This is a genomic window from Sulfurimonas lithotrophica, assembly GCF_009258225.1.
GTDB classification, from domain to species: domain Bacteria; phylum Campylobacterota; class Campylobacteria; order Campylobacterales; family Sulfurimonadaceae; genus Sulfurimonas; species Sulfurimonas lithotrophica.
On the sequence record NZ_CP043617.1, the window covers coordinates 2,300,504 to 2,358,174 of the forward strand.

The following is a 57,671-nucleotide window of genomic DNA, read 5'->3' on the forward strand; positions in this document are numbered from 1 at the left end:
TTGCAAAATGTTCAGCCAGTACTCTTTCACGTTTTCCTGCCATGATTTTGGAAATAATCTGATTTTTAACACTCTCGACCGAAGACTGCTGTTTTGACTCTATATGTTTGATATAAAAACTCATAAATCCGTCTTGTCCGTTAGGAACAATAGGCGTAAAAGTATTAAGCGGTGTTCTTTCCAAAAGTGAGGCAAGTTCCGGAGATATTTTATCGTAAGGAAGATGCTGTTCGTTTGTTTGAATGTCGGGTGAATAAAACATAGGGTTATTAACTTTTTCCTCTAGCCTCTCTCTAGTTTTGGAAGCATATATAACTACATCAAACGCACTTGGATGAATAAATTCGTCTTTATGAAGTTCATAATACTCTTCCACCTCTGCATCTGAGGGTTTGGTAACTGATGAGTATGCTATAGACGAGTATAGTTTTTGTGATAACAGTTTTTGTTTTATCTTCTCTTTTAACTGAGTAGAAGTAAGTCCGTTAGAGTTTCTGACCGCTTCATAAAACTCACTTATACTCATATTGTTTTGGCTTGCCGTTTTTTTAATATCTTCGTAAATTTCACTGCTGCTTACTTTTATATCCCTCTCTTGAATCTCAAGCTCTTCGAGTTTTTTTCTTATCAAAATATCTGCAGCTTTTGAAGCGTTAAGATTGGTAAGTTTCATCTCTTCTTTTATTTCATATAAAGTTATCGGTGAGCCTTTAACGGTAATGGCTATACCGTCGATGAGTTCGGCGAAAAGTACGCCGGAGAAAAATAACGTTAAAAATATCTTGTACATAAAAATCCTAATTTTATATCTTTAGAGCGATATTCTACCAAGCTTTAACAAATAAGTAGGTAAAACACTACTCTATTATATTTTTAACGTCTCTTTTGGGTCTTCCTATATGATATCCTTGAAGATAATCTATACCCATATCTATAGCCGTATTTTTAATCTCTTCGTTTTCTATATACTCCGCTACTGTTTTAACGCCTAAGTCTTTTGCAAGTGTTATTATAGAGTGAACAAAAGCTTTATCTTTGGCATCTTTGTTTATGTTTATTAAGAATTCACCGTCAATCTTTAAATAATCAATTGGAAATTTTTTAATATAGTGAAAAGACGAGAATCCCGAACCAAAATCATCAATCGCAAACTTAAAGCCTTCAGATTTAAGGTTTAAAACAAATTTTTCCAAAATAGTAAAGTTTTTAACGGTTTCTCTTTCGGTAATCTCAAATACTATTTTATCTTTTGAGATATTGTATTTTAAAATCAAATCTATTATATTTCTCATATAATCCCCGACTATTATGGACTTAGGAGACAAGTTTATAAACAATAATCCTTCATATTTTTCATCTTGTATTTTTCTAAAAGCATTCTCTATAACCATAATATCCATTCTGTTAATCAGGCTCATATTTTCTGCCACTTCTATAAAGTCTTTTGCAGATATGATTTTTCCGTCTATCTCTATACGCATTAAAAGTTCATTTATCTCTATATCACCCGTTGCAGATGATTGAATCGGTTGAAAATACGGAACGATTTTATTGTTTGATACCGCTTTAAGAAGAAGTGTACTTTTTTCATTTTTTTCTTTGATGATATCGGATATGTCACTTTGAGTCGGTAGTTCGATACAGTTTTTACCGTTTTCTTTACTCTTATACATCATACCGTCAGCTATAATAAACAGCTCCTTGGTAGTTGTTGCGTGATGCGGATATATAGATACACCTATAGAAACCGTAACACTAGTAAAGTCGCCCTCAGGAGTCTCAAGTCTAAAATCTTCAATTCTTTTAGTTATTTTATCTCCTATATTTTTCGCACCTGCAATATCGCAGTTAGGTAAGATTAGCGTAAATTCATCCCCACCGTATCTAGATAAAATGTCTTCAGCTCTTTTCATCTCACTCAATACTTTAGAAAATTCCTGTAGAAATTTATCTCCAAAAGTATGCCCGTAACGGTCGTTTATAGGTTTAAAATTATCGCAGTCTATAACCATCAATGCAAACGGATAATCGTTTCTGTCTGCCCTATGAATTTCGTTATCCATCATATCCATAAAAATTCTTTGGTTAAAAAGACCCGTTAGCGGATCATGTGCAGCGTAAAACTCTAAGTCGTTTGTATATTTGTCTATAGCTTTAATGGAACCCACTAAGTTTGCCATAGTTGTGAGGATAGAATCTAAAACTATATTTTTTACCGAATCATATACCTCTATTGAGTTTACGCTTATTCCGACTATACCGCCTATTTTAGGACTTTCTAAAAACAAAGTTTTTGTTCTGTGATCAAAGTTTTGATACTCGTCATTATTTACTATATGATCTCTGTATGCGATGTTATGCTTAAATTCATAATCCGATATTGCATCAAAAGATTCATCGTTTTCTATAGAGTGTGCAATATAACTCTCTATATTTCTTTTTATGCCATCATCCGGAACACCATACCAAAAAATATCAATCTCATAATGCTCATCTCCAACTCTAAAAATAGTTATCAAAGATGTAGTCTCCATAACCAAATTAATATCTACAAGCAGCTCTTTTATATAGACTCTCCAATCTTTAATCATATCCGATGTTATAATTAACTTATCTAAAAGTTTGACTTCAAACTCCAAAAGTTCTTTATCCACGGCAATATTTTTAAGTTTTTCCGAGAGATTGTTTACCTCTTTGATAATATAGTTTATCTCTTTAAAACTTTTGGAACTGCAATGTTTTTCATCTATAAGACTCAAGTCTTCAACTCTGTTTATTTTCTCAACTTTTTCTCTGAATTTATCCAACGAAAACAATATTTTATTTGAACTGTATTTGGAAGTCATATATGAGGCAAAAATAAATATAGGAATTATTGTCAATAGAAAATATATATACTCTAAAAATGTATCGTTTATTATATTAATCAAATCCTGTTCAATATCTATTACGCCGAGTACATCGTTTTCTTTTGCATTTGTATGACATGTCAGACAATCTTTCTTGGCAAGCAGAGGCATAGTGTTTCTAATTTGTTTAAAAGAAGTGAAGGTATATTTTTGTCCGGTTTGGAAAACATTTCTGACTCTGTTATCGGATTTTTCCTGAAAAGCTTTTCCAAAAAGTTCGTCTATCAAATATGATCTGTGTATAGTTATATCAAAGTTACTGTTTTTAAAATTTTTATCAAGAGAGTTTATAAAATCGTCTATATCTTTTTTACCCCAACCTTTTTTCATAACCTGATACATCGATGAAAATACTTGATTTGAGACTATGTCGGCGTGTTTAATTGCTTCTTTTTGTACCAAAGTAGTATGGAGGTATGTAGTGAATATGAAGACTACTATAAAAAGAATACTAATTAATAAAGCGTTTGTAGTAAAAATAAAATTTTTCAAACTTTTAAACATATCAACTTCCTACTTTGTTATATTTTTCACTCCCCTTTGGCGAGATTATACAATAATATTTTATCTATAATGTTGATTTAAAATAGATTTTAATAAATTATAGCAAAAGCTCAGATTTATTTTATACCTTTAATCTGCGTCTAACAAATATTAGCTTAAAATTGCGTAGATTTTCACAAAGGCATTTTCATGGTTGTAACACGTTTTGCTCCTTCTCCGACAGGTTATCTACATATAGGCGGTCTTCGTACTGCACTTTTTTCTTACCTATGGGCTAAAAAAAATAACGGAAAATTTGTACTTCGCATCGAAGATACCGATAAAGCAAGAAATTCTGAAGAAGCTACACAGGCTATACTTCAAGCTTTTGAATGGCTTGGACTAAAACACGACGGCGAGATAGAATACCAAAGTAAACGTGACGATATCTATGCAAAATATATAAAACAGCTTTTAGATGAAGATAAAGCATATAAGTGTTATATGTCTCGAGAGGAGCTAGATGCATTACGTGAAGAGCAGATGGCAAACAAACAGCGTACAAAATATGACGGGCGCTATAGAGATTTTGACGGAGTACCGCCGGAAGGGGTTGAGCCTGTTATCCGTATTAAAGCTCCGCTAAAGGGTGAAATTATAGTTCGTGACGGCGTAAAAGGAGATATATCTTTTCAAGCCGAAGATATACTTGACGATTTTGTTATTGCCAGAGCTGATGGAAGCCCTACATATAACTTCGTAGTAGCCGTTGATGATGCCTTAATGGGAATAAACGAAGTTATCCGCGGAGACGACCATTTAAGCAATACCCCAAAACAGATAGTAGTTTACGATGCATTAGGTTTTGAGATACCTAAGTTTTATCATGTACCTATGATTCATAATTCCGAAGGTAAAAAACTCTCAAAACGTGACGGTGCTACCGATGTGATGGAGTATAAAAATATGGGTTATACTCCTGAAGCACTTCTAAATTTTTTAGTTCGTTTAGGATGGAGTCACGGCGATCAAGAGATATTTTCAATGGAGGAGATGATACATCTTTTTAATCCGGAAGATATAAACAAGTCGGCTTCTATATATAACACCGAAAAATTGGAGTGGTTGAGTTCCCACTATATTAAAAATACGTCTAACACCGATTTAGCCGATATGTTAACGGATTATGAGCTGATACTTACCTCACACGACAAAAAAGAGATTCTGCTGGATGCACTAAAAGAGCGTGCAAAAACCCTAAAAGATTTGGCTGATATGGCTAAAGAGATTTTGAGTACGCCTGAGAATTATGATGAAAAAGCAGCCAAAAAAGCTTTTAAAGGTGATGCTATAACTATTTTAAATACTTTTGGAGCAAAACTATCCAAGGCTGAAAATCCTCATATGCCTACCGATTATCACCATCTAATGGAAGAAGTAGTAAACGAGATGGAAATCGGTTTTGGAAAAATCGGTCAGCCTCTTCGTGTAGCACTGCTTGGTAAAATGGGCGGACCGGGACTTGATGTCGTAATGTCTGTTATAGGTAAAACAGAGACAATGCTGCGTATAGCTAATGCTATAACGGCAAATACGAATAATGACTAGAGACTTATTAAACTAACTAAAAACAATTAGTTATATCTTAAAAACTATATATAAGATATATAAAGTAAAATCTTAATTATGGAACTTATATTAGAATTTTTTAACGCTTTATATAATCTTAGCAATGCCATGTCTTGGTATATACTTTTCGGTCTTGTTTTTGCGGGTATCTTACACGAATTAGTACCGGATACCTTAGTAACCAAACATCTTGGAAAAGAAAGCATATCTTCAGTTATAAAATCTACGCTTTTTGGAATACCCCTACCGGTTTGTTCTTGCGGTGTCATACCATTAGCTACAAGTATCAAAAAAAGCGGTGCATCTAAAGGGGCTACTCTTAGCTTTTTAATCTCAACACCTATAACCGGAGTTGATTCCATCTTGGCAACATACGGTATGTTTGGCTGGGTGTTTACTACTTACAGGGTTGTAACATCAATGGTTATAGCCACTCTTGCGGGAATACTAACAAACATATACGATAAAGACCAAGAGAAGCCGTCAATGAGTTTTTCTGCGGTAAATACAAATACCAAACCTGCTAATTCCCAAGTATTTTCAAGTGCTATGAATTTTTCTCCAAAACAAGAAGATAGTTGTTGCAGTTCTACTGAGAGTTCATGTTGTAGTTCTCAAAAGACTGATGAAAAAACCAAATTTTCATTTGTTAAAGCTATGAGATATGCTTTTGTAACTCTGCTTGGAGATATAGCTACTCCGCTTTTTTGGGGTCTGGTAATCGGTGCTATCATAACTATATCTATACCTGAAAATCTAAGTAATCTATTAACCGAGTACGCTATATTTTCCTATCTTATAGCAATAGCTATTGCCCTGCCGATGTATGTATGTGCCACAGCCAGCTTGCCTATAGCTGCGGCTCTTATGTTAAACGGCGTAAGTGCAGGTGCCGCTTTTGTATTTTTAACTGCAGGTCCGGCTACAAATACCGTTACAATCGGCGTAGTCAAAAAGATGCTGGGATCTAAAAGTTTATACATATATCTTGGAACTATAATAATTGGAAGTATCTTTTTTGGATTGGGACTTGATTATATATTTGACATAGCATCTATAGATGCGGCTTCGCTTATCCATATCCATGAAGATGTAAGTTTTATAGATATCTTCAGTACTGTTACACTTTGGATATTCATTCTGTTCTTTATGGTAAAATCTGCTTTAAAAAGAAAATAGGTTTTATATGAAGAAAGTTCTTATAGTACACGGTTGGGGCGGGAGTGACTACCCCCACTGGCAGAGTTGGCTGGCAGGCGAGATAGCAAAAGATTACGGCTGCGTATATTTTCTCAAATTTAGCGATGTCGATAATCCGACAAAAGCAACGTGGAGCAAAGAGCTTTTAAATGCAATGGATGATTTTAATCCCGATATTGTAATATGCCACTCGGTTGCAAATACTTTATGGTTTCATCTGGCAAATGAGCAAAAATTAAAAAAAGTCCAAAAACTTTTTTTGGTAGCACCTCCTAGTATGGATACCCATATAAAAGAACTAAATGAATTTTTTCCTTGCAAATCTCCAACAGAACTTTATGCCCAAGACGCAATTTTGGTTGGTTCAAGTAACGACCCGTATATGGATGAGAGTGAACTTTTACGCCTGCAAGCAGAACTAGGCATTGAGATGAAACTGCTCCAAAATGCCGGACACATAAATGCAGATAGCAATTTTGGAAAGTGGGAGTGGCTACTCTCAGAAGTAAAAATTTCATACAAAATCTAGCACCGCATAAGGGAAGTACTACGATGCTACACTTTGAATTTTAAGGGAAGTATATTGAAAGAGCAGTATTAACTCTTTCTTAAAATAGATTATAAAAATAAAAAGTGTGGATATAGTGTGATTATTCAATATTTACACATAAACTGCACAAAATATAAATAAAATTCGTACAATACGAACCAAAGGTCGATTATATGCGAATTTTTATACTTGTTTTTTTATTTTTTTATACGCTTAATGCTTTAACACTTGATGAAATAATAACAAGTGCATTAGAAAAAAATCCGTCACTTGAAGTTATAAACGAAAGAATAAATGCAAATTCTTATTTAATAGACTCAAGTGATTCACTCTCAAATCCAGAACTATCCGTAACTACAAACACTTTGGATTCTTCCGAGCCTATGTCGCAAACAATCATAAGCATAAAACAAAAAATACCCTATCTGGCAAAACTTACAAATAAAAAAGAACTCTCAAAAGCACAAGAAGGGGTACTTTTTTCATCTTTGGAAAAAGCAAAATCAACATTGGTTTATGAAATCAAAAAAACAGCTTACAAAATTTGGGAGCTAAATGCAATTTATAAAACACTTCAAAGCAATGAAAAACTGATTTTAAAATCTATAGAACTTTTTGAGGCATATACAAGCGTAAATAACAATCAGCATATAGATATGATGGAAGCGGAACTCTCACTCATAGAGTTAAAAGTACAAAAGAGTGAACTAAAATCTCAAATAGATTCTATGTTTACCGTACTATCTTACCTTTGTGCGAGTGATATTGATACCTTGGATGTATCACTAAACATATCCCAAGTGCCTACTAGAGAATCTTTGCAAAATCTGCTGGTAAATAATCCCGATTTAAATCTAAAAACCAAAGAGATTCAAAAACAAAATGCAAACGTAAAACTCTCGGATGCAAATATCTATCCGGATTTTGTGCTAAATGGGGGCTACTCTATAAGAAGTGAGTTTGATAACTACTTTAATATTGGAGTGGGCATCACCCTTCCAATCTACGGTGTAGAATCATCAAAACATGAGCAACAACAAAAACTGCTTTTATCTCAAAAAGCTCAAAAAAAAGATTTACAGATAGATATACAAAACAGATTTAACAGCTACTATATTCAGATGCAAAATGCTTATGATAATTACAAAATCATAAATGATGAAGCACTTGCGCATATAAAACATATGTTAGATATTAGTTATGCATCCACATCAACGGGTACTAATCTCTTAAAACAGATAAAGATTCTACAAAAAAAACTTAAACTTGAGCAAAAACGCATAGATGCAATTAGTCTATACAATATCAATTATGCAAAAATTTTACAACTATCGGGGGCTACAAAATGAAAATATTTCTTATTTTTTTACTTTCGTTTTCACTATATGCAAAAGACGTGAGTGTTACTCAACTCTTTAACGTTCAAACCATAAAAGTCAAAAGTGTAAAAAAATCATATACGAAAACCAACTATGGCTATACAAAAAAAGATGAAGCTCTTACCTTTGATGTAAGTCCTAGATTTTCTGGATATGTTGAAGAACTTTATGCAAACAAAACATATATGTATGTAAAAAAAGGCTCCCTTTTAGCAAAGGTTTATTCCCCTCAGGTTTATAAAGCAAAAGATGAGTACTTAAGCTCTTACAGATATACAAAAAATAAAAAAAACCACTCTATGCTAAAGAGTACCGAATTAAAACTTGAATTATTAGGAGTAGATGCAAAGGAGATACAAGAGCTTAAACTCTCAAAAAGCACGTCTAAATTTACAAATATATATGCCCCTAAAAGCGGTTATATATTTTCAAAAAGCATAAATGAGGGTTCATCTTTTAAAGAGGGTCAAAAGCTTTTTGAAATAGTGAATCTAAATGAGTTGTGGGTAGAAGTAAGACTAAGTGAAGAAGACAGACTATGGCTAAATGATGCACAAAAATTTGAACTAAATTTTAAGTCACTAACAAACACTTATACGACTACTAACTCTTTGTTATACCCTAATCTAAATCCGCAAGAGGCTACTTTGACACTACGCTTACGCATAAAAAATACCGATAACGAAATATTTCCCGGTATGTATGCTGATGTGAAATCACACCTAAAAGAACAAAACTACCTAACACTTCCAAAAACGGCAGTTATCCGTAAAAATTCAAAATACTATGTCTTCTTGGCAGGGGATTTTAAAGGTGAATATGAACCTATAGTCATAGATGCAAAAGCTATAGATGCAAACACTTACGAGATAATAAGCGGTTTAGATGAGGGTGATGAAGTTGTAAACAATGCTATGTTTATGATGGATAGCGATGCTCAAATAAGCAATCTGTATTAAGGCTAAAAAATGATTGAAAAAATTATAGACTTTAGCATTAAAAACTTTTTTTTAGTTCTCATAGGTACAATATTTTTAACTATTGCATCTATATGGGCTCTTAAAAATACACCGCTGGATGCATTGCCTGATCTGTCACCGCCGCAAGTTATAGTAAAAATAAATTGGGCGGGACAATCCCCTGAGATAATAGAAGACCAAGGGACATATCCGCTTGTTTCGCAGTTTTTGGCAATAGCGAATATAGATACGGTTCGCGGATACTCTACTTATGAGAACGGTTTAATATATATTATTTTTAAAGACGGCACCGACCTTTACTGGGCAAGAAGCCGTGTGCTTGAACAACTCTCATCCATATCTTCAAAACTGCCTGCATCTATGGAAGTAAATCTAGGTCCTGATGCAAGCGGAGTAGGCTGGGTTTATCAATATGCCCTAAAATCAGACAGCCTAAATTTGGCACAGCTTAGAACTTTACAAGATTACTACTACAAGTATGCCCTGATGGGGGTTGACGGTGTAAGTGAGGTTGCAAGTATAGGCGGGTTTGTGCCGACTTATCAAGTTAGCATAAACAATGACAAACTAATCAGATATAACCTTAGCATCTCTGATGTTGCAAAAGTATTAAAGAAAAACAACAATGATACGGGCGGAGGCATCTCAATTCAAAACGGCTTTGAATGGATGATTCAAGCTAAAGGTTACCTTGAGGGAATCGATGAAATCAACAACTTGGTAGTTACACAAAAAGCCGGTGTCCCTATAATTTTAAAAGATATCGCAAGAGTTGAACTCGCTCCCGCTCCAAGACGCGGTATAGCTGATTTAAACGGTGACGGCGAAGTAGTAGGCGGAATAGTGATGCTTCGTTACGGTGAAGATGTTTACTCTGCCATCAAACGAATCAAAACCAAGATGAATGAACTTAAAGTTGACGGGGTTGAAATCGTAGAGGTTTATGAGAGGGCATCTCTAATTGAAAAAGCGATTGATACTTTAAAATCTACACTTTTAGAAGAGAGTTTGATAGTTGTACTCATAATCGGGCTGTTTCTACTGCATCTTCGCTCATCATTGATTGTACTTATTATTTTGCCGCTAACCATAGCTATAACGTTTTTACTTATGAAACTCTTTGGCATCGGCTCAAATATAATGAGCCTTGGAGGAATCGCAATAGCAATAGGTGCGATGGTAGATGCATCTATAGTTATGATAGAAAATGCACATAAAAGTATCCATAAATTTGAAGAAATATTTGAGAGAAAACCTACAAACTCCGAAAGAATCCAGATAATTTTGGACTCCTCAAAACTGGTTGGAAGACCTATATTTTTTGCACTGGCACTTATAGTCGTATCTTTTTTACCTATATTTACACTCACATCCCAAGAGGGGCTTCTTTTTACACCTCTTGCATTTACAAAAACTTTTGCCATGAGTGCAGGGGCGATTTTAAGTATAACACTTGTACCTGTTTTAATGGTATTTTTTATAAAAGGCAAACTTCCGCGTGAGAATAAAAACCCGATAAACAGATTTTTTATTTGGATATATAACCCTATTTTAATATATGGATTTAAAATAAAGTATTTGATTTTTGCTTTTGTATTAGTATCCTTAGCATATCTGTATCCATTATATAAAGATATGAAATGGGAATTTATGCCTATGCTAAATGAGCAAAGCTTTATGTATATGCCTGTAACACCTTATGGAATCTCTGTAGATCAATCCAAAGCACTTACCCAAAAAACAGATAAAATCATCAAAAGTTTTCCGGAGGTTGAATCTGTTTTTGGAAAAGGGGGACGTGCAGATACTGCAACTGATCCCGCTCCACTTGGGATGCTTGAGACTATCATAACTCTAAAACCACAAAACCAGTGGCGTGAAGGCGTTACATATGAGAGCTTAAAAGCAGAGATGGATAACGCCCTGCAAGTTCCCGGACTTATAAACTCTTGGACATACCCTATTCGCGGTCGTATAGATATGCTGCTCTCGGGTATTCGTACACCACTTGGCATCAAACTCTACGGCAAAAGTTCAGAAGGCTTGCAAAAATATGCACAGCTGATAGAGTCAAAACTTAGAGATTTTGACTTAAGTGAGTCTGTATTTGCCGACCAAGCAAGTAGCGGATATTATTTAGACATAGATATAGATGAGACAAAACTTGCAAGATATGAAATAACAAAAGAACAACTGCTAGAATACACATCAATTGCTATTGGCGGTATGAAAGTCTCAACCTTATATAAAAATCTCGAACGCTACCCGATTACTATACGTTTTGAAGATGCACAAAGAAAAGATTTAGAGTCTATAAAAAACATTCAAGTAAAAACACCCTTTGGTTTTTTACCTATAAAAACTTTTGCAGATGTATCTTACAGACAGAGTGCGTCAGTTATTAAAAGCGAGAAAGCCCTTCCTGTTACATTTATAGCTATAACGCCTAAAGAGGGTGTAACACCAAGCGAGTACAAACAAAAAGCAAAAGAACTTTTAAAAGACGTAAACTTAGAAAACGGCTACTATATTGAGTGGGCGGGTCAAAGTGAGTATCTTGAATCTGCTATGGCTAAGATTATATGGATTATTCCTGCCGTACTTGTTATTATTTTAGTACTAATCTATTTTGCTCTACGATCAGTCTTTGCAACAGTACTTGTGTTTTTCACTTTGCCTTTTGCACTTCTTGGCGGACTTATATATATAGATATGCTGGGATATGCCATGAGTATAGCCGTAATAGTCGGCTTTTTAGCCCTGCTTGGAATAGCAGCCGAGACTGCGATAGTTATGATAGTTTATCTTGAACAAAGTGTAAAAGAGTATAGAGATACCTTTAGCGACAGTTTTAGTAAATCGCATCTTAGAGATGCTATATATGACGGTGCGGTTCAAAGAGTTCGACCAAAACTTATGACCGTATTTGCCATTTTGGCAGGGCTTTTACCGATCATGTATATAGACGGTGTAGGTAGTGAAGTTATGCAACGCATCGCCGCACCGATGATTGGCGGAATAGTAAGTTCTGCAATTTTAAGTTTAATAATTATCCCTATTGTTTATGAGAGTTATATGAAAAAAAGGTTAAAAGATGAGATATAGTTTTGTTATTGTTTTAGTTAGTTTGTTATTTTTGTTTGGCGGATGCGAGAAAAAAGAGGCTAAAAAAGAATCACCTGCAGGTATGAAATGCGGGGCCGGGAAATGCGGGGCAAATATGTTTGAGGGCAACTCCGCACTTGATAAAAAGAAAAAAAATATTTTATCTCAGATGCGTGAAGATGACAGCAGAAAAAGTTGTGTAATAGCTGCAAAAACTACAAAAGAGCTTTATAACTGTGTACGTGAGAGAGAGGGTAAAAAACTAACTACAAAGTGTGGAGACACAAATGCACAGCCTACTATGCAAAGTGACTCAGCTATGAAATGTGCACCCGGAAAATGTGGTTAAGATAACTCTTTTTTGATTATCTCAGCTACGCGAAATGAGTTTGCATATATGGTCCAAGTATATGGCACACTTCCGCCTGTCGGCATAAATGAAGCATCTGTTACATATAGGTTATCTAACTCATGTGCTTTGCAGTTTTTATCTAAAACGGAAGTTTCAGGGTTATCTCCAAATCTGCATCCACCAGCTACTAAATTTGGCGGCGGACTTGAAGATATTGAGTAGTTTATATCGCGTGCACCCATTTTTTCTAAAATATTTACGGCTTTTTGTGCCAGATGCTCACCCACTTTTAAATCATGTGGATGTCCGTAAAGGTTTATAACTCCGACATTTACACCGTATTTGTCTTTTTCTTTATCATCTACGCTTACAAAACATTTATCACTAGGCAACCAATCGACAAATACTTCAAAACTAAGTTTTCTTGAAGTAGTTAAGGCTTTATGTATCTTATCTCTAAGCTTATCGCCCCACATGATATTTCCCTCTTCATCGTAAAACTCTCTTGCAACGCGTGATATCAAGTTTTGATGCTCAAACAAAAAGTCTGTAGTCCCGCCTTTATACTTTTTACCTTTACTTTCAAACTCATAGTCATTTTGCAAAGAGCGGTTAAAAAACAGACCGGTCTGCATCAACTCTTCTTGTTGATTTTTGTCTAAGTCTTTAAAGTCAAATCTACCCTCTCCGCTCCCGCCACCTGAAAAAATCAGATTTTTACCAACTTGTTTGTTAGAGTTAGCCAAACCGTTAGGAAAGTGTTTGTTAGCAGAGTTTAAAAGCAGACGCGAACTCTCTATAGCTTGTGCTGCAAGTACAAATATTTTTGCTTTTATAGTGTGTGATTTTTTATCTTTGTCGAAGTAAAAAGCCTCATTTATACTTGTCTTATCACTACCGAGTTTATATACAAAAGCCTCTGGAATTATCTTTGCATCACACTTTTGCAAAAGTGCAGCCCTTGCACTCCCTTTTGCTCCCGTAGCACAAGCATAACTACCGCAAAAATTGGAATATGAACACCCGTTTCTTTTTAGTGCATCCATAGGTAAAACAGCCCTTGGAGTTGCAAAACTCTCATAACCCAAATCTTCACAAGCTTTGTCAAACCATTTTGTAACAGAGTTTTCTTCCAGCTTTACGTATGGCAACTGTGGTGTACTTCTGGGCTCTAAAAACTTATGTTTTTTAATACTTCCGCTTACACCTACAACTCGCTCGACTTTTTCATATAAAGGTTCAAGTTCATCATAAGAGATTGGCCAATCTACTACATTTGCACCCTCTATCTCACCGTAAACAGATTTAAGTTTAAAGTCATTTGGCTTCAAGCGGTGAAAATATCCGCTCATCAGGTTTGATGAACCGCCTACCATCGAACCGTTCCAAAAGCTCCAAGAGTATTCGTGCCCGTCAAAACGGCTTGTTTTTCCATCTGCATCTATCTCGTTTATAATATGTTTTTCATCTTTTAGACTCGGTGTAAATTTATCTCGTCTGGATACGGCTAGTTCATCTTTTGAAAAATCTTTCTCCGTGTAGTATTTTCCTTTTTCCAAAACTACTACTTTAAATCCTGCATTTGAGAGCTCATATGCTATAGGCGAACCACCTGCACCGCTACCGATTATACACACGTCATAAATCATAAAAGCATCTCTTTTGGACGGGGGAGTCCTGTTTTAAACTCTAGCCACTGCCAACCTTGTCCGTCTGCTACACCGTAAATCGGATCTGAAAAACTAGCTTCCATTATATAAGTCAGGTTATCATGTATAAAATCTTCGCCCCAAGCTGTCTTGGATATAGAGTTTAAGACTTTTTGTCTTTTACTCGCCGATAGCTTTACATAAGTAGTATCATAAAGTAAAACTGCTTCTTCATTTAGCCATTTGATGCCGTTTTTTATAAACTCTTTATCTGTAGCACTGATTTTTGAGTGCTTTAAAACTATCTGCATATATTTTTTGACATCGATGCCCATTTTTTTACTGTGGGGAAACAAATCGTTTTGCAAGATGCTAAGTGTTTCTTTTGGAGTAGTTGCGGAGAATAGCCCACAACCGTTTGTAATAAATATGACGGAGCTTAAAAACCCCGCACTTAAAAACTTTCTTCTACTTATCATAGTTTTATTATACTAACTTTTCTCACCGAATATTATACGATCAAGTGAAAATTTACCGCCACCGTTGGCAACAAATATAAGTAAAAACAAAAAGTAGTATAAAGGTATCTCAAAGCCGTTATCGCCTGCACTAAAACCGTTTCCAAGATGCACGGTAGTTATAGCTACTACCATTACAACCATAAGCGGTATGGATATTAAACGGGTGAATAATCCGAGTGTTAAAAGTATAACACCCAAAAGTTCCGTAGATGCAGCCATATATGCATTTAACGTAGGAAAAGGGATACCTAAACTCTCACCGAACCAAACGGCTACGGAGTCTATATCCGACCATTTATTCATAGCCGGGGTATAAAAACCGTATGCCAAAGTCAACCTTGCTAAAAGAAGAGCTGCATCTTTAGCATAGTTACCGTACGAACTGAATTTTAAATATAATTCTTTACATCTCATAATATACTCCTCAAAATAGAGTATTAAACTTTATTTACATACACTTACCTGCACCGCATTTCATAGTTTTTTTAGCTTCTTTTTTGGAGCCGCACTTGGCATCACCGCATTTTTTATCTTTTTTAGCTTCTTTTTTGGAACCGCACTTGGCATCTCCGCATTTTTTATCTTTCTTTTGTTGTGTTTTCATTGAAGATCCACACTTACCTGCACCACACTTCATATCTGCACTAAGCGTTGTAGCACCCATACCCAAAAATAACGTTGCACCAAGTAAAAGTGCCGACAGTTTTACTAAACTCATCTTATCTCCTTCGTGTTAATTTCACAATATTATACAGTTAATGTGTAATGTTTGTGCAAAAAAACTATATTTAAAGTTATAAAAAATAATGCTAAAATAAATGCATGAAAATATTACTTATGGAAGATGATGCCGTTTTATCCGATATACTTCTTGACTACCTAAGAGAGTCTTGGGATGTTGATTATGCTTATAGTTCGGATGATGTATATAAATTTTTAGATAAAACAAAATATGATTTGTTTATATTTGATATAAACGTCACGGGACAAAGCGGTCTTGAGCTGTTGCGTGAACTTAGAGAATACAACAACACTACTCCGACTATTATAATAACGGCATATACCGACACAAAGCACCTACAAAAAGCTTTTGATTTAGGTGCACACGATTATATTAAAAAACCTTTTGAACTTGAAGAGTTAAATGCAAGAATAAAAAACACCCAAAAAATATTTCATTTGCAGGATAATCAAAATATTTTCATATCCGATTCCATATCTTTTAATCCATCTACAAGAGAGTTGATAAAAAATTCCAAAACTATCAGTATCAGTTCAAAAGATGCAAAAATACTGCACTATCTTATAAAAAACCCTTCACGTGTAATAAGTAATGAAGAACTTATTCAAAATATATGGGATTACGACAATATTCCAAGCGATGCGACTATACGCTCACATATACGAACATTAAGAGATGATTTAGGAAAAGATAAAATCCAAACCGTAAGAGGCGAGGGTTATAAATATGAATGATGCATCGCAAAAGTCGTTTTGGCTTTTTTTATCTTTATATCTCAGTTCGTCTTTTATACTTTTAATCACCTCGTCATATTGGTTTTACAATGCTCAAGTCTCTATGCAAAAAGCAAATGATTACTACAAACTAAAAAATATAAGCGACGAAGTAAGTTCAGAAGTCATAATGGCTCATATGATGAACAAACCGCTCTCTTTAAAAAAATATCCAAATACCTCTATTGGTCTTTTTAACAAGAAAAAAGAGTTGCTATACGGTTCCGTTATTCAAGATATAGACTTCACAAAAGACAAATATATGATAGGCGATGTTTTTTCGGTAATATCTCACGGAGCTGCAAATCATCTAAATATAGCATATGTAGTAGTTCAAAATACCGAATCTGTAGTTTCTCTCAAAAAAATCAGAGAAAAAATATTTTTTATAACAACTGCTATAGCTATGCTGATTATTATAATAGCGGTAGTTTTGGGAAAAATATTTTTAAAACCTATAAAAGACAAAATTCAAGAAATTGAAGATTTTGTAAAAGATACTACACATGAGTTAAATACACCAATCACCGCACTTATGATGAGTACATCCAGATTAAAAGACGTAAAAGAATGTAATAAAAAGAGTATACAAAATATCTCAATCAGCACAAAACAGCTTTATGATATATACTCATCACTAAGTTACATAAACTTTGAAACAAAAGAAAAAGACAAACTTGTTATGTTTGATAATATAGTAAAAGAGAGTGCAGAGTATTTTAACGAACTGATTGAGAAAAAAAACATAGTCTTAACACTCGATACTAAACCCTGTTCTATAACTATAGCCCCTACAAAAGCAAAAATGCTTATAAACAATCTACTTAGCAACTCCATAAAATATTCCCATCCAAATTCAAACATAAAGATCTATTTAGATGAGACAAAACTTATTGTTGAGGATGAAGGTATCGGTATTGAAGATAAAAAGCTAAAAACAATTTTTAAAAGGTTTACACGTGCTAATTCTTATGCAGGCGGTTTTGGTGTCGGAATGAGCATTATAGAGAGCATAATAAAAGAATATAGTTTTAAAATAGAGATAAACTCAACCGTTAACGTAGGTACTAAAATAACTATTTATTTTACAAAATCCAAGTAGTAAATCGTTTTTTCTTAATTATAATGTTTTTTATGATATTTTCTTCAAAACCATTCTTTAATGCTACATATGTTTGTCTGTCGTAGATGTCGATTTTACCGATATTTTCACCGCTCAAGCCTATATCTCCCGTTAGTGAACCTAAGATATCTCCTTTTCTTAGCTTGTCCTTTTTTCCGCCTTCAATCACAAGAGTTACAAACTCCGGTTGCATTTTAAAAGTTGATGTATCCGAAAAATTATCTATTTTTAAAAATTCTCTTTTTTCATCTTTGTATTCATCTGCTTTTTCTAACTCTTTATCTATGTAAAGAGTTATACTGATGCCCTTTGCACCTGCACGACCTGTCCGACCTATTCTATGTGTGTATGTCTCCTGAGTAAAAGGCAGGTTATAGTTTACAACCATATCCAAATCTTTTATATCAAGACCACGTGCAGCTACATCGGTAGCTACTAACACAGGGCAACTTTTGTTTGAAAACTGTACTAACACGTCGTTACGCTCATACTGTTCCAAGTCTCCGTGTAAAGCAAGGGCATCTATGTTTGAGTCTTGAAGTTCACCCGCCAACTCATCACATTCTAGTTTTGTATTACAAAAAACAATCACATCGTTTGGTTTATATCTGCTAAAAATTTCAACTAATGTTTTAACTTTTTCATTTGCTTTAACTTCGTAAAAATACTCGCTAATCTCATTTGGAACTTCTTGCAAATGGGCTTCGACCTCTATAGGATTATCCAAAATACTTTTACACAGATCTTTTATCTCATCTGGATACGTTGCCGAGAAAAGAAGAGTCTGTCTTTTCTTTGGTGCAAAATCTATAACATTTTGAATCTCTTCTATAAAACCCATATCAAGCATCCTGTCAGCCTCATCGAGTACCAGCATATTTAAATCTTGAAGACTTAAAGAGTTTTTGTTCAGATGCTTTAAAACACGTCCGGGCGTACCTACTATTATATGTGCCTGATGCCTGAGTGAACCAAGTTGAGGACCAAAAGCCACACCGCCGCAAAGTGTTAATATCTTAATATTGTGTGCAAATTTTGCAATTTGGCGAAGCTCATTTGCAACTTGATCGGCAAGTTCGCGGGTAGGACAAAGTACAAGGGATTGGACACGAAATTTTTTAATATCAAGGTTGCTTAAAAGTCCGATGCCAAAAGCTGCGGTTTTACCGCTTCCTGTTTTTGCTTTGGCTATTAAATCATTTTTTTTCAGTATAAAAGGAAGAGCCTTAGCTTGAATCGGTGTCATATGTTTGTAACCGATTTTTTCCAAGTTTTTAAGCATTGCGTCTGTTAAATTTAAAGAGGAGAAGTTTTGTGTATTCATAGTGAAAGTATATCTTAATTAACAAACTTATACATCATAATTGAAGCCGCTACGGAGACGTTAAAACTTTTAACATCTTGCATCATCTCAATATTTACAACCTCATCACAAACTTCTAGTACCTCTTTTGATATACCGTGTCCTTCACTTCCCATAATCAACACCCATTTATCACTGACTTTTACATCTTTTAAAGGTATCGAATTTGACGTTAATTCAGCTGCATAAATTTTATAACCTTCAGCTTTTAGTTTATCTATGGTTGAAAGAATATCATCATAGATGCAATACTTTAATCTGCTCATATATCCCATAGATACACGCAAGGCACGTCTTCCGTACGGATGCGGTGATTCTTTTGGTAAAAGGTATGAGCCGACACCGAGACCTGCCATACTTCTAGCTATTGAGCCGACATTTTCACTCGATGTTATATTATCAAGCATTAGTATATTTTTACCGAGTTCATCCAAAGCATTTTCTTTTGGACGAATACCCTGCAGCATACAGTTATGATGAATCTTATGTCCGACCAATGTCTGCATCTGCTCTTTTGTTGCCTCGTAACAAAGCAAATCGTCTCTTTGCTCCAAAAGTGATTTAAACTCTTCAAAATACTCTTTTGTAGCCAATATACTTTTTAGCTCCAATTTGCTTTTTAGCTCCAATTTGCTTTGCAAAAGAATATTCACAACCTTAGGAGAATCCGCCACAAAAGAGTTTAACTCATCAAATGCATTATCACGCATCTGATGGTATATTTTTAAGTTTTTATCATTTATATTTTTTATTTTAATCAACTCCATTCTTTATGGTATCATACGAAAAATAAAAATATAGATATTAGTTACAAAAATTAGCTAAAATACATAAATTATAATATTAAAAATATTTGGGAAATAGATTAGATATATGAAGATAGTTTTTGCTTTTTTTTTAGTATTCTCACTAAACCTGTTTAGTGAAGATTTTAACGACGGCGGATTTGAAGATGAGTTTGAAAATGAATTTTCGTCTAAAACTTCTGCCGTAGAGGTATATGACCCGCTTATAGGCTACAATCGTTTTATGACAAACGTTAATGATAAGTTGATGATAAGTATCGTCGAACCGGTAACGAACGGTTATAGATATATAATGCCTTTTTGTGCCAGAAAATCGATATATAATTTTTTTGAAAATCTAAATTATCCCGTAAGCGTTACAAGCAATCTCTTGCAATTAAAGTTTAAATACTCTTTTACCGAAACCGTACGTTTTTTAACAAACTCTACTCTTGGTATTTTAGGTTTGTTTGACGTGGCAGATAGCTGGTTTGGAATAAAACCGCACAAGGAAGATTTAGGTCAAACACTCGGATACTACGGCGTAGGTTCAGGTTTTCCTATAGTTATGCCTTTTTTCGGTCAATATAATATAAGAGATCTTTTTGGAAACATAACAGATAACTATTTAAATCCCAGCTATCATGCAAGTATGAAAATTAATGATGATATGGTATCATACGCCACTTATACTCTAGTAAGGGGATATAAAGATATAAACGAATACTCTCTAGGTGATACCAGCTATAGCGATTTAACCAAAGGCGCTATAGATTTATATCCGTTTATCAGAGATGCTTACGAGCAAAACAGGAACAAACTAATAGGGGAATAAAATGAAAATATTTGTCAGCTTTTTGCTTGGTATTTTTTTACCGATTTATCTTAATGCCCAAAATGCAGATGAAAAACTTCTTTTTGACAAAATGGCCGTAATATCAAATAATTTTTACGAAATTTTAAACGATGATAAAAACGATGCTAAAACCAGAAGAGAAAAAATCATCCAAGAAGTAATACCTCTTTTTGACTTTAAACTTATGGCTAGATTATCTTTAGACAAAAATATCAGAAGTTCCATATCAAAAAAACAATATCACGAATTTACAAATATTTTTGAAGACTATATTAAAGATTTTTACCTAGATAGAATTGATTTGTTAAAAGGAACTTCTTCAAATGTAAGAGAATCAAAACAAAACAAAGGTAACCGCGTTTTTGTAAAGGCTACTATCGACGGTGATTCGGGAAGCACACTTGTTATTTATAAGTTTTACAAAAACAAAGAACAAAAATGGCTTATATATGATTTGGAGATTGCAAACGTCAGTATTTTACAAAGTTACCGTTCACAATTTAAAAGTTATTTAAGTGAGCACTCATTTGAAGAGTTGCTTACAAAACTAAAACAACAGACATGATAAAAGATTTATACAGCAAGATTGTTTTTAAATATACGAAATATACGCTTTTTTTTATATTTTTACTTGTTGGTTTTTTAGCTTTTGAAGCTTTTAAGCTAGAGGTTGATGCATCCGCTAAAACACTTCTTTTGGAAAACGATAAAGATCTTGCTTATTCAAGAGAAGTTTATAAGAGATACAAATCTCAAGACCTGCTTATGATAGCATATACGCCAAAATCTTATCTTTTAAGCGATGACACATTAAAAAATATTAAAAAAATATCTTCTGATTTGCAAAAGCTTCCGCTTGTAGATTCCGTTAACACTATTTTAAATATTCCTCTTCTTGAGACCTCCAAGCTCTCTTTTGAACAACTTGCAGAAGGGGCTAAAACTTTAGAAACAAAAGGGATAAATAAAGATGAGGTAAAAAAAGAGCTTTTAAACAACCCATTATATATCGAAAATTTTGTAAGTCCGGATTTTAAAACAACTTCAATTATGATTAACCTAAAAGACAATTTCTCAAAAGATGTCCAACATAAAAATATAGTTGAAATCCGCTCCATTATGAAAAAATACCAAGCAGATGCAGATATGTTTCTCGGCGGTGCTAATATGATAGCCGACGATATGATATCTTACGTCAAAAGTGACTTAAAAAATTATGGGGTTATCGTACTTTTTTTACTTATTTTAATTTTATACGTAGTTTTTAAAGAGATTAAATGGGTACTTCTTCCGCTTATCATCCTTTTTGCGGCTATTGTTTCATCAATAGGTCTGCTTGGACTATTTGAATGGCAAGTTACCGTTGTTTCATCAAACTTTATATCTTTTCAGTTAATTTTAACCACTTCAATTATCATTCACTTGGTAGTTAGATATAGAGAGTTGGCATCTAATTCAACCAAACTTATTCAAAAAGACTTAATTTTAAAAACAGTATCGTCTATGGTAAAACCTACTTTTTTTGCCGTTATTACTACCATAGCAGGTTTTTCATCTCTCGTACTATCAGGCATCTTGCCCGTAATTAACCTTGGATGGATGATGAGTGCGAGTTTGGTACTATCATTTTTTCTTACATATATTTTATTTGGTTCACTTATGGTTTTTCTAAAACCCTCCCCTCCGAATAAAACATTTGAAAAACAGTTTGCAATAACTCAACTTTTATCAAATATAGTTCAAAAACACTACAAGGCTATATTTATTTTAAGTTTTTTAACAATACTCTTTAGCATCAGCGGTGCTTCCAAACTCGTTGTAGAGAATAGTTTTATAAACTATTTCAAATCTTCTACAGAAATATTTCAAGGTATGAGTATTATAGATAAACAGCTTGGAGGTACTACTCCGCTTGACGTTACGATAGATTTAATAGAAGACACGACTATACAAGAGACTTCCCAAAAACAAAAGAACTCTGCTTTTGGAGAGTTTGAAGAAAATATGCTAGATGATTTTGAAAACGAGTTTGAAACCAAAGAGCAGGAAAACCAATACTGGTTTACATCTACAAAGATGCAAAAAATAGAAAAAATTCATGCCTATTTAGAATCAATACCCGAACTTGGGAAAGTCCTCTCTTTTGGAACTGTTTTACGGGTAGGTAAAACGATAAACAATAATGAAGACCTTGGGAACTTTCAACTTGCCCTTTTATATAACGAATTTCCTGATGATTTAAAAAAACAGATATTAAACCCGTATCTGAGCATAAAAGACAATCAGGTCAGATTTACCATACGTATAGTCGATTCAAATCCCGACCTACGCAGGGATGAACTTTTAAAAAAGATAAGAGCAGAACTTCACGAAAAAGTAGGTATAAAAAAAGAGCATATTCATCTATCTGGACTTATGGTACTTTATAACAATATGCTTCAGAGTCTTTTCAAATCTCAAATACTAACTCTAAGCGTTATGGTTATACTTTTGTTTGTTATGTTTTGGAGTATTTTTAAATCTTTTCGTATAGGTTTGGCTGCAATTATCGCAAATATTATCCCTATTGGTATAGTATTTGGATTTATGGGTTGGTTTTCAATTCCGCTTGATATGATGACGATAACCATTGCATCTATCAGTATCGGTATAGCCGTGGACGATACTATACACTATCTGTATAGATATAAAAACGAGTATTTAAAATTTGGAAACTACATAGATGCGATGCAAAGTTCACATACAAGTATAGGTCATGCTATGACTTATACCTCGCTTGCTATCTCTATAGGATTTTTAGTATTGGTTTTATCGGAATTTACACCGACTATATATTTTGGTTTACTAACCGTTGTAGCTATGCTTGTAGCTCTTGCAACAGACCTTCTTTTATTGCCAAGACTTGTAATTAGCCTAAATGCTTTTAAAGGAGTAGCCAAAAAAGCAAACTCTACTTTCTAGAGTTTAGCCCTTTTGTTACCGCATCGTTTATTTCACTCTTATAATCCGGATTACCTCTCGTAAGTTCTCTGTCAAATTTTAAAACGATATCTTTAGTGGCATTTTTATGTCTGCATAAAGATATCATCATCTCCATATATACATCAAATTGCGGATTTAACCTAAGTCCCATTTTATCGGGGATTTTTCCATGATGTTTTATAACCAAATCCACTGCTTCGGAAAGCTGAGCTTTAGAGGAGTTTCTATTTCTTATAATGTGTCTAAGTGAATTTAAATCTATTTTCTGTTTTGATTTATCGGATGATTTTATATTTATAGTTTTTGTTTTTTTAGTATTGCTTGGTTTTAGTAGTATGAATAATAGACCTCCAAGTATAATAACTAAGCCTGCTATTGCCTGAATTAATAAACTAGCTTCCATATTACTACCTTTTATGGTGGACAACGAGGGATTCGAACCCTCGATAGGTTGCCCTATACTCGCGTTCCAGGCGAGCGCCTTCGACCACTCGGCCAGCTGTCCTTGAAGTACAAACGTGATTTTACAATAATTTTTCTAATTTATCATTAAACAACATAAGATATTAGTTAAATAAAATGCTATTTAAAGATGAAATGGTTACAATTACATATAAAATTGTAATGGGGAGAAACATAGCTTGTTAAACTTTGCCTCTTTTTTGAAACTGCTTAAAGAATCTTTTAGAGACTTATTGCCTATTATATTGGTAATCTTATTTTTTCAATTAGCAATCATACAAACTATACCGGAAAACTGGTTAAGTACAACAATCGGTTTAACAATCGTAGGTATCGGTTTAGCCGTATTTTTACTCGGTCTTGAAGTTGGGATTTTTCCTGTCGGTGAGGGTTTAGCCAGAGACTTTGCACATAAAGGCTCAACATTCTGGATAATACTTTTTGCCTTTATGATAGGTTTTGGTACAACCGTAGCCGAACCTGCACTTGTCGTAATTGCCGAAAAAGCCGCAGCCATAAGTAGCGGTCGTATAGATGCATTCACACTTCGTATGGTTGTAGCATTTTCCGTGGGGTTTGCAATAGTCCTTGGTGTTTGGAGGATTATTAAAGGTCATCCTATTCACTATTATATCATTGCAGGTTATATTCTGGTCGTAGCTTCTACAACGATATCTCCGCATGAAATAGTAGGTTTAGCATTTGATTTAGGCGGTGTTACAACCTCAACGGTAACTGTTCCGCTTGTTGCGGCACTGGGCATCGGTCTTGCATCTACAATAAAGGGTCGCAATCCTGTACTTGATGGTTTTGGGCTTATAGCCTTTGCATCGCTTACGCCTATGATATTTGTACAGTTTTACGGTATATTTGTATATGAGTATGTTGAAGCAACACAAACCGTAAAAAAAGTCGCTTCCCATTTGGCTGAAACATCTACGGCATATAATCTTTCAATTATAAACATACTCAAAGGTATTTTAGCGGTTATAGGAGATGTGGCTCCTATTCTTTTGGTTATTTTATTTTTTCAATACGTTGTACTAAAAAAACCAATTGAAAATTTTAGAAACGTAGTTATAGGTTTTGCTTTAGTTATTATCGGTTTAGATGCTTTTATAGTCGGTTTGGAAATGGGTCTATTCTCACTAGGTGAGATGATGGCATTGCAACTGACACAAAATGATTCTCACGTAATTATCTACTCATTTGCATTCGCGATAGGTTTTTCGACGACTATGGCCGAACCCTCACTTACTGCTATTGCAAAAAAAGCCCAACAAATATCCGACGGTAAAATAAACGATTTTGTTCTTCGAGCCTTTGTAGCTTTGGGTGTAGCACTCGGTATCGCTCTTGGTGCGTTTAGGATTGTACACGGTGGAGATATTGTTTACTATATCTCTGTGGGTTATATCTTTGTTATAGTATTAACATTTATCGCACCAAAATATATAATCCCTATTGCATATGATAGCGGCGGGGTAACTACATCTACCGTAACCGTTCCACTAGTTGCGGCACTAGGACTCGGGCTTGCTACAAACATACCCGGACGCGATCCGCTTATTGACGGTTTTGGGCTAATCGCTTTTGCATCTCTTTTTCCGATGCTAACTGTTATGAGTTACGGTGTTATAACCGAAAAGATGGGCATCAAAGGACAACAGGAAAAAGAAGAGTTGCATATGGAAGAGCTTCGTCATGCACTTGAACATGCAGAAGACATGGGTCTATCTACCGTAAATGTTCAAGGAACAGATAAAAGACATTCTTATACGATGCAATTTTCCGCGGTACATGTTATTGTACCTAAAGACAGAGAAGATGAAGCACTTATAGCGGCTAAAGAAGCAGGAGCAAGAGGTGTGACTATAATGCAGGCTCACGGAATGGGACTTGAAGAGATGGATAACTTTTATACTCGCCTTCATAGCGATGCAACAGATTCAAACCTAATGTTTATTACGCCGACAAGAAACGTAGAGAGTATAATTAAACGAATTATGAAAGACTTGGATATTACGGGTGAGGGTGACGGTATCGCATATTCATACCCTATCACACACCTAAAAGGTTTAACCCTAAAACTAGCAGACTTATAGCCTGATGCTATAAGTCGTATTCAAACCTGTTTATGTCTATATAACATTTTTTATCTTTTAGCAGAATGCTTTCATCGCCTTTTTCTGCTTTTTTGACAAAGTCTTTGATTATTTTTTTACGTTTACTTTTTTTAACGTCACGTGATTTTAAAAACTTATTAAGTGATATCCATTCCTCCGCTTCTATTTCAGCTTCCACACTCTCGGCAGTCTCAATAGTAGGTTTTGTTTCCAACATAAGATTAGATGAAATCATATTTATTATATTTTTTAGCTGTTCATCTTTTTCTTTATAAATATTTTCTATCTTTATACGCTCCTCAATAAGCATCTGCTCTTTTTGGTCACGCAGAGTTCTAGTTTCAGTTTCAAGTTTTTCCACTTTATTTTGAAGTTGTGAATTTTGTTCTTCTAAAAGTTTATAATACTTCGAATCTGTATGAGTATTATTTGACCTGTTTGTAGTTGTTTTTTTAGACGGCTTGGTCGTAGCTTGTGAATCAGAATCAACCATGACATATTTTTGTCCATCTTCAACTTCACTTACCAAAGAACCACGTCTTATTCTGTTATGAATTGCCTCTTTAGATACACCAAAAAACTCTGCAGCCTCAGCTATACTCATCTTATCCATCGTATCTCCAATTATCTCATATTTTCAAATGTTAGCGGAGCTTCCCACTCGCTTGAACGAATCTCTTTTATAACCTTTTGCAAATCATCAAGATTTTTACCCTTAACTCTTATGCTGTCACCCTCTATCTGAGCGGTAACTTTTAACTTCATTTTTTTGATATCTGCCGTGATTTTTTTTGCTTCTTTAGTCTCTATATAATCTACGACTTTAAATGTAGCTTTTCTTGTCCCACCCGATGCATCTTCAACTTTTAACTCGTCCAAAACTTTTGAACTAAGACCCTGTTTTAAAAACTTGGATATAACGATATCTTTAAGTGCATCTAGTTTGTTATCGCTTGATGCTACTAAAATAAGAAGTTTCTCTTTTTCTCTAAAGTTAACTTCATACGGTGTGCCTTTAAAATCATACCTGTTTGCCACTTCCCTATCAACAAGATTGATTGCATTTTTGAAATTTTGCAAATCTATTTTTGCCGTTATATCAAACGAGTGTTCTTTTGCCATAACATATCCCTTTAATTTTATTTCATAAAATGAAAGGAAACCCTCCATTTATAAATAACACAAAAAAGAGTAATCTCTTTTGTTACGTTATCACTAGGATTCCTTCGGCAGGAAGCCCAATTGCACTTGTGCAATTTATTATTTGAGGATATTATAACACAACTACTAACTAAAGAAAGTCAAGTCCCCCGTCAAAGCTTCCAAAGTTTGGATCCATATAACCGTATTGGGTAGATTTCATTCTCAGTTTTTCGATATCGGCTTTGCTTGATATATCCTGTGGACAAACCATTGTACACTCGTTACATAAGGTACAATCCCAAATACCGTTAGTTTGAATAACATCTATTTTTTCTTTTGCATCCGAATCTCTAACATCACTTACGTATTTATACACACGTGTTAGTGAAAAAGGACCTTTAAACTCGGGGTTTACCGCATATACCGGACAAGCACTGTAACAAGATGCACATAGTATGCAGTCACTCTGCACCTCATTTAGTTTTTCATTTTCTTGAGTGACATCAGGTGTAGATGCACTTTTATTTATCCAAGCTTTTGACTTTGCATTAAACTCGTAAGCCTTGTCCATATTTACAACCAAATCACGTATAACTTCTACATTTTTTAAAGGCTCTATGACATCACCTTCTTGAACTTTATATGAACAAGCCAGTACCTCTTTTTCATTTACACGCACTGCACAGCTACCACAAACACTGCTTCTGCATCCGCTAGAGTATGTAAGAGTAGGATCTATTTTTGTTTTTATATAATTAAGAGTCTCTAAAAGCGTCGCACCTTTTAACTCTGAAACATTGTATTCTACTAACTCGTCTCTTTTTATTTTTATGTTCATGATGCTACAACTCCGTTTATATCTACTATCGTATGCTTGGCATAGGCTTCATTTTCATTTGGAAAATCACTTCTATAGTGAGCACCCCTGCTTTCTTCTCTATCAAGTGCGCCTTTTAAAACAAGTCTGGAGAGTTCTAACATATTTTTAAACTCTAAAAACTCTATTAGGTTTGTGTTATAGATTTTAGACTTATCTTTTACACCCATTAGATGTAGTTTGGATATATAATCTTTTATAGTTTTTAAACTCTCTTGCAAACTTTTTTTATCTCTTGAAATACCTACGTTTTTATAAAACATATCCCCTAAAGCAGTTCTTGCTTCATAAAAATTTATATCGTTTGTATAAGTATTTATTTCATCTAAAATATTATTCGACTCTATTTTATCAACACTGGCATCTACACTAATATTTTTAGCATAATCTGCGGCACTTACTCCCGCTTCGCGTCCAAATACTACTAACTCTAAAAGTGAGTTACCGCCCAAACGGTTTGCACCGTGGACTCTATGGTTTGCACACTCTCCACAGGCAAACAAACCCTCAACTTTGGTTTGTGAGTTTTTATCTACCTCTATACCACCCATCGTATAATGCGCTACGGGTTTGATAGGGATTAAATCATATACGGGATCTACATTTTCATAAAGTTTTGCCAGTTTTCTCTCTTGGGGAAGTTCTTCATCTATAAACTCTTCGCCCAAGTGACGGATATCTAAAAATATATCCTCACCCTTTTGCATCTCTTCATGGATGGCACGGGCTACTTCATCACGCGGTAACAATTCATCTACAAAACGCTCACTTTTGGAGTTTAGCAGATGCCCGCCTGCCCCACGGGCAGATTCGGATATTAGGATAGATGAGTTTTTAAGTGCCGTAGGATGAAACTGAACAAACTCCATGTCGCTGACTCTTGCTCCTGCTCTAATTGCCGCAGCTATACCGTCTCCGCTTGTTCCTACTGCATTTGTCGAGTGTTTATCATAGATGCGGGCATAACCGCCTGTTGCCAAAACAACAGCATTTGCACTATATACTTCTACTTCGCCGCTGCGTTTGTTTAAAACACTAACACCTTCAACTTTGTTTTGCTTAGTTATAATATCTAAGAGAAATCTGTCATTTATAATTTCAATATTTTTAGAAATAACCTGATCATAAAGAGTATGTAAAATTTTTAAGCCCGTATAATCTTGTGCATAACAAGCTCTGTCTCCACTTGCACCGCCAAGACGTCGATGTGCGATTTTTCCATCTTTTGTGCGTGAGAACTGAACCCCGATATTATCCAACCACTCTACTGCATCTACAGCTTCTGTGCAGAGTTTTTTTACTTCCTCCTCACTGGCGATTCCGTGAGCTGATTTTAAAGTGTTAGCAATGTGTGCTTCAACACTGTCGTTTTGCGAGTGTTTTAAAACCGCGTTTATACCGCCTTGTGCCATAGATGTTTGAGCACGTGTTGGATAATCTTTTGTTAAAACAGTAACGTCTGCACCTGCTTCATGAGCATTTAAAGCCGCAACAAGTCCGGCTCCTCCGCTACCTATAACTAAAACTTTGTTTTGCATATTTATAACTTCCTTATTCAGAGTTATCCTTTAATTAGATGAATTATACAAAAATTTTCTTACCTGAAAATTGATATAATGCTTATAAATAAATCAAAAGGCTTTATTATATTTAGTGTTACGTACAAAGAGTTTGAAAAAGCCGTGGAGACACTTGGGCTTATCGGAGTTGAAACAAAAGAGGGTGTGAAAAAACGCTATCAAAAACTCTCGCGTGAATTTCATCCGGATATGCCTGAGGGTTCAACAGAAAAGTTTCAAGAGATAAATAAAGCGTATAAAATTTTAATAAAATATATTGATAACTTTAGATTTCGTTTTACTAAAGAAGAATTTGGCAACCAGCATCCATTCTCCGTAGATGATGATTCAAACCACCATCATATAGCTAAATAAGCTATTGCCACATAACGTCCAACTCTTAAAAATCCCGCAATAAATAAAAATAGAACAAAATTAAGTCTTAAAACACCTGCAACTAATGTTAGCGGGTCACCTATAACAGGCAGCCATGAAAAAAACAAAATCGGGTAACCGTATTTTTTACCGTACTCCAGACTTTTTGTACCTACTTTTGAACTCTCTAGTTTATTATGTGTTTTCTCATAAAGCCAATAACCAAACCAGTAGTTTACAATAATAGCACTAACATTTCCTATAGATGCTATTGTTATAGCTTTATATACTGGCATATCATTAGCTATAGCCGTTACGAAAGCGATTTCAGAAGAAAAAGGAAAGATTGTAGCAGCCAGAAATGCTGAAAACAGTAAAGCAACTTCTGGCATCTCTATCCTTTAAAAGGTGTTTTTGATGTTTCGTATTATAGATGCTATTAAAGTATCTCTAGCTTCATCTGAAGCCCAAGCAATATGTGGAGTTATATATAGATTATCTTTGTTTTTTACACTAAGAAGCGGATGGTTTTGCATCATCGGTTCCTTTGCTAAAACGTCCAAACCAAAAGATATGTTTTTCTCATCTATAATCTTAACTATAGCATCTTCATTGATTATACCGCCGCGACCAAGGTTTAAAATTACAGCTCCATCTTTACACATTAACAACTGTTCATAATCTAAAAGGTTATTTGTTTTATCGCTTAGCGGTGCATGAACAGATACGATATCGCACTCAGCCAAAAGCTCATCTAAAGTTAAACGCTTATACGGTTGTGAGTGATTTTTTCCGCTTGTCGAGTAGTAACAAACTTCTGCACCAAATGCATCTGCTAATTTAGCTACGCCCTGACCGATTGAACCAAGACCTATAATTCCCCATTTTTTGTTTTTTATTTCAAAAAACGGACGTGATATATCTGTAAAAACAGGACTTTTTGAATAGCTACCGTCCTTCACATACTCATCATAATAACGCGAGTGACCAACTAGATAAAACAACATACTAAACGTATGTTGGATTACAGAATCTGTTGAATATCCTGCTACGTTTTTAACCTCAATACCTCTTGTCTTGGCTGCATCTAAATCTACATTGTTCATACCTGTCGCAGCTATACATATCAGTTTTAAGTTTGTTGCATCTGCCATAAGAGAGTCTGTTATAACAACTTTGTTTGTTACTATAACATCTGCATCCGTTATACGCTCTTTTGTTTGCTCGACACTTGTTGTCTGAAAAACTTCCACATCTCCAAGGCTTTTAAACTGACTTAAATCAGTCTCTCCAAAAGTTAAAGCATCTAAAATAACTATCTTCATATATTAAGCATCTCTTATTTTTTTAATTAATTCACGTGACTTCTCTAAGGCACGTTCCACTTTATCAAAAACCAGTGCCACAGCCAAACGACGACCCTTATGTGCTTCAGGTTTTCCAAACACTCTTACATAAGAGTTGTCTGTAAATAAACTCTCATCTACTTCTACAACAGGTGCGTAAGAATCGACTTCACTTTTAAATGCGGCAGATGCACCGTCTCCGTAAAATGTAAAACCTAAAGGCAGACCAAGTACTGCACGTAGATGCAGTGCAAACTCACTCTGAGATTGAGTTATCAGAGTTACCATTCCAGTATCGTGCGGACGCGGAGAAACTTCTGAGAAGTAAACCTCATCACCCTTAACAAAAAGCTCAACTCCAAAAATACCCTGACCGCCAAGTCCGTCTGTAATACGTTTTGCAATATCCTGAGCATTTTGCAGAGCCTTAGGAGTCATCTGCATAGGCTGCCATGAAAATACATAATCCCCATCACGCTGTTCATGTCCGATAGGCTCACAAAAAACTGTCTCTTTGCCGTTTCTTGCAGTCAAAAGAGTTATTTCGTAGTCAAAATCTACAAAAGCTTCAACTATAAGCTCACTTGCATCACCGCGAGCTTCTTTTGCTTCCTCCCATGAATGCGGAATATCTGATTCACTGCGTGCTACCGATTGACCGTGACCTGATGAACTCATAACAGGTTTTATAACAACGGGAAAACCTAATTCTTTGGCTGCTTCAAGTAAACCTTCTTGCGTAGTTACAAATTTATAAGGTCCTGTTTTAAGTCCTAAATCTTCCGCAGCAAATGTACGGATATTTTTTCTATTCATCGTTTTATTTACGGCATCTGCATTAGGGATAACGTTAAAGCCCTCTTTTTCAGCTTCTAAAAGAGCTTCAATTGAAAGTGCTTCAACCTCAGGCAAAATAAAGTCAGGTTTTTCTCTTCTAATAATCTCTAAAATAGCATCTTTGTTTTGCATATTTACAACATATGAGCGGTGTGCTACTTGATGTGCGGGAGCATTTTCATACTTATCAACTGCTATTGTCTCAAGACCTAATCTCTGAGCTTCGATAACTACTTCACGTCCTAGCTCACCTGAACCTAGTAACATAACTTTTTTTGAATTTGATTTAAGGGGTGCGGCAAATTTCATACAATTTCCTAATGTAAAATAATTAGGAAATTATAGCAAAAGTTTAATACTCTACTATATAAACATAATATACAGTATTTTTATTAAATATTATTATTTAAAATTAATAATGAATTAATTTATTTTCCGATACAGTTGTTGTATTTTATTTAAAAGGATTAAAAATGACACAAAAATTAGTCGCAATTTTATCTATTGCATTGTTCTCTAGTTATATATACGGACATACATTTGAAATACATGATGGAATACAAGAGTTGGATACTCCTACAACGATAGAAGATTTAAGTGTATTTAATAACTCTTGTGTAGACTATATCTTAATTAATGATGCTCAAAATGATGAGTTTAAACTTTATACTGCGAATGGTATCGACTATATGTTTAATGGTTCTACTTTTAACGAACTTGAAGTAGGACAAAAATTTATCATAAAAGCTTCAGGCAGTTGTAATATTGAAGTAGAAGATATTATTACTCATAACGAACTATCATATAAAACCGTAACATCACCTTATACAGGAAGAGTATGGTTGGATAGAAATATTGGTGCTACAGAGGCTTGTTCAACATCAATGGATCAATCGAATACTAGATGTTTTGGAGACTACTATCAATGGGGTAGAGGTACTGATGGTCATGAAAGTGACATTGCTTCTACAACAACTGTAAAACAAACTAGTATTACCAATACAAATCGATACTTTGTAAAAGGTAGCTTAGATTGGGTAACTGTAGATTCTGGTGGTGCACTAAGATCAGCGCAATGGTCAAAAACAAATGGTAGTTCAGTTTGCCCTGTCGGATATCGTGTACCGACACATGATGAATTTATAGCTGAAAGAAGTGCTAATAATTATTCTTTTCCAACTGACAATTTCCTTAAGTTACCAGTCCCTGGAGTAAAAACTTGGCATGATGGTACATTAACTAATGTGAGTTATGAAGGTAAACTATGGACTAGCACTCCTAATGGCTCTAGTGCTTATGTAGCAAGTTATTTATATAACAGTTCCTCTATTGGAATATATTCAACAGATGGTATTTCTAGAGGTAATAGCGTTAGATGTATAAAGGATTAAACTATTTGATGTAGAAAGTTCTATTTAGAACTTTCTATTATTGTTTTAGCCCTATAAGTGTTTGAAGAAGTTGGTCAGATGTTGTAATAGTCTTACCGTTTGCTTGGAAACCACGCTGAATGATTATAAGCTGAGTTAGCGAACGTGAGAGATCAACGTTTGATGCTTCCAGTGCCGCCGCTTGGATAAACCCACGTCCTGCAGTAGCTGCAGTACCGATAATAGGCTCACCGGAGTTGGCAGTTTGGATAAATACGTTTCCACCCTCGGTAGATAAACCTTCGTTATTTGTAAATTTAGCCATACCGATTTGTGCAAGACCAAAACTTCTACCGTTTGAAAATGAACCTACTAACGTACCGCTTTGGTCGATTCTGATACCTACCAAATCACCACCGGTATAACCGTCTTGGCTTATACCCGATGTAGTTGATTCATCATCATAACTCGTCATACCTGCAAAAGTACCGGCATTACCAAAACTAAGTGATACTTGTTGGTTCGGAGCTGAACCATTATTACCGCTAAATGATATATTTGGCGGACTATATGAAGATAAAGAACCGTCATTATTAAATCTTACAACACCTGTTTTCTCATTATATGGAAAAACCGTATCTATAGTAGCAGGAGAAGGTACAGATATTACCATATCCCATGTTGAACCGGTATTTGGGTTAAGTGCTGTTTTTCTAAACTCCATTCTAAGCGTATGTTTTGAACCAAGTGAGTCAAATACATCAATAGAACTCGAATGTGTCGCCGCATTAATACTTTCAGAAAATGTTGTACCACCTGTACCTGCTGATAATACTGAGCTAAGTGAATCTATAGCATCGGTAAAACGTACATTGTTCGTTGTAGTACCATCTGTAATTGCAGTAATATTTAGAGACATATCATAATCATCAGCTGTATTTGTAGGGTTCTTAATAACAAATCTACCAAGATCATCCACTTCAACAGTAACACCAGCAAGACCACCTGCACCATAATCTTGATCTTGAGCCTGTTCTTCTAAAGCATAACGCAAGTCTGCCATAGTTTGAAAGGTTTTATCTGCACCGGATGCACTTGAACCACCTGTTGAATTGTATGCATATCTAAAGGCTGTATGATGAGTATCGCCTGCAACTAAAGCTGCACCAAAAGCAGGTGTACCAGTAATGGCAGCAGCAGCTACACCTGTAGAACCATTATCAGCTACATAAATATTATGAGAAACCGAAGTATCATTATTCTTATTTATAAGATCCAAAGCTCCTGTACCTGAATCATATATAGCATCAACACCGGTTATTGCCGTTTGAGCTTTTATAGCTGCCTCTATAAGTGCCCCATTTTGTGCACTTGAATTACCAAGGGGAAGGTTTACTGTAACATTTTGAGTAGTACCATCATCTAAAGTAAAATCTACAGAAAATGTTTCTGCTGCACCACCCGTTCCTGGTACAGCAGCCATTAGTTGATGAGTCGAATCTATAAAAGATGCCCATATACCCTGTCCGTCTTGAAGAGAAAAGGCTTCACCCGTTCCATTAAACATTACACCTAAATCACCCGAGTTAACAGGATTACCATTTGAGTCTATTGCTGCGGGTTGAACCGTACCGCTACCACTCGGTATCTCATACGCAGGAGAAAAATGTTCGACTTCTGTTCCTGAATTAAGGTTAGCTTTTAGAACAACTTGTTCCGTAGCTTTTGCAGGTGTTGTTAATCCCGGCGGGATATTTATGTTTGTTATGGGTGCTGTTGAGTCAACAAGTCCCGTATCTTCATCTCTAAGCCAACCTTGCACAATGAAACCGTTGTTATCTACAAAGTTACCTTGTGCATCAAACTTAAAGTCACCTGAGCGGGTATATTTATAAGTGTTTCCCCCATCGGGAGATATAATATAAAAGCCATCCCCTTGAATAGCAACGTCGGTATTTTTATCCGAGTTTTGAACAGAACCCTGAGAGAAGATTCTTGTCATAGAACTTACCGTCGAACCAAGTCCTACTTGTACGGGATTTTTACCGCCAAGCTCACCTTGGGGTGCTGTTGCTATGGCTTTTGTTTGGGCTAAAAGGTCTGAAAAATTTGCACGAGAATATTTAAAACCTATAGTATTAACGTTAGCTATATTGTTAGATTCAACATCCATCGCAACTTGATGTGATTGTAAACCGGATACACCGGAAAAAAGTGATTTTAACATTTTAAATCCTTTTGAACCTATCCCCTTTTGAGATAGTTATCTTAGTAAGAGATATAAAGCATATAGTGTTCCAACATTTGGAAAACTTTATGCATCCATATTTAATGCTTTTTGCATCATTTGATCAGCTGTAGTAATTGACTTTGAGTTTGCATCAAAAGAGCGTTGTAAGACTATGAGCTGTGTTAAAGCCTCTTCCATAGCAACATTTGAGTTTTCAAGTCTATAAGTGGCAAGTTGTGCACCGATAATATTTTCACCCTCTTCGTTTTGCATAAAAAAAGCATCTCCGCTATTGGGTGTCTCTTTAAAATTTGTTCCGCTGACACGTTCAAGTCCTTGATTGTTTCTAAAATGAAAAACGGCGATTTGAGCTATTGAGACTTGTTTACCGTTTGAGAATGTTGCAACGACTTCGGCATTTCTGTTTACGTCATAACCGACTAAGTCTCCACCTTGTGTTCCATCAGAAGAAGAAGATGATGATATAGGTGTGTTGGCTATAGAAGTTACCCCTGTATAACCTGAACCAAGATCCATAGAAACCTGTGCACCGTTATTGTTTATAGAGGTTAGCGTAGTAGATACTATAGAACCGTCAGTATTAAAGTTTACAACACCGCTTTGTGTGTCATATATAGTAGTACCGTCTAGCGTCTCTGTTGTAGCTACGACATCCCACTGTGTACCTGCTGCAGTAATTTGCGGATTTGAAAAAGTAAGTTTTAAATGGTTTTTATTTCCCTGTGGATCGATAACTCCCGCACCGATGGTTCTTACTTCATTTTCTGTGCCGATATTCCCTGCAAAACTTGCATTTGTTGTCGGTTCAGGCGGATAAGTCAATGTATTTGGAAAACTAAGTTTTTGTACTTCTCCTACGTCTCCAAGTGCCACCTCTTGTGCATCGTTGGTAACTATGTTTGAAGTAAGGTCGATATTTCCTGCCATTGTCCCTAATACATATTCACCTACGGGATTTACAAGGTCTGAGTTTTGGTCAAAAGTAAAAGCACCTGCACGAGTATACATAGCTTCACCATTATCATCCATCACACCAAACCAGCCATCGCCCTCTAGTGCCATGTCGGTACTTCTGTCAGACAGTGCAAAAGAACCTGTCTGTGTATTCATTGTACTTGATTGAAGTTGAGCACCAATCCCTATACTGTTTGCACTAACAGAACTTCCTCCGGATGCAGAAAGAACGTCTTCAAACATATTTGAAAACTCTGCATTATATCCGCGAAAACCTACCGTAGATATATTTGCAACATTATTTGACGTTATATCAATTGCAGCCTGCCCCGATCTTAAACCCGAGATCCCTGTATAAAAAGCTTGCGTCATCATGTTAATGCGCCTCCTAGTACACTTCTTGAACTTCACTTAAAGATACGTAGTTAGATCCAACTTTTACCAAAGTATCTCCGTCTTCAAATCTTATAGACTCAATCGGGTAAGCACCCATTCTGGTAGTTTGGGAATTTCCTGCAGCATCGGTATAACTCGCAGTAACATAGTAAACACCGCTTCCTGCAGAGTCGCCACTTGTAAGCGTACCGTCCCAGTCAAACTGATAAACACCGGAATCTATACTCTCGGCGATATCTCCGTTTTCATCTTTAGGCAACTCTATAGGGACGGTTGCCACTATATTTCCTTCACTATCCAAGATTTCCACTTCACCGCTTGCTATGCTTTCGGGAAAATAAACTTCAAAAGATGTAGTATCACCTTCATCGTGAGCTATAGCATTACTACCCAAATCTGCAGTTTTTCCAATGGCAGATACAGTAGCAAACTGTTGAGAGTTTGATAAAGAAGCGGCTAATTCTTCTAAAGCTTTATTCGTATTTTCAGCTGATTCCAAAGCTGCTAATTGTGACGTTTGAGTTAAAATCTTTTCACTGTCCATCGGCTCTGTAGGATCTTGATGCTGAAGCTCTACCAATAAAAGCGTCATAAAATCATCTTTTCCTAACGCTGTTTTATCTTCTACACCGTTTGTACTTCCGTCATTATATGCACCGTTTGTAGCTAAGTTTTCTCCGACTGAATTAATTGCCATGATATATCCTTTAAGCGTAGTTTGGAACTACAATTTCAAGTGAGCTTAAAATCTCTTCTTGTTGGTCTTCGCTGTCATAATAACTATATTCTTGACTAGCTTGTTGATTTTGTCTATGATTTTGCTGTTGCTGATTTGCTTGGCTACCATCAGACGAACCACTATTGAAGTTTAATGAAGCATTTTGTATTCCATTATTATTAAGCTGAACTTTTAAATCGTTTGCATTCATTGACAACGCATTTATAGCTGCATTGTTAGACGTTATATTTACATGCAGATTTTTACCGCGTTGTATTACGGTTAAATCTACTTCACCTAATTTTTGCGGATTTAATTGAACTTTTACCCTTGTAAAGGGTGCTTTGTAATTATCTATAGCTTGTTTAACATCTTGAGATAAATACTTGGTCATCTGTTTAGCTTCGTTTAGTTTAACTTCAAAACTATCCGCCTTTAATGTACCTAAGGCATCTGTTTTAGATGCACTCTGTTCTCCTGCCTCGCCTCTAAGAAGTGATTCTAGGGATTTTTGGGCTTCTGTTGCAGCACCGGGTGCAATTACACGTGCTGTTGCAACTGAAAAGTCAGAAGTAAGTTTTGAATTACCGTCCACTTTGAGTGCTTTTTCACCGCGTAATAATAACTTTAAAGTATCATCAGCCCTTTCTTTAGCAGTTTTTGGTTCGGCTACTTTAAACTCTCTTGCCTGCAAAGTTTGTTCCGTAGTTACGGATTGAGGTGCAGATTGAGCCTTAAAAAGAGGAGTTTGTTTACTAGCTTCAACAGCCGTAGATGCTTTAGCTTCAGTTTTTACTTTAGTATTTTGCTGCTGTATATCCAAGTCTTGTACCTGAGATTTTTGTTGAGTTTCTTTTGTAGATACTTTTTTTGTATTTGCTTTGACATCAACAGCTTCGGTGTCAAGGTCTGTATTTTTTGAGTTTTGTTTTTTATCTATTGTTTTTTCAGACTTTTCATTGTTTTTAAGTTCGACTAATGATTCACTCGAAATATTTTTTGAAACTTTATGGGCTTGAACTTCTTCAACCGTAATTTTTGAAATATTTATATCAAATTTTTTGGCAAGCTCCGCTAAACCCTTAAGAGTTTTTGGCAACTCTTTAATTTGCGATTTTTTATATCCGTCTGTTTGAGTTATTTGATCTTTTAAGTAGTTTTTTGCATCTTTAATAAGTTGTTTTAACTCCGATGAACTAAGTTCTTTCGTAGCAGAAGGGTTTATCTCTATCCCTTCGTTTTTTAACAATGAAGATAATGTTTCTTCTTTTGAATTTAAAATCGTTTTTGCATCGCCTTGCTTTGCATCTAAGGCTAAAACAACAGGACCCTTTTGCAAAGTTTTTGAGTTTTTATCTTTTACACCGTGTAAAAGTTCACTAAAAGAGAGTGCACCTTTTGTTTTTTGTGTTTCATTAGGAGTGGATAAACTTAATGGTGAAGCTGATTTTGAATCACTTTTATTTCCGACGACTATCACGATATCCTCCTATTTTTCTTTAGAATATGGAACTTTTGTTTATATATTTTTATATTTATAAGCATAAAACATACCAATAATTTATAAAACAAAAATTTTAGATTCAAATTTTTTTACCGATATGGTTTACTATGAAAAATTTTTTACTACTAACGTTTTCTTTAACACTTTATGCTGCGGGACCTTTTGATTCGCCGTCGTCAAAGCATTACGATATGTCTGCATTCCATACGCAAAAAAATTTAGAAAATAAAAAAGCTTCTGAAAATGAAAAAATAATCTGTAGGAAGGTTTGCGATAAAAAAATATATAAAGAGCAGGTTATAAGCGATGCAATAAACTTTTACAAAAGTTCAAAAATGCATCATTTTGATTCTAACTCAAACAGATAAGATAAATCTTTTTTACATACCTTTTTTACTTTACTTTGAAGATATCCGATTAACTCTTCATCGTCTTCGCCGTCGGCAGGGTATGATACTAAATAGTTTGTAATTTTTTTGGCAAAAAACTCATCAAACATATTTTTTACAGTATCAGCACCGTATTTATCGGTATAAGGTAAAACAAAAAAATAATCTTTTTTATAATTTACTATTGAATCTGAGTTACGTAAAATAGAACTTAGCGATGTCTTTATTTCATCTTTTGAAAAGTCTGAAAAGTCACAGTAAAGTATTGTTAAACTCTCTGCTCTATTTTCATCAAGTCTGCTTGATATACCAATATTTAACTTTATGAGTTGTCTAAAATCGCCATACTTAAAATGTACACCGGCCATTATACTTACCTTTTTTTGTGTACTAGTATAGCAAAAAATTATAAAATATTATATTTGTTAGCTTCTTCTCTGGATGCCAAGGCAGATGTTTTTTCTTCCTCTCCATCATAAGATATTGAGTATGTGTCTTCCGGATTTGCTTTTGTGTATGAAAGCATTATGCGACCTGCCAAAGCTTTATCGGATTCCGTTGCATTTTTGCTTAATAATCCGTGAGGCCCCGGAATACCTATTGTTTTTAAATGGCAATACTTATCATTGTTAATATCTTGAAGGTGGGCATTTTCATCCTTATTGCGTCCTACAACAAGTTTTGCACCCTCAGGCAGTCTTAAATGACGCCCAAACTTCATAACAGGGATATCTTTTACTTCAAAATCATTCTCATGGGCTATATAGTCAAACATCTTTTTACCAAAGTTCTCATCCGTTAAAAGACATCCGCCGCCCGGTGATTCAAAATCTTCCAGCCCTATCTCTTTTGCTAACTCAAGTTGTCTGTCACGTGAACGACCTATAATACCTTCTAGCTTTTCTCTATCTACCCAGCCTTTTTCTTCTGCGATAGTCGGTTTTAGTGCTTTTGCACTCATAGGACGAAGTAATAATCCATCTACATCACCGTCTTCTAAAACGGTCTGCAAAGCATCTTTATTTTGACTCATTGGACGTTGTCCCATTACTTCACCGCTTATTAAGAAACTTGCACCCTCGGCTTCCATAATACGTTTAGCCACTGCAAACATCTTTGCATGACAATCGATGCAAGGATTAAAGTTTTTCCCGTAACCGTGTTTTGGAGAAAAAAGTACATCTTGAAGAAATTCATTTTCTATATCTATAATTTTAAGTTCTGCACCTACTTGATCACACATACTTTGCATATGTTCACGTCTGTCTTTAGTACTTCCAAAACCAGTTGAGATATTTACCGCTATTACTTCTATACCTTGATCTATTATAAGTTTCATGGCTAATGTAGAGTCTAGTCCACCCGAGAAAAGAGCTATTGCTTTCATTTACTTCCTTATATTTAGTGTAATTTTATCATATTTCCAAATTAAACTACCATTATTTAAACATACACTTATGATACAATAACTACTTTGTAAAATTTTTTTAAAATATAGGAACATATATGAAGTCTGTTTATCTATTATTATCTAGTGCATTATTTATAATTTTTTTAGTTGGATGTAGTACTACGACGGAAAAAACTATTATTCCAAAAGAGAAATTAAAAGGTAAAAAATTAAAGATTAAAACTCTAAAAGAAGCTAAAAAAGCAATTATTTTTATCCATTCAATAAACACTTTAAACAATACGACAATGAATTTATCAAACAAACGCAAAAGTTTTGCCAATCAATCTCTCTCAAAACAAATTACCGCTTTAAATTCTATCAATGAAACCAGAAAATGTTTTTATGATGGTACACATACTTTTAACGGAAAAATCAAAAAAGAAAAAAATATAACTTTTTACGACACTTCTATCAAATATAAAAACTGTATAGATAATTCATATGATGAAGGGACAAAAGAAAAAGCTTATGTCATAAACGGTTCTGAACTGACAAGAGGTTCAGGTAAAAACAAAAAAGACAGTTACTCTAATAATTCAATCCATAAACTAAAAGATTTTAAAGTCACTTCGAACTTCTACTCAAGTATAACGAATGTTGAAATTAAAAACAGATGGGAAGAAAACAAAATAAACGGCAAATACTCTAACAAACTAACTATAAACGGAACAATGTTAGTTTCATACAAATCACCCTTAGTAGGTATGAAAATAAAATATCAAAACTTTGAACTCGAAGAATCCTCCGATGACGGATTTGATTATGTATCGTCAATCAACGGAAGCGTTAGTGTAAAATCTACACTAAAAGGGTGTGCAAACGGTCTTTATACTTTAGAGACTATAGAACCGCTTAAACTATCTCCCTCATTTAACGGTTTTAATTACGGTGTTTTAGTTATAAACGGTGCAACTTTTGAGTACAACGTTGATGGCACTATCAAAGTAACACTTCCAAACGGTTCAAAAGGTGTTATAGAAAAAAATGCATCCGTGACCTGTAAATAAAACCTAACTTTTAAGTCACTTTAGCTTTGAGATAAGTTTTCTAAGACGTCTTATTTCAAATCCTTTTTGCTCATATGATATATCTTGACGTATATTTATTTTTTTTAGTTCACGGTTATAATGTTTTGATAGAAAAGTATTTAACTCTTTTTGAAGTTCATCCTCGTTTTGTATTACTTTAATACTCTCATCAACAGAGATAGCCATAATGCTTGGATGCTCTGTTTGATTAGATATTAAAAGAGAAAATTCATTCTGATGAAACTGCAATAAAGATGGGTCTAACACATCCAAAACCTGTGTAAGCATATGTGGTTTTTCCAATAATGTTTTAATTAAAGACAATTCCCACATATCACGATGAGAGGATGTTTGCATAACAGGTGTGTTTGTTTGTGATATATTTGTTTGTTTTGCTATACGTACAAATGAAGGACTTATTGATAATCTAGATGCAAGATATGTTTTGTATTCCTCTTGAAGAATAGGGGATAATGTTTTAAGATAAGCTATTGCTTCTTGCATACAAGCTTCTTTTGCTTTTGGATCTTTTAAATCATATAAAGAAAGTATCTCATCCAAAACAAATTCTATAAAAGGTTTAGGTGAGCGAAACATAGATGCAAGTTCATCTACGCGTCCGTCTTTGACCATGTCGGCAGGGTCTAATCCACCTCCAAATATAACAACTCCACCCGAAAAACCACCTGCACTAAGAAGCTTAGATGCTTTAAGTGCAGCTGCACGTCCTGCCTTGTCTCCATCATAAGCCATTACAACTCTTGGTTCACCTTTTCTAAGAAGCGGTAGATGTTCTGGTGTAAGTGCAGTTCCGAGTGTCGCTACGGCATTGTTAAATCCTGCCTGATGCAACATGATAACATCAAGATAACCCTCTGTTATGATTATCTCTTTTGTTTTATGAAGTGCTTGTTTTGCATGATGATATGCATACAAAAGACGTGATTTGTTGAAAAACGGAGTCTCAGGTGAGTTTACGTATTTTGCCTGATGCCCGCTTATAGTCCTTCCGCCAAAACCGACCAAGGCTCCGTTTGGTGAGTGGATAGGGAATGTTATACGTTCTATAAAGCGAGAAAAATATCTTCCGTTATCATATCCTACTACACCCATATCCACGGCTTCTTTAAGAGTGAACATTTGAGATGTTATGTAGTTCATGCTTGATTGTGAATCGGGTGCATAGCCAATTCCAAATTTTTCAACACTGCTTTCATAAATACCGCGTTCATGCAGATAAGAACTTGCATCTTGACGTGAGGTCAACAAGTTTTGATAATACTCGTTTAGTTTATCCATAACTTGCGAGCGGGGTTTGTTGTTTTTTTTATCTGTATAAGTAAGTGTAAAATTGTATGTATCTGCAAGTTTCTCAATAGCTTCAGGATAATTTAGCTTTTCATATTCCATAGTAAACTTAATACTGTCACCACCTGCCCCGCATCCAAAACAATGGTATATCTGTTTAGCGGGACTGACAACAAAAGATGCAGTTTTTTCATCATGAAAAGGGCATGGCGCTTTAAAATTTGCACCTGCTTTTTTCAGCTCAATGTATGAGCCGACAACATCAACAACATCAAGTTGTGCCTTGAGGGCATCTATGGACTCTTGTGTAATCATAAATAAGATTATACTCGATTGTGCTTTAAAATATGCTAGTGTAAAGTATGAGAAGTGTTAAGACAGATTAAAAATCTGTCTTAGAAGGAGGGAGAAATAAAATCAGATTAATAAATATCTGAATTTGGATGATTAGGTTTACTAATCGGATTTTGTGTTTCAGGAGTATCGTAGTGTACTATATTGTCAGCCTGAAGAGCACCTAATGTTAAAGCGATTGCTAAAATTATCTTTGTCATGTTTTATCCTTTGGTAAGAGCCCATTAGACTCTAAATTTTTAAATCGGAGAAATTTTATCCTATTTAAAAATTAATAGCCTTGACCTATATCAATAAATCAGATAAATTTACTCCTATTTATAAAAACATATAAAGTTTGGTTTTATTTATAGATTTTGCTATAATTCCAGTTCAAATTTTTAAAGAAAGTGGGTGATGTGATATGCCAGGTATCGTACTACGTGCTGATGATAATTTTGATGCAGCTTACAGACGTTTCAAGAAGCAGACTGACCGTAACTTAATCGTTACGGAAGCTCGTGCTCGCCGTTTCCACGAAACTGAAACTGAAAAGCGTAAGAAGTTCAAAATAGCATCTCGTAAGAAAATGCTTAAACGTCTTTATATGATGAGACGTTACGAATCACGCCTATAATATAAGCCTTCGGGCTTGTATTACTCTACTAATTAACCAAACCTCAAAACCTTTTTATACTTACTCTATTTATTTTTGTTGATATAATTTTAAAAAAGAGAATACTTTGGAACTTAACAAATGTATATTTTGCCAAAATCATCTTTATAATCTTTCAGACGGTATGCTTAAATGTTCCGTGTGTAAACGTAAATACAGCCCGTCCAAACTTGAACGTGATTTTGCCGTTATTGATGCTTTTATAGAAAATATGAGTATTCTTTATGCAAGTACACGATTGGGTTTAAACTATCAAAGTGTTAAACGTCGTTACGATAAACTTCGTGCATTTAGTGTAAATATATGTGAAGATGTTTCTGAAACATTTAAATATGAAGAATTTGAAGAATACTGCTTTTCTTATAATAGACACAAAAAAGAAACAAACAAATTATTTAAATCGTATAATTTTATCACTTTTGCTACCAAAGAAAATGTTTACAACTTAACACTACCGCCCTTGGAACGCTTTAAAGGAAACCTCAGCGAAACCGATGAGCAGATTCATCTTATGAAACGATTTATGCGTAATAGCCATATTGGCAAACTAAAGCATCACGATAACAATATTAATAAGTTTTGGGAATTTTTTGAAAATCATATATCAAGATTTAAAGGTGTAGATGCCAAAAACTTCGGCATCTATCTTAAAGAGGCCGAATTTAAATTCAACCATTCAAAAGAGAAACAAAAAGAACTGCTAAAAATCGCATGGATTGAATCTATGCGATGAACCGGTTTAGAGTTTTAAAAGGTGTAGCTTATCCCTCCACGAACCATACGCGGTTCAAGTGGATGATAGTGCAAGTCTTCAACCCCTCCGCTTGGCTCACCGTTTAGTCTTGAAGTGTAATAATAATCTATATCATGGTCTTTACTATCAAAAATATTTAACAGCTCCACCCATAGTTTCAATTTTTTAAATTTATACCCGGCAGAAGCATTAAAGATTGTCGAAGGATCTGAGCGTTTTTCGTTTTTGCTATCAAGTGTACGCTTTCCAAAATGACGCATACGTAGTGATCCAAATATACCTTTTTTTTGGGAATATGAGATTCCCGCCGCTGCTACAATAGGTAAACTTCCCTCAATATAATTACCCTCTTGAATATCATCTTCTTTAAAACGGGAATGGCTGTATGCAAGTTCTAAGTCGGCACTAAAATTATTGTTAAACCAATAATATCCGCTAAATTCTACTCCGTAACGGCGACTTGCACGATTTGCTTCTGTTGTACCTGCATCACCCACATACAATAATTCTGAATCAATATCCAATACCCAAAGTGCTAACGATAGATGCATAGAATCTTTATCATAATACCTTACACCTATTTCAGCACCGTTTGTTTTAACTAGTAAATCAACTTGATTTGCAAGATTGCCGCTTAGAGGATCTATGTTTATCGTCGCTCCACGTGCATCGTTAGAGTGGAATCCGCTTCCGGCACTAATATATGTTTCAAGTTTATTGTTAAGTTCATATATAAGGTTAAGTTTTGGACTCAATATTCCTGCATCATCATTACCGCTGTTAGCTTTTAGTTGTGCATCTACATCTACGAAGTAGTGATCATAACGTAATCCGAGCGTGAGAGTTAATGCATCGCTTAACATACCTTGACCTTGCCAATAAAAAGCACCTGAAGCCTCTTTGACGGAGTCATCTCTAACCATATCTAAACGATTGCCTCCAACCGTATGGTATAGTCCAACTTCTTTTATATCGTCATAACGAAATTCTGTACCAAAACTCTGCATTAAATAAATATCGCTTATTTTGGATTCAAGCATATATTCGATGTTTAAACCATATATGTTACGTTTATCGACTTGTTCAAACTCATCACCGTTAACAGGGTCTTCAAGAGCATAAGTAAAATCAGATATTAAATCCATATCGTAATTAACCGCATATATATTTGCTTTTAGTCCATTACCCTCTAGTGAAGCCGAAATACTGTAACGACTTGATTCACCTCCTGCATCCGTATCGATTGAACCGTAAGTATCGATTAATCCTAATTTAACCGCACGCAGAGGAATCTGATCGGCTGCGTTCCAGCTATTATCGTATGCCATTAGAGTAACTCCTGCAGTATAGTCTCCTAAAGTAGTTGTATATCTAAACAATGTACTGATTTTTTTTATATCTTCATTAATGCCGCTCCATGCTCCATCATAACTATTATGCTCTACCGCACCATAAAAATGACCTCCTCCTACATCTTCAGATACAATACCCACTGCACGCAAATAATTGTATTCGCCATATGTTAAAAAAACTTCGTTTTGAGCACGTTTTTTAAGTGAAAAGTGTGCACTACCTGCAGCGGAAAAATCACCTGAATCGGCACGATAAGAACCTTTTGCATATTCAATTGTCTCTATAGTCTCAGGGATGATAAAATTAAGATCCGTGTAACCCTGTCCATGTCCATGAGTCCGCATATTAAGGGGCATACCATCAAGATAAGTGGCAAAATCGGTACCGTGGTCTAAGTTAAACCCACGTAAAAAATATTGGTTGGCTTTTCCTGTACCGCTGTGTTGAGTAACAACCATTCCCGGAACAAATTCCAACACCTCTCCCGTACGCAACAAAGGGCGTTGTTCTATCTCCTTCTCACCCACTATTCCCTCTGATGCACTCAAACTTTCGCCCAAAATATTTTGGCGATGTCCACTAATTTCAACAGAATCAAGAGTTACCGTCTCTGCGGCTATTAACACAGTAGTAAAAAAAAGCAAATATCTTATAATAAAATGCATACTTTTTCCTTAAATTTCAATATGCAAAAATTATATTTATATTATTTGACAAAGCTCTGAAAAAATTTGTTTCTTATATTGATTCAGGACTAAAGTTAATGTTTTAACGAAAGTTCAACAAGTTTTGAGGAGAGTTCATAATTTGAATCTACTATTTCAACGCTTTTAATTTTGTTTAGATAACTGTTTTCTTCATCCGAATCGACTTTAACTACTATATTTACATCTGAGCTATACTCTTTTAGTGCATCTATAATAAGTATCTTTTGATGTTCGCTGTGTGCAGTTACTATGATACTTGAACTTTCCTCTACTTTTAAAGATTCCATAACAGGACGTTTATTAAGATGTCCAAAATATGCCATAAAGCCTGACTTTCTAGCTTTTAGTACGTGTTGTAGGTTATCGGAGATGATGATAAAGTCAATACCCTTTTCACTAAGTTCTTTTGCAACAGCCTTTCCCAAAGTTCCAAAACCTGCGATAATTATGTGGTTTTTTTTGTCAATCGGCGTAATAACATCTGCTTCATAAAATTCTTTTTCAAAATAAGATGATATTTTATAAATATTGCTCAAAATAAAAGTACTTACTATCATTGTTAAAAATATTATTATTAACAAAAGATTTGCCAAATCGGTTTGGATAAGATGTTTTGATGATGCCATATCGAGTACGACAAAACCAAATCCACTTACTTGTGAGAGCGCAAGGGCTGTTTTTACGGAAGTATTTTTATCGCTTTTTCTTTTTGCTATGAAATATATTACGATTGTTTTAACTATCATTACCAAAATAAAAAGCACAAATACTTTATGCAGGTTTGAGAAAAGATATATCATATCTATCTTAGTACCCACACTAAAGAAAAAGATGCTTAAAAGTAGGTTTTTATAGCTTAAGATATCCGATTCGACTTTTATATTGTACTTCGTATCGGCTATAAGTACACCCGCCAAGAACGCTCCCATAGAATATGTAAAACCTATCTCGTGCGTTAATATAGACATCCCTATAACTATTGTAAATATCGCACCTAAAAATATCTCTTCAAGTTGCGTATTCGCGGCAAATTTTAGTATAGACTCAACTATTTTATCACCAATGTAAAAAACAAACAACGTTATAAAAATAAGTGCTACAAGAGTTTTTACTATAACTTCCGTTATAGAGATGTCCGAACCGTGGGATAAAAAACTGATTAAAAGCAGTATCGGTATTACTGCCAAGTCTTGAAAAATTAAAATACCTACAACTTTTTTACCGTAAGGTGTTACGATATCTTTAGAGTTTTGAAGATATGGCATAATAATCGCTGTTGAAGAGAGTGAAAATGCCAAAGATATAATAATAGATGTTTGAGCATCCAGTCCAAATATATAAAAACAAAATATAAAAAATAAAACCGAATTAAAGCCCATTTGAAAAGCACCGGCAATAAAGATGCTTTCTTTCATCTTTTTTATTTTTTTAAAACTAAGTTCAAGTCCGATAGTAAACATCAAAAAAACAATACCGAATTCTGCAACTAAATTCAGTGCATCTATTTTTAATGTATTAAAATCAAAAAGATAACTGATTATTATTCCGGTAAATATATATCCTACTATATGTGATACATTGTATCTTTTAAATAGGATATTCATTAGTGTGGCTAAGAAGATAGTGGCAAAAATAGCTAAAAGTAAAGTTTCCATACCACTATTATATATGAGGTTTAGCTTTTTTTAGATTTTAAACTGATTGATTTTTGTTCAAATTCTTCCATATATTTCATTATAGAAACTAAATGCATATCTATCGCTCATAGATGCGATATAATCGGCGATAACTCTATGTTTTGCTCTTTTATCTAGTTGTGCATAGTAATATTTTGGAAGCATCTTCTCTTCATCACTCAATGCTTTATATATGCCTTCTATAGCTTTTTTGCCGGCATACATCTTTCTTACTATGTTTTTATGTTGATACATCTTGTTAAACATAAGTTTTTTAAGCTTTTTTATCTTTGTTTCTAATTCAGAATCAAAACCTATAGGTATTTCACTTTTACTATCAATCGTAGCACTTAGGATATTTGAATTATCTACCTTATCTTTTGAATAATCAAGCAAAGAATATACTAAATAATTTATCAAGTGTGAACTAAAACGATACCTAAACATCTCATCTTGTTCTTGTCCGACACCTTCTGCTTCAACTTTTTCTAAAATCTCACAAGCGAGTTCACTTGTCTTTAAATCATCAAAAGTGATAAAACCCGAATTTACGCCGTCATCTATATCATGACTCATATATGCTATCTCATCCGCACGGTCAACGACCATAGCTTCTATCGAAGGATGGGTATTTAGATCAAAATTCTCAGCTATAGTTTTTGGCAAAAAAGATTTGTTATACGGATATGAATGTTTTAATATACCTTCCAAAGTAGCAAAAGTTAAGTTTAGTCCGTCAAACCCCGCATACCTTTTTTCCAGTTTTGATACTACGCGAAAAGATTGAAAATTATGCTCAAACCCGTTTGTAAAACCATCGGTCTTTAAACACTCATCCAAAGTATCGCCTCCGACATGACCAAAAGGAGTATGTCCTAAATCATGTGAAAGTGCGATTGCTTCGGCCAAAGACTCGTTAAGTCCCAAATTAGAAGTGATTGAGCGTGCAATTTGAGAAACTTCTATAGAGTGGGTTAGACGTGTACGAAAAAAATCACCCTCATGGTTTAAAAATACCTGTGTTTTATACTCAAGCTTTCTAAAGCTACCGCAGTGAATAATCCTGTCTCTGTCTCTAGCATAAGGATTGCGAAAATCTTTATCGATTTTATAGAACCTGTCTGATGGTTTATACGACATAAATTATGCTTTTTTAATAAACTCTGTTTTTAGAAAAATCTTTGTTCCGTTTACACGCCCTTCAACATGTGTTTCATCATTTGGAGCTAGTGCAATTCTTGTAACCGTAGTTCCGCGTTTTGCGGTAAAACCTGCACCTTTAACGTCAAGGTCTTTCATAATTACGATGCTGTCACCTGCTTTAAGCTCAACACCGTTACAATCTTTATATACAAGCTTATTTTCTTCTGCAGATATAGCTTGATCGGCTAATTTTTGCTCATCTTCTTCCAGATACATCATATCTATCATATCTTGACGACCGAGTTTGTTTAAAAGAATATAACTAAGTACTTTTACCGCCGAATCTTCACTCCACATAGAGTCGTTTAAACAATTAAAGTGGTTTTCATCTAGTTCAGAGCTTGCTACTTGAGAGTTACATATTGAACAAAGTGTTACAGATTTGTCTGAGGGTTCGATTACATATTCTACTAAACCCTCTTGGCTTCCACATAAGTCACATTTATTATTCATTATTTTCCTTTTATGCTGCAAATATAATGGAATTATACCCAATTCATCAGTCTAAAAGAGTCTGCTCAGATGTTTAAGCTCTTACATCTAGTTTATATAGAGAGTTTTTATATTCCTCTGTAGTTCCCTTTTTCATCTCTTGTTGAGTTTGCTGAATCAATTTTTGCAAATCTGAACCGGTTGAAAAAGCTCTTTTTGAATCAAGGTTTTTCATAGCGACAGACGTCTCGTTTGCCAAATCATAAATATTACTTACACTGGTACTTATAGTTGACATTACACCCCTTTTGTCATATCTTATTTTAAAATTATAATATGTAAATTTTTATTTATTCTTTAATTACAGTATTTCTTCCTGCTTTTTTAGCTTTATATAATGCATTATCAGCTCTTTTCATAGTCGCAAAAGGGTCTTTGTCTTTTGAGGAATTTTGAACAATACCTGCCGAAATATTTATAAAAATCTTTTTGGCACTTTTTTTATTTCTTACTACAAAGGGTGTTTTTGCAATACTTTCTCTTAAAATATCCGCATGTACAAATGACTCATCTACATCTTTTGAAGGAAAAAGAAGTGTAAATTCCTCTCCACCGTAACGATAAGCTTTTCCACCGCCACCTACATTTGCAAGCTTTGAAGCTACCATCTTTAAAACTTCATCACCCGTATCGTGTCCATAGGTATCGTTAAATTTTTTAAAGTGGTCGATATCACACATAGCCAAGGTATATTTACGTCCAAGCTTTGCCATATCTTCTATTAACGCCCGTCTGCCCGGCAAAGAGGTAAGCTCATCATAAAATGCAAGCCTGTATGCTTCTCTGATAAGTAAAACCAAAATGATTAAAACTATTGCAATAAATCCAAGTTCAATAACGTTTTGAACTCTTACAAAATATAGTGTTGCATACAAAGATATCAATATAAGTAAAAAAGAGCCGTTATACATCAAAAAGTGGTTAAAGAGAATGAGCGAAAACATAATAAATAAAATAAACAAGCCTATGACGATACTAATATCACTTAAAGGAAAGGTATCAAATATAAACAGTTTTATTTTAAATATGTCTAGTATCATCGGATTTGGGTACTCTATAAACCAGATTATAATCCCTGTTTCAATCACTACGAAAGCCGTTTTTAAATTACCCCATAAACTAAAAAGTCCACGTTCTGATAAAATAAGAAATATTAGTAGATGCAAAGGAAAAATTATAGATATATATTTAAATAAAAGTGTAGCTTTTGAAGCGGGTAGGAACTCGAACCCAATATATATCAACACAAGAGGAAAAAGTACAAACAAAAATCTATTTCTATTAAAGTGCCAAGAGATAAACATAACTATGGCACTTAATATATAAAACACATAAGGCAAAATTCCAAGTAAAAAACTTGGAATTTTATTTTGATAAAAAACCAAAAGTGCAAAAGTTATAGCAATTAACAAAGGTATAGCTACATTGACAAATATAGCTTTTGGATTATTCACTACTTATTAAACTCCACACTGTCTTCAGGGTTAAACTCTTTGTTTTTTTCTTTATTAAAGGCTTTTGTAGCCTCCTCTTCATTATAAACCCTACATTCTTCGGGAACAACAGCGTTTGGATCGGATGCTATCTTGTCACACATCGCTGCATTTACCGTAAAATTTGAACATCCGCTTAAAAACATAACAATAACTAAACTAATTTTATAAAATATTTTCACTATTTACTCTTTACTATTAAATCTAAATACTTTTTAGGCGTAGCTTTTTTCATCTCTTCTGCCAACCAGCGAATTTGAAAAAATGCAGCCCCGCTGTCACGCAATGTAAAATAGTTTTTTAAACTTCTAAGGTTAAAAGTTACAACCATATCGACTTTAACATTATCGCCTATTATATGTTTAAAAGCATCGCCCACGTTACGTTTCTTTTTTCCCGCCTGCAAAGCATCATAAAGTTCTGCATGGTCTTTTATCTCATCTAAAAGTGCTAATGAACTCTTTGCAACGGATATCTCGTAAAAGTTATCAACTACACTTTGTTGGTAAGAGAGCTTATCAAACATTGCAGATATCTCTATACGGTTATAGTCTCTGTCTTTTGTTACGAACATATCCAAATCAAGTATTTTTTTTATAAAAAATTCTCTGTTACCTTGTGCGGCAACATATGCATTTATAACCGAGCTCATAGTATAACGCGTACTTCTAACACTGATAGCCTGGATGCGGTGTCTTGCATGTTCTTGTAACACACCGCGACTGGTTCCGCGAACCAAGAACGATAAGTTTGCATGTTCAAGTATTGAGTGGTGAAAATATGTCCAAGCCAAATCATCCAGTAGTTTAGATTCTTCTATGGAATTAATTTCATTACACATATCAGATGTCGGCAATGTGTTTTCAATATCTTTTATAACATCATTTTCACTGTTTGAGAATGAATCATAACAAGTCCTAGCAGCACTCTCTGCTACACCGATACCCGTATCTTGCAATAGCACTACTTCAGGCTTTGAGTATTTAATACCGTATTCTTCTATTATTTCCATCCGTCTCACCTATTTAATCTTAATGAATTTTACCATATTTGTCTATGCATCCGCTTAAAAGATTTTATCTCCAAAATGTTACCTTTTGGTAATAAGTGGGTAACAGATATTCCTTATTATTTCAAAAAAATAATGGAGCTAAAAATGAAAAGTATGATTCTGACACTGCTTATTGTATTTAACCTAGATGCAAGTATATTTAGCCAAGAAGAAAAACCGAAAAAAATAAATATCAAAAACAGCTTTAGAGAAAATATAAGTGATGCAAATGCCGTAATAAAACGTGGAGACTATACAAGATATACAAACTACCAAAGCGGTATAAAATCAACCATCAGTCATATCGACAAGTTAGATATAAGTTCAAAAGAAAAAATTGAAATAAAAAATTATCTTCAAAAATATTCGAGTATAATAAACAAAATCTACAAAAAGCTACAGCTAGAAGCACCAAAGTTTAACCATCATTACAAAGAATCTATAAACGGATTAAAAAATTTTAATAAAAAGCTAGCCGGCATAGGTTATAGACCGATTTTAAATGCTTGGTACGAACTTAGTAAAACAAAAGCCAGATTTATAAAAAAACCAAGCGAAAAACTAGAAAAAAAGTTTCATGAAAAATGGAGACTGATAATGATTAATATCACCGAACTTTATCTCGATGAAGAGATTGAAGCACCGTTATTTGCTTATTTAGAAAACTATAAAGCTTACTTTAACGAAATAAGTTTGGCTTACAAAAGCGCACAATACGAAAATATTAAAAGTTTAAAACCTTTGTGCTATAAAATTAAAGCAAAACTGGAGTTTATAACTCCGCTTTCATCATAAGTTATTTACAAACTCGTATATTTCAAATCCTCTCCTGTCCACCACCTAAAATTTTTACATACAGAAAACAATATAAAATATGCGATTTAATTAAAATATATTAATTTAAATGTTTTATTAATGTTTATTTGATACAATCATTAACTTTAAAAAACAATATATATTAAAAGGTTGCTTGAAATGGTTAAGAAACTAAGAACTAATTTCCATCAAGAAGTAAAAGCAAAGATACTTTTAAAAGATAAGAATTATAGCATCTATGAGTTAGAGGGTTATAGCGGAGTTAATCAAGCATACGAATATGAAGTAGTATTTGTATCAGAAGTTGAGTTGAGTGTAGAGGAGTTGGTAGATACCGATGCACAAGTTACACTAACAGATGTAAGAGACTTTAACGAAGTAAAAGAAATATATGGGAAAGTATATGAAGCTAAAGAGGATTCTGTAGTAGCAAGTAGATACCTTTACAAGATAAAAGTAGTATCTCCTTTATACTACCTAAGACTAAACAGTGGGTATGAGATATTTTTAGATAAAAAAGTACCGGATATTATTTCAGAGATTATAAACAGATACACACATCTTCTAAATATAAACATAGATGTAAAACTAGACCTGCAAAATGCTCCTGTAAGAGAGTACACAACAAGATACAACCAAACACCATTAGAGTTTATAACTATGCTATGTGAAGATGAAGGCTACTCACTAATAATAGACTACAGCTCAAACGATCCATATACCATAGTACTGTGTGAACTAAACAATCATGCAAGTGTATATAAAGAACCACTAGATGCAGAGTTCAACAAGTCTAAACGTTTCAGTCCAAGCCATGCAGTAAATAACTTCTATGATTATGATAAACCTTCTCTTGATATGAGTACACAAATAGGTAATAGTATGCAAAGCAGTATGGCTGACAACAGTAAAACTGCCCAACTAAGAGAAGACTTAAAACTCTATGATGATAAAGATGAGTTAAACGAACTAAACGAATCTCTATATAAAGATTTAAAAAGATATAGCCAAATAGATAGTCAAAGAGGATATGTAGATAGCTTTGAGATACAAGGACATAGTAAAGAACTCTCACTAAAAGACTCAAGCATAGTTACACTACACAATGAAAAAGAGCTAAAACAAGAAGAAGTAATCATAACAGAGGTAGAGTACCAAGCAAAGTTTCCAAATACACTAGAGGAGTATGCAGAAGATATACAAGATGGTACACTACAATACTATACACACTTTAAAGCTATACCTAGTGATGTAATATATAAACCACAAAGAACAATAAACAAACCAAAGATTAACGGTGTATTAAGTGCAACAGTAGCAAATAGTTCTAAACCTAATGAGAGTGCAAACGAAATAGATGTAGATAATAAAGCAAGAGTAAGAGTGCTGTTTCACTTTGAAAAAAATAAAACCCTCTCAACATACCTAAGGGTTATGCAACCATTCGCAGGAGACAACTATGGATTTTTATTTTTACCAAGGGTAAACAGTGAAGTACTGGTCGGGTTTAAAAATGGTAATCCAAATGAACCGATAATACTAAAAACACTACCAAACGCTGAGAATAAACAAGCCCATAAACTACCAAGTAAAAAGAACAACTCATATATAAGGACAGCATCAACACCTGCATATGAAGATTCACTTGGATACAATGAGATAAACTTTGATGATACCAAAGAGAATGAACTTCTTTTTATAAGAGCACAAAGAGATTATGAAATCTATGCAAAACATAACTTTACTATGGATGTAGAGAACAACAAAAGTGTAAAGCAAACAAATAAAACTGATGATGTAAAAAACAACTTTACTCAAACTGTAGGAAATAATTCGGACAGGACTGTAAAAGCAAACGATATAAAAACAGTAACTAAAGAAGAAGTACATACCGTAAAAGAGAATAAACTACAAAATATAAAAAAAGACTACACAACTATAGTACAACAAACAAAAAGAGAGTTTATAGAACAAGATGTAGTAGATGAGATAAAAGAAGTACTGCATACATACATAGAGGGAGATGTAACAGATAAATACCTAGAGAACTTTTTTATACAAGTAGGCAAAGAGATGGGAGTAAACCTAGAAGGTTCACTACATATAGATACCTCTAGCGTAAAAGCAGAATCTGCAACAACAACCCAGATAGAAGCAACAGAGGGTATAAGCCTTAAATGTGGAGGCAACACTCTGACAATAGACTCATCCGGCATACATTTCAACACTTCTAACTTCTTGGATAATAGTGGATCGGATGGGGTTGTGGCGCATCATGTCGGAATAGAAGGTGAAGTGATTAATACCCATTTAGCAAACAGACATGGAGATTATATCACTAAAACAGTTGAGGATTTAGTATATGTAAACGCAACAAGTACTTTACCTTCAGGTCAAGCTGTAGAAGCAACACTAAATATTTTTGATAAAGATGGTAATAAACTAGCAACTAAAACATTGTCATCAAATGTTACAGATGGAAAAGTTTCTCAAGAATTTAACCTTGAAGAGCTAAAAGAACAAAACAAAATAAATATAAAAGATATTTATGAACTAAAAGGGCTAATATCATGGTAGATGAAACAAACAATGCCAAGCAACCAAATGATGTAATTAACATTTTAGTTTTAATTGCAGGAACAACAGATCCAATAAATTCAACAACAGCAAAAAGTAAACATGCAAATAGTTATGAAGATGAGACTTCCCAAGATTTAGCAAAACAAACTCATGAAAGTTATACAAATGTTCCAGTAAACTATTGGGATAAAGATTTTAAAAAACAGATGGAAGAGTTTGATAATGAATATGTGAATTTAGTACTATTCCCTTTTCATGGTTGGACTGGAGATAATAGTAAAGAAAATAGAGAGATAGCAGGAGAGTATTTAATAAATAGACTCTGTGGAGCCAATGGAGAAGAAGCCTATTATCAAGAAAGTTATCAAAACAAACCTATCTACTTTCATCTTCTTGGACACTCTCATGGTGGGAATGTTATCAATGAGATGACTAAACAAATAGATACATTAGGCGATAAATGGCCAGAGCTATGGAAAATAAAATCTTTAACCTACCTTTCAACTCCTTTTTTTAAAACGCTACATCAAGTAACAGTAAATGAAAAGTTTTTTCATGAAGATGCAGAGGTATTAAGTTTATACAATAAATTTGATCTTACACAAAGGATGCTGGCTGATTTTTCGTTGGAAACACTTTCAGACGAACTTGGAAAATTAGACACCAAAGATTTATCAAAAACTATAAATGATTTTAAAACCTATATAGAAACTTTTCCAATTGATAATCTTACAGGTGGATTTAGTAAATTTAAAACACTTATAAGTCCAGCCTGGGGAGCATATGATTATAATCAAATGAGTTATGAAGATGGTTTGGAACTTTATAATTTTACTACAGAAAAACTTTTACTAGAATTGAAAAAAGTTTTAATGGAAATTATAAATATTATAGACCAACTCTCAGAACAAAAAACTTACGAAGTAACTCATAAAAATTTAAAAAAGCAAGTTGATAAAAAAGAGCATACTATTATAGAAGCCAGTGAAGCTTCAAATTTAAAATCATTTATAAATACTATTGATAAAGATATAGATGAAATAATTAAAAAACTTCGAGA

At 34.4% G+C, this 57,671-nt stretch carries 54 protein-coding genes and 1 tRNA gene (2 of these 55 running past the window's edge); 22 read left to right on the plus strand and 33 right to left on the minus strand.

Translation table 11 applies throughout. The annotated features are described in order from the left end of the window. Together FJR48_RS11525 and FJR48_RS11530 are read right to left on the minus strand one after the other, a co-directional pair. Nucleotides 1-790, minus strand: the 5' portion of a protein-coding gene (locus FJR48_RS11525; protein WP_152308268.1) for a peptidylprolyl isomerase. It extends 47 nt beyond the left edge of the window; 790 of the gene's 837 nt are visible here — the first part of the coding sequence; it begins with the start codon at nt 788-790; the stop codon falls past the left edge of the window. A 67-nt stretch (nt 791-857) separates the two neighbouring features. Continuing rightward, entirely contained in the window at nt 858-3,413 is a 2,556-nt protein-coding gene (locus FJR48_RS11530) for a putative bifunctional diguanylate cyclase/phosphodiesterase (RefSeq protein ID WP_152308269.1), read from the minus strand. A gap of 189 nt (nt 3,414-3,602) precedes the next feature. Between FJR48_RS11530 and gltX the strand changes: the two genes are divergently transcribed. From gltX to FJR48_RS11565, 7 genes are all read left to right on the plus strand, one after another. After that, nucleotides 3,603-5,000 (plus strand): glutamate--tRNA ligase, encoded by a 1,398-nt coding sequence (gene gltX, locus FJR48_RS11535; protein ID WP_152308270.1) that lies wholly within the window; start codon nt 3,603-3,605, stop codon nt 4,998-5,000. A gap of 78 nt (nt 5,001-5,078) precedes the next feature. Continuing rightward, a complete protein-coding gene (locus FJR48_RS11540; RefSeq protein WP_152308271.1) occupies nt 5,079-6,200 on the plus strand; it encodes an SO_0444 family Cu/Zn efflux transporter in 1,122 nt (373 codons plus the stop codon). A gap of 7 nt (nt 6,201-6,207) precedes the next feature. Further along, nucleotides 6,208-6,750: an RBBP9/YdeN family alpha/beta hydrolase gene (locus FJR48_RS11545; RefSeq protein WP_152308272.1), complete on the plus strand. Its 543-nt coding sequence runs from the start codon at nt 6,208-6,210 to the stop codon at nt 6,748-6,750. Nucleotides 6,751-6,944: 194 nt separating this feature from the next. Further along, on the plus strand, nt 6,945-8,120 hold the full coding sequence (locus FJR48_RS11550; protein WP_152308273.1) for a TolC family protein: 1,176 nt from the start codon (nt 6,945-6,947) through the stop codon (nt 8,118-8,120). Further along, entirely contained in the window at nt 8,117-9,109 is a 993-nt protein-coding gene (locus FJR48_RS11555; RefSeq protein ID WP_152308274.1) for an efflux RND transporter periplasmic adaptor subunit, read from the plus strand. Before FJR48_RS11550 ends, FJR48_RS11555 begins: the two co-directional genes overlap by 4 nt. Nucleotides 9,110-9,118: 9 nt before the next feature. Continuing rightward, entirely contained in the window at nt 9,119-12,235 is a 3,117-nt protein-coding gene (locus FJR48_RS11560; RefSeq protein ID WP_152308275.1) for an efflux RND transporter permease subunit, read from the plus strand. Then, nucleotides 12,225-12,584, plus strand: coding sequence for a hypothetical protein (locus FJR48_RS11565; protein WP_152308276.1), 360 nt, complete (start codon nt 12,225-12,227; stop codon nt 12,582-12,584). Before FJR48_RS11560 ends, FJR48_RS11565 begins: the two co-directional genes overlap by 11 nt. Here the strand turns inward: FJR48_RS11565 and FJR48_RS11570 are convergent. From FJR48_RS11570 to FJR48_RS11585, 4 genes are read right to left on the minus strand one after another with little or no spacing between them, the layout of a single operon-like run. Continuing rightward, nucleotides 12,581-14,236, minus strand: coding sequence for a GMC family oxidoreductase (locus FJR48_RS11570; protein WP_152308277.1), 1,656 nt, complete (start codon nt 14,234-14,236; stop codon nt 12,581-12,583). The two genes, FJR48_RS11565 and FJR48_RS11570, sit on opposite strands and share 4 nt — an antisense overlap. Beyond that, a complete protein-coding gene (locus FJR48_RS11575; protein WP_152308278.1) occupies nt 14,233-14,715 on the minus strand; it encodes a gluconate 2-dehydrogenase subunit 3 family protein in 483 nt (160 codons plus the stop codon). The genes FJR48_RS11570 and FJR48_RS11575 overlap by 4 nt, the downstream gene beginning before the upstream one ends. 12 nt (nt 14,716-14,727) lie before the next feature. After that, the gene (locus FJR48_RS11580; protein WP_152308279.1) at nt 14,728-15,171 is read right to left on the minus strand and encodes an HvfX family Cu-binding RiPP maturation protein; all 444 of its coding nucleotides are present in this window, start codon (nt 15,169-15,171) and stop codon (nt 14,728-14,730) included. Between the two features lie 34 nt (nt 15,172-15,205). After that, complete coding sequence (locus tag FJR48_RS11585; RefSeq protein WP_152308280.1) at nt 15,206-15,475, minus strand: HvfA family oxazolone/thioamide-modified RiPP metallophore; 270 nt, start codon at nt 15,473-15,475, stop codon at nt 15,206-15,208. A gap of 104 nt (nt 15,476-15,579) precedes the next feature. Here FJR48_RS11585 and FJR48_RS11590 point away from each other — a divergent pair, with 104 nt between their 5' ends. Beyond that, entirely contained in the window at nt 15,580-16,233 is a 654-nt protein-coding gene (locus FJR48_RS11590) for a response regulator transcription factor (protein WP_152308281.1), read from the plus strand. Further along, on the plus strand, nt 16,226-17,374 hold the full coding sequence (locus FJR48_RS11595; RefSeq protein ID WP_152308282.1) for a sensor histidine kinase: 1,149 nt from the start codon (nt 16,226-16,228) through the stop codon (nt 17,372-17,374). The genes FJR48_RS11590 and FJR48_RS11595 overlap by 8 nt, the downstream gene beginning before the upstream one ends. On the opposite strand, the gene dbpA is transcribed toward FJR48_RS11595, so the two are convergent. Both dbpA and FJR48_RS11605 read right to left on the minus strand, forming a co-directional pair. Next, nucleotides 17,358-18,719: an ATP-dependent RNA helicase DbpA gene (gene dbpA, locus FJR48_RS11600; RefSeq protein ID WP_152308283.1), complete on the minus strand. Its 1,362-nt coding sequence runs from the start codon at nt 18,717-18,719 to the stop codon at nt 17,358-17,360. The two genes, FJR48_RS11595 and dbpA, sit on opposite strands and share 17 nt — an antisense overlap. Nucleotides 18,720-18,733: 14 nt before the next feature. Continuing rightward, nucleotides 18,734-19,525, minus strand: coding sequence for a TrmH family RNA methyltransferase (locus FJR48_RS11605; RefSeq protein WP_152308284.1), 792 nt, complete (start codon nt 19,523-19,525; stop codon nt 18,734-18,736). Nucleotides 19,526-19,631: 106 nt separating this feature from the next. On the opposite strand from FJR48_RS11605, the gene FJR48_RS11610 reads away from it, so the two are divergent. The 3 genes from FJR48_RS11610 to FJR48_RS11620 are packed head-to-tail and all read left to right on the plus strand — an operon-like array spanning nt 19,632 to nt 23,360. Next, complete coding sequence (locus tag FJR48_RS11610) at nt 19,632-20,378, plus strand: MlaA family lipoprotein (RefSeq protein WP_152308285.1); 747 nt, start codon at nt 19,632-19,634, stop codon at nt 20,376-20,378. 1 nt (nt 20,379) lies between these two features. After that, nucleotides 20,380-20,964: an MlaC/ttg2D family ABC transporter substrate-binding protein gene (locus FJR48_RS11615; protein WP_152308286.1), complete on the plus strand. Its 585-nt coding sequence runs from the start codon at nt 20,380-20,382 to the stop codon at nt 20,962-20,964. Beyond that, nucleotides 20,961-23,360 (plus strand): efflux RND transporter permease subunit, encoded by a 2,400-nt coding sequence (locus tag FJR48_RS11620; RefSeq protein ID WP_152308287.1) that lies wholly within the window; start codon nt 20,961-20,963, stop codon nt 23,358-23,360. Before FJR48_RS11615 ends, FJR48_RS11620 begins: the two co-directional genes overlap by 4 nt. On the opposite strand, the gene FJR48_RS11625 is transcribed toward FJR48_RS11620, so the two are convergent. Further along, nucleotides 23,350-23,784: a hypothetical protein gene (locus FJR48_RS11625; RefSeq protein WP_152308288.1), complete on the minus strand. Its 435-nt coding sequence runs from the start codon at nt 23,782-23,784 to the stop codon at nt 23,350-23,352. The two genes, FJR48_RS11620 and FJR48_RS11625, sit on opposite strands and share 11 nt — an antisense overlap. Before the next feature lie 14 nt (nt 23,785-23,798). Further along, a tRNA-Ser gene (locus FJR48_RS11630) sits at nt 23,799-23,886 on the minus strand. A gap of 136 nt (nt 23,887-24,022) precedes the next feature. On the opposite strand from FJR48_RS11630, the gene FJR48_RS11635 reads away from it, so the two are divergent. Next, a complete protein-coding gene (locus FJR48_RS11635) occupies nt 24,023-25,948 on the plus strand; it encodes a DUF1538 domain-containing protein (protein WP_152308289.1) in 1,926 nt (641 codons plus the stop codon). A gap of 7 nt (nt 25,949-25,955) precedes the next feature. On the opposite strand, the gene FJR48_RS11640 is transcribed toward FJR48_RS11635, so the two are convergent. The 4 genes from FJR48_RS11640 to FJR48_RS11655 form a co-directional block, all read right to left on the minus strand. Next, nucleotides 25,956-26,582: a DNA-binding protein gene (locus FJR48_RS11640; protein WP_152308290.1), complete on the minus strand. Its 627-nt coding sequence runs from the start codon at nt 26,580-26,582 to the stop codon at nt 25,956-25,958. An 11-nt stretch (nt 26,583-26,593) separates the two neighbouring features. Next, nucleotides 26,594-27,091 carry a YajQ family cyclic di-GMP-binding protein gene (locus FJR48_RS11645; protein WP_152308291.1) on the minus strand — a complete coding sequence of 166 codons (498 nt, stop codon included), beginning with the start codon at nt 27,089-27,091 and terminating at the stop codon, nt 26,594-26,596. Between the two features lie 169 nt (nt 27,092-27,260). Further along, nucleotides 27,261-27,950, minus strand: coding sequence for a succinate dehydrogenase/fumarate reductase iron-sulfur subunit (locus tag FJR48_RS11650; RefSeq protein ID WP_152308292.1), 690 nt, complete (start codon nt 27,948-27,950; stop codon nt 27,261-27,263). Next, a complete protein-coding gene (locus tag FJR48_RS11655) occupies nt 27,947-29,527 on the minus strand; it encodes an FAD-dependent oxidoreductase (protein ID WP_152308293.1) in 1,581 nt (526 codons plus the stop codon). Before FJR48_RS11655 ends, FJR48_RS11650 begins: the two co-directional genes overlap by 4 nt. Before the next feature lie 78 nt (nt 29,528-29,605). On the opposite strand from FJR48_RS11655, the gene FJR48_RS11660 reads away from it, so the two are divergent. Then, a complete protein-coding gene (locus tag FJR48_RS11660; RefSeq protein ID WP_152308294.1) occupies nt 29,606-29,923 on the plus strand; it encodes a J domain-containing protein in 318 nt (105 codons plus the stop codon). Here FJR48_RS11660 and FJR48_RS11665 read toward each other — a convergent pair. The 3 genes from FJR48_RS11665 to purT are packed head-to-tail and all read right to left on the minus strand — an operon-like array spanning nt 29,908 to nt 32,415. Then, nucleotides 29,908-30,315 carry a YqaA family protein gene (locus FJR48_RS11665; RefSeq protein WP_241856071.1) on the minus strand — a complete coding sequence of 136 codons (408 nt, stop codon included), beginning with the start codon at nt 30,313-30,315 and terminating at the stop codon, nt 29,908-29,910. The genes FJR48_RS11660 and FJR48_RS11665 overlap by 16 nt on opposite strands. Before the next feature lie 9 nt (nt 30,316-30,324). Continuing rightward, nucleotides 30,325-31,248, minus strand: a complete 924-nt coding sequence (locus tag FJR48_RS11670; protein ID WP_152308295.1) for a D-2-hydroxyacid dehydrogenase — start codon at nt 31,246-31,248, stop codon at nt 30,325-30,327. Nucleotides 31,249-31,251: 3 nt separating this feature from the next. Continuing rightward, nucleotides 31,252-32,415 carry a formate-dependent phosphoribosylglycinamide formyltransferase gene (gene purT, locus FJR48_RS11675; RefSeq protein ID WP_152308296.1) on the minus strand — a complete coding sequence of 388 codons (1,164 nt, stop codon included), beginning with the start codon at nt 32,413-32,415 and terminating at the stop codon, nt 31,252-31,254. Nucleotides 32,416-32,579: 164 nt separating this feature from the next. On the opposite strand from purT, the gene FJR48_RS11680 reads away from it, so the two are divergent. After that, complete coding sequence (locus FJR48_RS11680) at nt 32,580-33,497, plus strand: fibrobacter succinogenes major paralogous domain-containing protein (protein WP_152308297.1); 918 nt, start codon at nt 32,580-32,582, stop codon at nt 33,495-33,497. A 37-nt stretch (nt 33,498-33,534) separates the two neighbouring features. Here FJR48_RS11680 and flgE read toward each other — a convergent pair whose 3' ends face one another. The 4 genes from flgE to fliK form a co-directional block, all read right to left on the minus strand. Next, on the minus strand, nt 33,535-35,703 hold the full coding sequence (gene flgE / locus FJR48_RS11685) for a flagellar hook protein FlgE (RefSeq protein WP_152308298.1): 2,169 nt from the start codon (nt 35,701-35,703) through the stop codon (nt 33,535-33,537). Nucleotides 35,704-35,790: 87 nt separating this feature from the next. Further along, nucleotides 35,791-37,056 carry a flagellar hook protein FlgE gene (locus FJR48_RS11690; RefSeq protein WP_152308299.1) on the minus strand — a complete coding sequence of 422 codons (1,266 nt, stop codon included), beginning with the start codon at nt 37,054-37,056 and terminating at the stop codon, nt 35,791-35,793. Between the two features lie 13 nt (nt 37,057-37,069). Beyond that, complete coding sequence (locus FJR48_RS11695; RefSeq protein WP_152308300.1) at nt 37,070-37,774, minus strand: flagellar hook capping FlgD N-terminal domain-containing protein; 705 nt, start codon at nt 37,772-37,774, stop codon at nt 37,070-37,072. Between the two features lie 10 nt (nt 37,775-37,784). Continuing rightward, the gene (gene fliK, locus FJR48_RS11700; protein WP_152308301.1) at nt 37,785-39,275 is read right to left on the minus strand and encodes a flagellar hook-length control protein FliK; all 1,491 of its coding nucleotides are present in this window, start codon (nt 39,273-39,275) and stop codon (nt 37,785-37,787) included. A 131-nt stretch (nt 39,276-39,406) separates the two neighbouring features. Here fliK and FJR48_RS11705 point away from each other — a divergent pair, with 131 nt between their 5' ends. Then, a complete protein-coding gene (locus tag FJR48_RS11705; RefSeq protein ID WP_152308302.1) occupies nt 39,407-39,667 on the plus strand; it encodes a hypothetical protein in 261 nt (86 codons plus the stop codon). On the opposite strand, the gene FJR48_RS11710 is transcribed toward FJR48_RS11705, so the two are convergent. After that, on the minus strand, nt 39,640-40,056 hold the full coding sequence (locus FJR48_RS11710; RefSeq protein ID WP_152308303.1) for a hypothetical protein: 417 nt from the start codon (nt 40,054-40,056) through the stop codon (nt 39,640-39,642). The genes FJR48_RS11705 and FJR48_RS11710 overlap by 28 nt on opposite strands. A gap of 38 nt (nt 40,057-40,094) precedes the next feature. Next, complete coding sequence (locus FJR48_RS11715; RefSeq protein WP_152308304.1) at nt 40,095-41,075, minus strand: argininosuccinate synthase domain-containing protein; 981 nt, start codon at nt 41,073-41,075, stop codon at nt 40,095-40,097. 119 nt (nt 41,076-41,194) lie between these two features. Between FJR48_RS11715 and FJR48_RS11720 the strand changes: the two genes are divergently transcribed. After that, nucleotides 41,195-42,148 carry a hypothetical protein gene (locus tag FJR48_RS11720; RefSeq protein WP_152308305.1) on the plus strand — a complete coding sequence of 318 codons (954 nt, stop codon included), beginning with the start codon at nt 41,195-41,197 and terminating at the stop codon, nt 42,146-42,148. 15 nt (nt 42,149-42,163) lie between these two features. On the opposite strand, the gene dnaG is transcribed toward FJR48_RS11720, so the two are convergent. Together dnaG and FJR48_RS12490 are read right to left on the minus strand one after the other, a co-directional pair. Further along, nucleotides 42,164-43,792: a DNA primase gene (gene dnaG, locus FJR48_RS11725; RefSeq protein ID WP_152308306.1), complete on the minus strand. Its 1,629-nt coding sequence runs from the start codon at nt 43,790-43,792 to the stop codon at nt 42,164-42,166. 107 nt (nt 43,793-43,899) lie between these two features. Beyond that, entirely contained in the window at nt 43,900-44,031 is a 132-nt protein-coding gene (locus FJR48_RS12490) for a hypothetical protein (RefSeq protein WP_277872375.1), read from the minus strand. Between the two features lie 203 nt (nt 44,032-44,234). Between FJR48_RS12490 and rpsU the strand changes: the two genes are divergently transcribed. Further along, nucleotides 44,235-44,447, plus strand: coding sequence for a 30S ribosomal protein S21 (gene rpsU, locus FJR48_RS11730; protein WP_152308307.1), 213 nt, complete (start codon nt 44,235-44,237; stop codon nt 44,445-44,447). Between the two features lie 106 nt (nt 44,448-44,553). Continuing rightward, complete coding sequence (locus FJR48_RS11735) at nt 44,554-45,219, plus strand: transposase (RefSeq protein ID WP_152308308.1); 666 nt, start codon at nt 44,554-44,556, stop codon at nt 45,217-45,219. 14 nt (nt 45,220-45,233) lie between these two features. Here the strand turns inward: FJR48_RS11735 and FJR48_RS11740 are convergent, their stop codons facing one another. The 8 genes from FJR48_RS11740 to FJR48_RS11775 all read right to left on the minus strand — a co-directional run bounded on the left by FJR48_RS11740 (nt 45,234) and on the right by FJR48_RS11775 (nt 53,176). Then, nucleotides 45,234-47,258, minus strand: a complete 2,025-nt coding sequence (locus tag FJR48_RS11740) for a TonB-dependent receptor (RefSeq protein ID WP_152308309.1) — start codon at nt 47,256-47,258, stop codon at nt 45,234-45,236. Between the two features lie 95 nt (nt 47,259-47,353). Beyond that, nucleotides 47,354-48,955, minus strand: a complete 1,602-nt coding sequence (locus FJR48_RS11745) for a cation:proton antiporter domain-containing protein (protein ID WP_152308310.1) — start codon at nt 48,953-48,955, stop codon at nt 47,354-47,356. Between the two features lie 57 nt (nt 48,956-49,012). Continuing rightward, nucleotides 49,013-50,116: a deoxyguanosinetriphosphate triphosphohydrolase gene (locus tag FJR48_RS11750; RefSeq protein ID WP_152308311.1), complete on the minus strand. Its 1,104-nt coding sequence runs from the start codon at nt 50,114-50,116 to the stop codon at nt 49,013-49,015. Between the two features lie 3 nt (nt 50,117-50,119). Continuing rightward, nucleotides 50,120-50,632, minus strand: coding sequence for a PhnA domain-containing protein (locus FJR48_RS11755; protein WP_152308312.1), 513 nt, complete (start codon nt 50,630-50,632; stop codon nt 50,120-50,122). Between the two features lie 73 nt (nt 50,633-50,705). Then, on the minus strand, nt 50,706-50,909 hold the full coding sequence (locus FJR48_RS11760) for a hypothetical protein (protein WP_152308313.1): 204 nt from the start codon (nt 50,907-50,909) through the stop codon (nt 50,706-50,708). A gap of 52 nt (nt 50,910-50,961) precedes the next feature. Continuing rightward, the gene (locus FJR48_RS11765; protein WP_152308314.1) at nt 50,962-52,125 is read right to left on the minus strand and encodes a GGDEF domain-containing protein; all 1,164 of its coding nucleotides are present in this window, start codon (nt 52,123-52,125) and stop codon (nt 50,962-50,964) included. Then, nucleotides 52,125-52,346: a hypothetical protein gene (locus FJR48_RS11770; protein ID WP_241856073.1), complete on the minus strand. Its 222-nt coding sequence runs from the start codon at nt 52,344-52,346 to the stop codon at nt 52,125-52,127. Before FJR48_RS11770 ends, FJR48_RS11765 begins: the two co-directional genes overlap by 1 nt. Further along, a complete protein-coding gene (locus FJR48_RS11775; RefSeq protein WP_152308315.1) occupies nt 52,346-53,176 on the minus strand; it encodes an FAD-dependent thymidylate synthase in 831 nt (276 codons plus the stop codon). The genes FJR48_RS11770 and FJR48_RS11775 overlap by 1 nt, the downstream gene beginning before the upstream one ends. 144 nt (nt 53,177-53,320) lie before the next feature. Here FJR48_RS11775 and FJR48_RS11780 point away from each other — a divergent pair, with 144 nt between their 5' ends. The 3 genes from FJR48_RS11780 to FJR48_RS11790 form a co-directional block, all read left to right on the plus strand. Continuing rightward, a complete protein-coding gene (locus FJR48_RS11780) occupies nt 53,321-54,010 on the plus strand; it encodes a hypothetical protein (protein WP_152308316.1) in 690 nt (229 codons plus the stop codon). Nucleotides 54,011-54,190: 180 nt separating this feature from the next. After that, a complete protein-coding gene (locus tag FJR48_RS11785; RefSeq protein WP_152308317.1) occupies nt 54,191-56,608 on the plus strand; it encodes a type VI secretion system Vgr family protein in 2,418 nt (805 codons plus the stop codon). After that, a protein-coding gene (locus tag FJR48_RS11790) for a hypothetical protein (protein WP_152308318.1) crosses the window boundary here: on the plus strand, nt 56,602-57,671 show its 5' portion. It continues 757 nt past the right edge of the window; the window shows 1,070 of its 1,827 coding nt (coding positions 1-1,070); it begins with the start codon at nt 56,602-56,604; its stop codon lies beyond the right edge, outside the window. Before FJR48_RS11785 ends, FJR48_RS11790 begins: the two co-directional genes overlap by 7 nt.

What these genes read in the sequence shown, in the direction of transcription:
- FJR48_RS11625 (WP_152308288.1), bottom strand. Translation starts at nt 23,784, where the DNA reads ATGGAAGCTAGTTTATTAATTCAGGCAATAGCAGGCTTAGTTATTATA.
- dbpA (WP_152308283.1), bottom strand. Translation starts at nt 18,719, where the DNA reads ATGAATACACAAAACTTCTCCTCTTTAAATTTAACAGACGCAATGCTT.
- gltX (WP_152308270.1), top strand. Translation starts at nt 3,603, where the DNA reads ATGGTTGTAACACGTTTTGCTCCTTCTCCGACAGGTTATCTACATATA.
- FJR48_RS11655 (WP_152308293.1), bottom strand. Translation starts at nt 29,527, where the DNA reads ATGCAAAACAAAGTTTTAGTTATAGGTAGCGGAGGAGCCGGACTTGTT.
- FJR48_RS11785 (WP_152308317.1), top strand. Translation starts at nt 54,191, where the DNA reads ATGGTTAAGAAACTAAGAACTAATTTCCATCAAGAAGTAAAAGCAAAG.
- FJR48_RS11620 (WP_152308287.1), top strand. Translation starts at nt 20,961, where the DNA reads ATGATAAAAGATTTATACAGCAAGATTGTTTTTAAATATACGAAATAT.
- rpsU (WP_152308307.1), top strand. Translation starts at nt 44,235, where the DNA reads ATGCCAGGTATCGTACTACGTGCTGATGATAATTTTGATGCAGCTTAC.
- FJR48_RS11560 (WP_152308275.1), top strand. Translation starts at nt 9,119, where the DNA reads ATGATTGAAAAAATTATAGACTTTAGCATTAAAAACTTTTTTTTAGTT.
- FJR48_RS11555 (WP_152308274.1), top strand. Translation starts at nt 8,117, where the DNA reads ATGAAAATATTTCTTATTTTTTTACTTTCGTTTTCACTATATGCAAAA.
- FJR48_RS11640 (WP_152308290.1), bottom strand. Translation starts at nt 26,582, where the DNA reads ATGGATAAGATGAGTATAGCTGAGGCTGCAGAGTTTTTTGGTGTATCT.
- FJR48_RS11575 (WP_152308278.1), bottom strand. Translation starts at nt 14,715, where the DNA reads ATGATAAGTAGAAGAAAGTTTTTAAGTGCGGGGTTTTTAAGCTCCGTC.
- FJR48_RS11590 (WP_152308281.1), top strand. Translation starts at nt 15,580, where the DNA reads ATGAAAATATTACTTATGGAAGATGATGCCGTTTTATCCGATATACTT.
- FJR48_RS11660 (WP_152308294.1), top strand. Translation starts at nt 29,606, where the DNA reads ATGCTTATAAATAAATCAAAAGGCTTTATTATATTTAGTGTTACGTAC.
- FJR48_RS11570 (WP_152308277.1), bottom strand. Translation starts at nt 14,236, where the DNA reads ATGATTTATGACGTGTGTATAATCGGTAGCGGTGCAGGTGGTTCGCCT.
- FJR48_RS11530 (WP_152308269.1), bottom strand. Translation starts at nt 3,413, where the DNA reads ATGTTTAAAAGTTTGAAAAATTTTATTTTTACTACAAACGCTTTATTA.
- flgE (WP_152308298.1), bottom strand. Translation starts at nt 35,703, where the DNA reads ATGTTAAAATCACTTTTTTCCGGTGTATCCGGTTTACAATCACATCAA.
- FJR48_RS11710 (WP_152308303.1), bottom strand. Translation starts at nt 40,056, where the DNA reads ATGGCCGGTGTACATTTTAAGTATGGCGATTTTAGACAACTCATAAAG.
- FJR48_RS11715 (WP_152308304.1), bottom strand. Translation starts at nt 41,075, where the DNA reads ATGAAAGCAATAGCTCTTTTCTCGGGTGGACTAGACTCTACATTAGCC.
- FJR48_RS11775 (WP_152308315.1), bottom strand. Translation starts at nt 53,176, where the DNA reads ATGGAAATAATAGAAGAATACGGTATTAAATACTCAAAGCCTGAAGTA.
- FJR48_RS11705 (WP_152308302.1), top strand. Translation starts at nt 39,407, where the DNA reads ATGAAAAATTTTTTACTACTAACGTTTTCTTTAACACTTTATGCTGCG.
- FJR48_RS11760 (WP_152308313.1), bottom strand. Translation starts at nt 50,909, where the DNA reads ATGTCAACTATAAGTACCAGTGTAAGTAATATTTATGATTTGGCAAAC.
- FJR48_RS11565 (WP_152308276.1), top strand. Translation starts at nt 12,225, where the DNA reads ATGAGATATAGTTTTGTTATTGTTTTAGTTAGTTTGTTATTTTTGTTT.
- FJR48_RS11650 (WP_152308292.1), bottom strand. Translation starts at nt 27,950, where the DNA reads ATGAACATAAAAATAAAAAGAGACGAGTTAGTAGAATACAATGTTTCA.
- FJR48_RS11690 (WP_152308299.1), bottom strand. Translation starts at nt 37,056, where the DNA reads ATGATGACGCAAGCTTTTTATACAGGGATCTCGGGTTTAAGATCGGGG.
- FJR48_RS11695 (WP_152308300.1), bottom strand. Translation starts at nt 37,774, where the DNA reads ATGGCAATTAATTCAGTCGGAGAAAACTTAGCTACAAACGGTGCATAT.
- FJR48_RS11680 (WP_152308297.1), top strand. Translation starts at nt 32,580, where the DNA reads ATGACACAAAAATTAGTCGCAATTTTATCTATTGCATTGTTCTCTAGT.
- FJR48_RS11720 (WP_152308305.1), top strand. Translation starts at nt 41,195, where the DNA reads ATGAAGTCTGTTTATCTATTATTATCTAGTGCATTATTTATAATTTTT.
- FJR48_RS11595 (WP_152308282.1), top strand. Translation starts at nt 16,226, where the DNA reads ATGAATGATGCATCGCAAAAGTCGTTTTGGCTTTTTTTATCTTTATAT.
- FJR48_RS11615 (WP_152308286.1), top strand. Translation starts at nt 20,380, where the DNA reads ATGAAAATATTTGTCAGCTTTTTGCTTGGTATTTTTTTACCGATTTAT.
- FJR48_RS12490 (WP_277872375.1), bottom strand. Translation starts at nt 44,031, where the DNA reads ATGACAAAGATAATTTTAGCAATCGCTTTAACATTAGGTGCTCTTCAG.
- FJR48_RS11780 (WP_152308316.1), top strand. Translation starts at nt 53,321, where the DNA reads ATGAAAAGTATGATTCTGACACTGCTTATTGTATTTAACCTAGATGCA.
- FJR48_RS11755 (WP_152308312.1), bottom strand. Translation starts at nt 50,632, where the DNA reads ATGAATAATAAATGTGACTTATGTGGAAGCCAAGAGGGTTTAGTAGAA.
- FJR48_RS11545 (WP_152308272.1), top strand. Translation starts at nt 6,208, where the DNA reads ATGAAGAAAGTTCTTATAGTACACGGTTGGGGCGGGAGTGACTACCCC.
- FJR48_RS11745 (WP_152308310.1), bottom strand. Translation starts at nt 48,955, where the DNA reads ATGGAAACTTTACTTTTAGCTATTTTTGCCACTATCTTCTTAGCCACA.
- FJR48_RS11605 (WP_152308284.1), bottom strand. Translation starts at nt 19,525, where the DNA reads ATGGAGTTGATTAAAATAAAAAATATAAATGATAAAAACTTAAAAATA.
- dnaG (WP_152308306.1), bottom strand. Translation starts at nt 43,792, where the DNA reads ATGATTACACAAGAGTCCATAGATGCCCTCAAGGCACAACTTGATGTT.
- FJR48_RS11665 (WP_241856071.1), bottom strand. Translation starts at nt 30,315, where the DNA reads ATGCCAGAAGTTGCTTTACTGTTTTCAGCATTTCTGGCTGCTACAATC.
- FJR48_RS11645 (WP_152308291.1), bottom strand. Translation starts at nt 27,091, where the DNA reads ATGGCAAAAGAACACTCGTTTGATATAACGGCAAAAATAGATTTGCAA.
- FJR48_RS11610 (WP_152308285.1), top strand. Translation starts at nt 19,632, where the DNA reads ATGAAGATAGTTTTTGCTTTTTTTTTAGTATTCTCACTAAACCTGTTT.
- FJR48_RS11750 (WP_152308311.1), bottom strand. Translation starts at nt 50,116, where the DNA reads ATGTCGTATAAACCATCAGACAGGTTCTATAAAATCGATAAAGATTTT.
- FJR48_RS11740 (WP_152308309.1), bottom strand. Translation starts at nt 47,258, where the DNA reads ATGCATTTTATTATAAGATATTTGCTTTTTTTTACTACTGTGTTAATA.
- FJR48_RS11670 (WP_152308295.1), bottom strand. Translation starts at nt 31,248, where the DNA reads ATGAAGATAGTTATTTTAGATGCTTTAACTTTTGGAGAGACTGATTTA.
- FJR48_RS11585 (WP_152308280.1), bottom strand. Translation starts at nt 15,475, where the DNA reads ATGAGTTTAGTAAAACTGTCGGCACTTTTACTTGGTGCAACGTTATTT.
- FJR48_RS11580 (WP_152308279.1), bottom strand. Translation starts at nt 15,171, where the DNA reads ATGAGATGTAAAGAATTATATTTAAAATTCAGTTCGTACGGTAACTAT.
- purT (WP_152308296.1), bottom strand. Translation starts at nt 32,415, where the DNA reads ATGAAATTTGCCGCACCCCTTAAATCAAATTCAAAAAAAGTTATGTTA.
- FJR48_RS11540 (WP_152308271.1), top strand. Translation starts at nt 5,079, where the DNA reads ATGGAACTTATATTAGAATTTTTTAACGCTTTATATAATCTTAGCAAT.
- FJR48_RS11550 (WP_152308273.1), top strand. Translation starts at nt 6,945, where the DNA reads ATGCGAATTTTTATACTTGTTTTTTTATTTTTTTATACGCTTAATGCT.